This window comes from Rhizobium sophorae, assembly GCF_013087515.1.
In the GTDB taxonomy this organism is placed as follows: Bacteria; Pseudomonadota; Alphaproteobacteria; order Rhizobiales; family Rhizobiaceae; genus Rhizobium; species Rhizobium sophorae.
Genome location: NZ_JABFCN010000016.1, coordinates 1 through 57671 on the forward strand (window position 1 = coordinate 1; position 57671 = coordinate 57671).

At 61.8% G+C, this 57671-nt stretch carries 49 protein-coding genes and 2 pseudogenes (1 of these 51 running past the window's edge); 19 read left to right on the top strand and 32 right to left on the bottom strand.

Annotated elements, in window-relative coordinates:
• The 6 genes and pseudogenes from G9X64_RS09480 to G9X64_RS09505 form a co-directional block, all read left to right on the top strand.
• Positions 1 to 69, top strand: a pseudogene (locus tag G9X64_RS09480) (cytochrome c-type biogenesis protein CcmH); the annotation flags it as partial.
• Positions 70 to 283: 214 nt separating this feature from the next.
• Positions 284 to 1879, top strand: coding sequence for a Do family serine endopeptidase (locus G9X64_RS09485; RefSeq protein ID WP_168313557.1), 1596 nt, complete (start codon positions 284 to 286; stop codon positions 1877 to 1879).
• Positions 1880 to 1945: 66 nt separating this feature from the next.
• Positions 1946 to 2701, top strand: a complete 756-nt coding sequence (locus G9X64_RS09490; protein WP_376766393.1) for a response regulator transcription factor — start codon at positions 1946 to 1948, stop codon at positions 2699 to 2701.
• Positions 2698 to 4107 (top strand): sensor histidine kinase, encoded by a 1410-nt coding sequence (locus tag G9X64_RS09495; protein WP_168313559.1) that lies wholly within the window; start codon positions 2698 to 2700, stop codon positions 4105 to 4107. The genes G9X64_RS09490 and G9X64_RS09495 overlap by 4 nt, the downstream gene beginning before the upstream one ends.
• A gap of 137 nt (positions 4108 to 4244) precedes the next feature.
• Positions 4245 to 7202: a bifunctional [glutamine synthetase] adenylyltransferase/[glutamine synthetase]-adenylyl-L-tyrosine phosphorylase gene (locus G9X64_RS09500; RefSeq protein ID WP_168313560.1), complete on the top strand. Its 2958-nt coding sequence runs from the start codon at positions 4245 to 4247 to the stop codon at positions 7200 to 7202.
• A 100-nt stretch (positions 7203 to 7302) separates the two neighbouring features.
• On the top strand, positions 7303 to 7953 hold the full coding sequence (locus G9X64_RS09505) for a glutathione S-transferase family protein (RefSeq protein ID WP_171376482.1): 651 nt from the start codon (positions 7303 to 7305) through the stop codon (positions 7951 to 7953).
• Between the two features lie 92 nt (positions 7954 to 8045).
• On the opposite strand, the gene G9X64_RS09510 is transcribed toward G9X64_RS09505, so the two are convergent.
• Positions 8046 to 9269, bottom strand: coding sequence for a cytochrome b/b6 domain-containing protein (locus tag G9X64_RS09510; RefSeq protein WP_168313562.1), 1224 nt, complete (start codon positions 9267 to 9269; stop codon positions 8046 to 8048).
• A gap of 81 nt (positions 9270 to 9350) precedes the next feature.
• Positions 9351 to 9962, bottom strand: a complete 612-nt coding sequence (locus tag G9X64_RS09515; RefSeq protein ID WP_168316718.1) for a YceI family protein — start codon at positions 9960 to 9962, stop codon at positions 9351 to 9353.
• A gap of 344 nt (positions 9963 to 10306) precedes the next feature.
• Here G9X64_RS09515 and G9X64_RS09520 point away from each other — a divergent pair, with 344 nt between their 5' ends.
• Positions 10307 to 12301 carry a PhoX family protein gene (locus G9X64_RS09520; protein ID WP_171376483.1) on the top strand — a complete coding sequence of 665 codons (1995 nt, stop codon included), beginning with the start codon at positions 10307 to 10309 and terminating at the stop codon, positions 12299 to 12301.
• 185 nt (positions 12302 to 12486) lie between these two features.
• Here G9X64_RS09520 and G9X64_RS09525 read toward each other — a convergent pair whose 3' ends face one another.
• The 3 genes from G9X64_RS09525 to G9X64_RS36985 all read right to left on the bottom strand — a co-directional run bounded on the left by G9X64_RS09525 (position 12487) and on the right by G9X64_RS36985 (position 18931).
• On the bottom strand, positions 12487 to 14796 hold the full coding sequence (locus G9X64_RS09525; protein WP_168309700.1) for a PAS domain-containing sensor histidine kinase: 2310 nt from the start codon (positions 14794 to 14796) through the stop codon (positions 12487 to 12489).
• A 192-nt stretch (positions 14797 to 14988) separates the two neighbouring features.
• Entirely contained in the window at positions 14989 to 17637 is a 2649-nt protein-coding gene (gene pepN, locus G9X64_RS09530) for an aminopeptidase N (RefSeq protein ID WP_168309701.1), read from the bottom strand.
• A 187-nt stretch (positions 17638 to 17824) separates the two neighbouring features.
• Positions 17825 to 18931, bottom strand: coding sequence for a methyl-accepting chemotaxis protein (locus tag G9X64_RS36985; RefSeq protein ID WP_168309702.1), 1107 nt, complete (start codon positions 18929 to 18931; stop codon positions 17825 to 17827).
• 346 nt (positions 18932 to 19277) lie between these two features.
• Here G9X64_RS36985 and G9X64_RS09540 point away from each other — a divergent pair, with 346 nt between their 5' ends.
• Both G9X64_RS09540 and G9X64_RS09545 read left to right on the top strand, forming a co-directional pair.
• Entirely contained in the window at positions 19278 to 20216 is a 939-nt protein-coding gene (locus tag G9X64_RS09540; protein WP_171376484.1) for a DMT family transporter, read from the top strand.
• A 245-nt stretch (positions 20217 to 20461) separates the two neighbouring features.
• Positions 20462 to 21349 carry a hypothetical protein gene (locus tag G9X64_RS09545; RefSeq protein WP_168309704.1) on the top strand — a complete coding sequence of 296 codons (888 nt, stop codon included), beginning with the start codon at positions 20462 to 20464 and terminating at the stop codon, positions 21347 to 21349.
• Here the strand turns inward: G9X64_RS09545 and G9X64_RS09550 are convergent, their stop codons facing one another.
• The 6 genes from G9X64_RS09550 to G9X64_RS09575 form a co-directional block, all read right to left on the bottom strand.
• Positions 21350 to 21508, bottom strand: coding sequence for a hypothetical protein (locus G9X64_RS09550; RefSeq protein WP_171376485.1), 159 nt, complete (start codon positions 21506 to 21508; stop codon positions 21350 to 21352).
• Between the two features lie 97 nt (positions 21509 to 21605).
• Positions 21606 to 21797 carry a hypothetical protein gene (locus G9X64_RS09555; RefSeq protein WP_168309879.1) on the bottom strand — a complete coding sequence of 64 codons (192 nt, stop codon included), beginning with the start codon at positions 21795 to 21797 and terminating at the stop codon, positions 21606 to 21608.
• Positions 21798 to 21928: 131 nt separating this feature from the next.
• A complete protein-coding gene (locus G9X64_RS09560; protein ID WP_171376486.1) occupies positions 21929 to 22831 on the bottom strand; it encodes a uracil-DNA glycosylase in 903 nt (300 codons plus the stop codon).
• A gap of 69 nt (positions 22832 to 22900) precedes the next feature.
• Positions 22901 to 24193 (bottom strand): Hsp70 family protein, encoded by a 1293-nt coding sequence (locus G9X64_RS09565; RefSeq protein ID WP_171376487.1) that lies wholly within the window; start codon positions 24191 to 24193, stop codon positions 22901 to 22903.
• A gap of 220 nt (positions 24194 to 24413) precedes the next feature.
• Entirely contained in the window at positions 24414 to 27530 is a 3117-nt protein-coding gene (locus G9X64_RS09570) for an efflux RND transporter permease subunit (protein ID WP_171376488.1), read from the bottom strand.
• The gene (locus G9X64_RS09575) at positions 27527 to 28834 is read right to left on the bottom strand and encodes an efflux RND transporter periplasmic adaptor subunit (RefSeq protein ID WP_171376489.1); all 1308 of its coding nucleotides are present in this window, start codon (positions 28832 to 28834) and stop codon (positions 27527 to 27529) included. Before G9X64_RS09575 ends, G9X64_RS09570 begins: the two co-directional genes overlap by 4 nt.
• A gap of 290 nt (positions 28835 to 29124) precedes the next feature.
• On the opposite strand from G9X64_RS09575, the gene G9X64_RS09580 reads away from it, so the two are divergent.
• Positions 29125 to 30003 carry a phosphotransferase family protein gene (locus G9X64_RS09580; protein ID WP_168309710.1) on the top strand — a complete coding sequence of 293 codons (879 nt, stop codon included), beginning with the start codon at positions 29125 to 29127 and terminating at the stop codon, positions 30001 to 30003.
• Positions 30004 to 30012: 9 nt separating this feature from the next.
• On the opposite strand, the gene G9X64_RS09585 is transcribed toward G9X64_RS09580, so the two are convergent.
• Positions 30013 to 30801, bottom strand: a complete 789-nt coding sequence (locus tag G9X64_RS09585) for an SDR family oxidoreductase (protein WP_168316708.1) — start codon at positions 30799 to 30801, stop codon at positions 30013 to 30015.
• A gap of 252 nt (positions 30802 to 31053) precedes the next feature.
• On the opposite strand from G9X64_RS09585, the gene G9X64_RS09590 reads away from it, so the two are divergent.
• Positions 31054 to 32718 carry an electron transfer flavoprotein-ubiquinone oxidoreductase gene (locus G9X64_RS09590; RefSeq protein ID WP_171376490.1) on the top strand — a complete coding sequence of 555 codons (1665 nt, stop codon included), beginning with the start codon at positions 31054 to 31056 and terminating at the stop codon, positions 32716 to 32718.
• 135 nt (positions 32719 to 32853) lie between these two features.
• Positions 32854 to 33468 (top strand): L,D-transpeptidase, encoded by a 615-nt coding sequence (locus G9X64_RS09595; RefSeq protein ID WP_017959713.1) that lies wholly within the window; start codon positions 32854 to 32856, stop codon positions 33466 to 33468.
• A 98-nt stretch (positions 33469 to 33566) separates the two neighbouring features.
• Here G9X64_RS09595 and G9X64_RS09600 read toward each other — a convergent pair whose 3' ends face one another.
• A complete protein-coding gene (locus G9X64_RS09600; RefSeq protein WP_168309713.1) occupies positions 33567 to 34472 on the bottom strand; it encodes a DMT family transporter in 906 nt (301 codons plus the stop codon).
• A 146-nt stretch (positions 34473 to 34618) separates the two neighbouring features.
• Here G9X64_RS09600 and G9X64_RS09605 point away from each other — a divergent pair, with 146 nt between their 5' ends.
• Positions 34619 to 35092, top strand: coding sequence for an Lrp/AsnC family transcriptional regulator (locus G9X64_RS09605; RefSeq protein WP_018447335.1), 474 nt, complete (start codon positions 34619 to 34621; stop codon positions 35090 to 35092).
• Between the two features lie 23 nt (positions 35093 to 35115).
• Here G9X64_RS09605 and mgtE read toward each other — a convergent pair whose 3' ends face one another.
• Complete coding sequence (mgtE, locus tag G9X64_RS09610; RefSeq protein WP_171376491.1) at positions 35116 to 36489, bottom strand: magnesium transporter; 1374 nt, start codon at positions 36487 to 36489, stop codon at positions 35116 to 35118.
• A 312-nt stretch (positions 36490 to 36801) separates the two neighbouring features.
• Positions 36802 to 37815 (bottom strand): zinc-binding alcohol dehydrogenase family protein, encoded by a 1014-nt coding sequence (locus G9X64_RS09615; RefSeq protein WP_171376492.1) that lies wholly within the window; start codon positions 37813 to 37815, stop codon positions 36802 to 36804.
• 102 nt (positions 37816 to 37917) lie between these two features.
• On the opposite strand from G9X64_RS09615, the gene G9X64_RS09620 reads away from it, so the two are divergent.
• Positions 37918 to 38322, top strand: coding sequence for a winged helix-turn-helix transcriptional regulator (locus G9X64_RS09620; protein ID WP_168309716.1), 405 nt, complete (start codon positions 37918 to 37920; stop codon positions 38320 to 38322).
• Here the strand turns inward: G9X64_RS09620 and G9X64_RS09625 are convergent.
• Positions 38281 to 39507 (bottom strand): MFS transporter, encoded by a 1227-nt coding sequence (locus G9X64_RS09625; RefSeq protein WP_168309717.1) that lies wholly within the window; start codon positions 39505 to 39507, stop codon positions 38281 to 38283. The genes G9X64_RS09620 and G9X64_RS09625 overlap by 42 nt on opposite strands.
• Positions 39508 to 39808: 301 nt before the next feature.
• Between G9X64_RS09625 and G9X64_RS09630 the strand changes: the two genes are divergently transcribed.
• Complete coding sequence (locus G9X64_RS09630) at positions 39809 to 40753, top strand: diacylglycerol/lipid kinase family protein (RefSeq protein WP_168309718.1); 945 nt, start codon at positions 39809 to 39811, stop codon at positions 40751 to 40753.
• 18 nt (positions 40754 to 40771) lie between these two features.
• Here the strand turns inward: G9X64_RS09630 and G9X64_RS09635 are convergent, their stop codons facing one another.
• The gene (locus tag G9X64_RS09635; RefSeq protein WP_171376562.1) at positions 40772 to 42124 is read right to left on the bottom strand and encodes a glutamine synthetase family protein; all 1353 of its coding nucleotides are present in this window, start codon (positions 42122 to 42124) and stop codon (positions 40772 to 40774) included.
• 82 nt (positions 42125 to 42206) lie between these two features.
• Here G9X64_RS09635 and G9X64_RS09640 point away from each other — a divergent pair, with 82 nt between their 5' ends.
• Positions 42207 to 43574, top strand: coding sequence for an aspartate aminotransferase family protein (locus G9X64_RS09640; RefSeq protein ID WP_171376493.1), 1368 nt, complete (start codon positions 42207 to 42209; stop codon positions 43572 to 43574).
• 25 nt (positions 43575 to 43599) lie between these two features.
• Here G9X64_RS09640 and G9X64_RS36480 read toward each other — a convergent pair whose 3' ends face one another.
• The 7 genes and pseudogenes from G9X64_RS36480 to G9X64_RS09670 all read right to left on the bottom strand — a co-directional run bounded on the left by G9X64_RS36480 (position 43600) and on the right by G9X64_RS09670 (position 49982).
• Complete coding sequence (locus G9X64_RS36480; RefSeq protein WP_244956085.1) at positions 43600 to 43779, bottom strand: type II toxin-antitoxin system RelE/ParE family toxin; 180 nt, start codon at positions 43777 to 43779, stop codon at positions 43600 to 43602.
• Between the two features lie 4 nt (positions 43780 to 43783).
• Positions 43784 to 43903: pseudogene (locus G9X64_RS37265) on the bottom strand (type II toxin-antitoxin system RelE/ParE family toxin); the annotation flags it as partial.
• 4 nt (positions 43904 to 43907) lie between these two features.
• Complete coding sequence (locus tag G9X64_RS09650; RefSeq protein WP_168316794.1) at positions 43908 to 44159, bottom strand: ribbon-helix-helix domain-containing protein; 252 nt, start codon at positions 44157 to 44159, stop codon at positions 43908 to 43910.
• A gap of 177 nt (positions 44160 to 44336) precedes the next feature.
• On the bottom strand, positions 44337 to 45821 hold the full coding sequence (locus G9X64_RS09655) for an ArnT family glycosyltransferase (RefSeq protein WP_171376494.1): 1485 nt from the start codon (positions 45819 to 45821) through the stop codon (positions 44337 to 44339).
• Positions 45822 to 47321, bottom strand: coding sequence for an ArnT family glycosyltransferase (locus tag G9X64_RS09660; protein ID WP_171376495.1), 1500 nt, complete (start codon positions 47319 to 47321; stop codon positions 45822 to 45824). It abuts the gene before it with no gap.
• Positions 47322 to 47333: 12 nt separating this feature from the next.
• Positions 47334 to 48350, bottom strand: coding sequence for a glycosyltransferase family 2 protein (locus G9X64_RS09665; RefSeq protein WP_171376496.1), 1017 nt, complete (start codon positions 48348 to 48350; stop codon positions 47334 to 47336).
• 138 nt (positions 48351 to 48488) lie between these two features.
• Positions 48489 to 49982: an ArnT family glycosyltransferase gene (locus G9X64_RS09670; protein ID WP_171376497.1), complete on the bottom strand. Its 1494-nt coding sequence runs from the start codon at positions 49980 to 49982 to the stop codon at positions 48489 to 48491.
• A gap of 173 nt (positions 49983 to 50155) precedes the next feature.
• Here G9X64_RS09670 and G9X64_RS09675 point away from each other — a divergent pair, with 173 nt between their 5' ends.
• Positions 50156 to 51118: a lysylphosphatidylglycerol synthase domain-containing protein gene (locus G9X64_RS09675; protein WP_168309724.1), complete on the top strand. Its 963-nt coding sequence runs from the start codon at positions 50156 to 50158 to the stop codon at positions 51116 to 51118.
• Here G9X64_RS09675 and G9X64_RS09680 read toward each other — a convergent pair.
• From G9X64_RS09680 to G9X64_RS09695, 4 genes are read right to left on the bottom strand one after another with little or no spacing between them, the layout of a single operon-like run.
• The gene (locus G9X64_RS09680; protein WP_171376498.1) at positions 51086 to 52327 is read right to left on the bottom strand and encodes an RNA polymerase sigma factor; all 1242 of its coding nucleotides are present in this window, start codon (positions 52325 to 52327) and stop codon (positions 51086 to 51088) included. The two genes, G9X64_RS09675 and G9X64_RS09680, sit on opposite strands and share 33 nt — an antisense overlap.
• 9 nt (positions 52328 to 52336) lie before the next feature.
• Positions 52337 to 52696 (bottom strand): YciI family protein, encoded by a 360-nt coding sequence (locus tag G9X64_RS09685; protein WP_171376499.1) that lies wholly within the window; start codon positions 52694 to 52696, stop codon positions 52337 to 52339.
• 2 nt (positions 52697 to 52698) lie between these two features.
• A complete protein-coding gene (locus tag G9X64_RS09690) occupies positions 52699 to 53058 on the bottom strand; it encodes a YciI family protein (protein ID WP_138328433.1) in 360 nt (119 codons plus the stop codon).
• 10 nt (positions 53059 to 53068) lie between these two features.
• Positions 53069 to 53425, bottom strand: coding sequence for a YciI family protein (locus tag G9X64_RS09695; protein WP_168309727.1), 357 nt, complete (start codon positions 53423 to 53425; stop codon positions 53069 to 53071).
• A gap of 155 nt (positions 53426 to 53580) precedes the next feature.
• Between G9X64_RS09695 and G9X64_RS09700 the strand changes: the two genes are divergently transcribed.
• On the top strand, positions 53581 to 53796 hold the full coding sequence (locus tag G9X64_RS09700) for a hypothetical protein (RefSeq protein WP_171376500.1): 216 nt from the start codon (positions 53581 to 53583) through the stop codon (positions 53794 to 53796).
• A gap of 9 nt (positions 53797 to 53805) precedes the next feature.
• On the opposite strand, the gene G9X64_RS09705 is transcribed toward G9X64_RS09700, so the two are convergent.
• From G9X64_RS09705 to G9X64_RS09715, 3 genes are all read right to left on the bottom strand, one after another.
• A complete protein-coding gene (locus G9X64_RS09705) occupies positions 53806 to 55308 on the bottom strand; it encodes an AMP nucleosidase (protein WP_168309729.1) in 1503 nt (500 codons plus the stop codon).
• 169 nt (positions 55309 to 55477) lie between these two features.
• On the bottom strand, positions 55478 to 55657 hold the full coding sequence (locus G9X64_RS09710) for a hypothetical protein (protein ID WP_003546872.1): 180 nt from the start codon (positions 55655 to 55657) through the stop codon (positions 55478 to 55480).
• 268 nt (positions 55658 to 55925) lie between these two features.
• The gene (locus G9X64_RS09715) at positions 55926 to 56264 is read right to left on the bottom strand and encodes a DUF2147 domain-containing protein (RefSeq protein WP_129418566.1); all 339 of its coding nucleotides are present in this window, start codon (positions 56262 to 56264) and stop codon (positions 55926 to 55928) included.
• Between the two features lie 446 nt (positions 56265 to 56710).
• On the opposite strand from G9X64_RS09715, the gene G9X64_RS09720 reads away from it, so the two are divergent.
• Complete coding sequence (locus G9X64_RS09720; RefSeq protein ID WP_003546876.1) at positions 56711 to 56980, top strand: sel1 repeat family protein; 270 nt, start codon at positions 56711 to 56713, stop codon at positions 56978 to 56980.
• Between the two features lie 247 nt (positions 56981 to 57227).
• On the opposite strand, the gene G9X64_RS09725 is transcribed toward G9X64_RS09720, so the two are convergent.
• Positions 57228 to 57671: the final stretch of a pyridoxal phosphate-dependent aminotransferase gene (locus G9X64_RS09725; protein ID WP_171376501.1), read on the bottom strand. The gene runs 672 nt beyond the window's last position; only the last 444 of its 1116 coding nucleotides appear in the window; its start codon lies beyond the right edge, outside the window; its stop codon occupies positions 57228 to 57230.

Consider the following 57671-nt stretch of genomic DNA (forward strand, 5'->3'; position numbering starts at 1 on the left):
GGCAAGCCGACAGGAAGCCGTCTGACGGCAGACGAGCAGGCGAAGCTGAGCGAGCTGCTGAAGAAATAACCGACCGGGCTGAGCCGGTAGGCGAGCATTTCCGACCGCGTCCAGGCCGCCCAGATAAGCCGGCGGCACGTTTGGCCGGAAGCAAAGCTTGCAAACATTACCAACTTTTCATTAGCCGGACAGTTCGCAGTAAGGTGCGGCGTCCTATATCTTTAGTCATCGACTGATCCGGCGTCGCCGGTCTGAAGATTTAAGAACAAGAGAAGGTGCTCCAATGCTCAAGAATTTCAACGGACGTCCGTCCCTCGCCACTGTGCTCAAGGCTTCTACCGTCGCCGGTATCGCAGCCGCTGTGCTTGCAACCGGCGTTCCGCTCGAAATCACCCGGTCTTATGCCGAAGCTGTTAAGGTTCAGGCGCCTGCCGTTCCGAGCTTCGCCAATGTCGTCGACGCCGTCTCGCCGGCCGTCGTTTCCGTCCGGGTCGAAAACCGCGTCAATCCCGTCTCCGACAACAACAATGACGGCTTCTCCTTCGATTTCAACGGCCGCGGCTTCGACGACCTTCCCGACGATCATCCGCTGAAGCGGTTCTTCAAGCAGTTCGGCCAGGATCCGAATGATCAGCAGGGCCATTCCAGGCGCTTCGGCCAGAACGGCCCGAATGGCGGTCCGAATGGTCCGGGCGGCAAGGGTCGCCTCCGCCCCGTCGCCCAGGGTTCCGGCTTCTTCATCTCCGAGGATGGCTATATCGTCACCAACAATCACGTCGTTTCCGATGGCCAGGCCTTCGTCGCGGTCATGAATGACGGGACCGAACTCGATGCCAAGCTGATCGGCAAGGATCCGCGCACCGACCTCGCCGTGCTGAAGGTCGACGGCAAGGGCAAGAAGTTCACCTACGTCAACTGGGCCGACGACAACAACGTCCGAGTCGGCGACTGGGTCGTTGCCGTCGGCAACCCCTTCGGCCTCGGCGGCACGGTCACAGCCGGTATTGTCTCGGCCCGCGGCCGCGATATCGGCTCCGGTCCTTATGACGATTACCTGCAGGTGGATGCCGCGGTGAACCGCGGCAACTCCGGCGGCCCGACCTTTAACCTCAGCGGCGAAGTCGTCGGCATCAACACCGCGATCTTCTCGCCGTCGGGCGGCAGCGTCGGCATCGCCTTCGCCATTCCCGCCTCGACCGCCAAGGATGTCGTCGCCGATCTGATGAAGGACGGCCAGGTCTCGCGCGGCTGGCTGGGTGTCCAGATCCAGCCGGTGACCAAGGATATCGCCGAATCCATCGGTCTTTCCGAGCCGAGCGGCGCCCTTGTTGTCGCCCCGCAGGCCGGATCGCCGGGTGACAAGGCCGGCATGAAGGCCGGCGACGTCGTCACCGCGCTAAACGGTGAGACGATCAAGGATGCGCGTGATCTTAGCCGCCGCATCGGCGCGATGCAGCCGGGCAGCAAGGTCGAGCTTTCGGTCTGGCGCGCCGGCAAGGCCCAGCCTCTCACCGTCGAACTCGGCACGCTGCCGATCGACCAGAAGGATGCGTCCGCCGATGACAGCAATCAGCCGCAGCAGCCTGAGGCACCGGCTTCCGAAAAGGCGCTTGCCGATCTCGGCCTGACGGTCGGCCCGTCGGACGACGGCAAGGGCCTGGCGATAACAGATATCGACCCGAACTCCGACGCCGCCGACAAGGGCATCAAGGAAGGCGAAAAGATCACTTCGGTCAACAACCAGGAGGTCTCCAGCGCCGATGATATCGTCAAGGTGCTGAACCAGGCGAAGAAGGACGGGCGCACCCGCGCGCTCTTCCAGATCCAGTCCAATGAAGGAAGCCGTTTCGTAGCGCTTCCGATCAACGGCCAGGGCTGATCATCAAGACAACTGGAGCCGCGCGGACGAAACTCCGCGCGGCTCTATTCTTCTGACCTTTGAAGGATGATCGCCATGAGCGCCGCCCCGCAGGAAGATGCTTTGAGCCTTGCCGAAACGCAGCCGGCGGGTAATGTCGGCCGCATGAAGATTCTCATCATCGAAGATGATCTCGAAGCCGCGGTCTACCTCACGAAAGCCTTTCGCGAGGCGGGCATCGTCGCCGATCACGCCAGCGACGGCGAGAGCGGTCTGTTCATGGGGTCGGAAAATACCTACGACGTCATCGTCATCGACCGCATGCTGCCGCGCCGCGACGGGCTTTCCGTCATCAGCGAGTTGCGCCGCAAGTCGATCCATACGCCGGTCCTCATCCTCTCGGCGCTCGGCCAGGTCGATGACCGCGTGACCGGTCTTCGTGCCGGCGGCGACGATTACCTGCCGAAGCCATATGCCTTCAGCGAGTTGCTGGCGCGCGTCGAGGTGCTCGGCCGCCGCAAGGGCACGCCGGATCAGGACGTCGTCTACCGCGTCGGCGATCTCGAACTCGACCGGCTCTCCCATGAGGTGCGCCGCGGCGGCAAGGAGATCCCGCTGCAGCCGCGCGAATTCCGCCTGCTCGAATATCTGATGAAGAATGCCGGCCAGGTGGTGACCCGCACCATGCTGCTCGAAAATGTCTGGGACTATCACTTCGACCCGCAGACCAACGTCATCGACGTCCATGTCTCGCGGCTGCGCTCGAAGATCGAGAAGGACTACAGCCAGCCGCTCCTGAAGACCATTCGCGGCGCGGGGTACATGATCAAGGATGAGGGATGAGCCGTTTCAAGGTTCTCTTCAAGTCCACAGCAGTCCGCCTTTCGGCACTCTATATTCTGCTTTTCGCCATCTGCGCCGCGACGCTCGTCTTCTATGTGACGGCGATGTCGGAGCGGCTGCTGACGGGCCAGATCCGCGACGCCGTCAGGCAAGAGGTGGAGCAGGTTCAGCGCGCCTATGATACCGGCGGCATGAACCTTCTCCTGCGAACGATGGAACGGCGTGCCCGCCAGCCGGGCGCCAACCTCTATATCATTGCCGGTCCCTCGGGCGATATTCTCGCCGGCAACGTCGCGTCGGTGCAGCCGGGTGTCTTCGAGGAGATCGGCTGGACCTCCGCGCCCTTCGGCTACCAGCGTTATACCGACAGTGGTATCGAGCGCCGCCACAAGGCAATCGCCAATATTTTCGTGCTCGACAATGGCCTCAGAATCCTGATCGGCCGCGACCTCGGCGACCCCGAGCGTTTCCGTCTGCTGGTGCGCCAGGCGCTGATGGTGGCCTTGGCGATCATGGGGCTTGGCGCCATCATCATCTGGTTCGGCATCGGCCGCAACGCTCTGAAACGCATCGACCGCATGTCGGATGCCAGCAAGAAGATCATGGCCGGCGACCTGTCGCAGCGCCTGCCGGTGGGCGGATCCGGCGATGAATTCGACCGCCTGTCGATGTCGTTGAATACCATGCTGGAGCGCATCGAGAAGCTGAACGAGGGCCTCCGGCAGGTCTCCGACAACATCGCCCACGATCTGAAGACGCCGTTGACGCGGCTGCGCAACAAGGCGGCCGATGCGCTGGATATCGCCGACGGCGAGGCGCGGCGCAGCGCGCTCGAAGGCATCATCTCCGAATCGGACCAGCTGATCCGCACCTTCAACGCGCTGCTGATGATCTCCCGCGTCGAGGCCGGCTCGGTCGCCGCAGAGATGTCGCCGGTAGAACTTTCGGCCATCGTCGCCGACAGCGCCGAGCTTTACGAACCGGCGGCGGAGGAGGCCGGGCTTGGCCTCAGCTCCAGCATCGAGCCGGATGTCGAGGTGCAGGGCAATCGAGAGCTGATCGGTCAGGCGATCTTCAATCTGCTCGACAATGCCATCAAATATTCCTCCGATACCGAAGGGGCTGGCAAGGTATCGCTGAAGCTCTCCCGCCGCCCGGATGGCATCTGCCTATCGGTTGCCGACCATGGGCCGGGCGTTCCGGCCGACAGGCGCGACGACGTGGTGAAGCGCTTCGTCCGCCTCGATGAAAGCCGGTCGAAGCCGGGGACGGGGCTTGGGCTTTCTCTCGTGGAAGCGGTGATGGAGCTGCACAACGGCCGGTTGGAACTCTCCGATACCGATCCTGACAAGCCCGAAAAGCGCGGATTGACCGTCAGCATGATTTTCCCCGCCAAGGCCGCCTGAGCTTTTCCGCCGAAATACGATCGGTTGAATCGTATATTGGCGGTTTTCCGCCAAGACCCTAGTTTAATGCCGGTCGAAGGAGGCGTTCCCGCGATTCTGCGGGGTCATTTCCTTCGGCGCTAAAGCAGGGAGAGCGCATGCTGACGAAATCGACGCATGGCCTGAAGGATGTGGCCGAAGGGCTGCTGCGTCCGCTGAACCAGACGGAGTTGAAGCTGGCGCTGGCCGACCTTCAGGAGGCCGGCAGACACGAGCCGTCGGTGGCCGCGATGCTGAAGACGGAGAGCCCGCTTCGCGATTTCATCGCGGCCGTGCTGACGCTGTCGCCTTATCTGCGCGAAATCGTCAATCTCGACCCCGCCATCCTCGCCGGCGCCGTTACCGAGCCGCTGGAGCCGCAGATCGAGGCGTTGGTCGCCGAGGCGCGGGGCTGCTGGCGGCCGGATGGCGAGGGGGCTGCACCTGCCGAATCCGTGGTGATGAGCAGGCTGCGAATGATCAAACGCAAGGTGGCTTTCCTCGTCGCACTCGCCGATCTCGCGCGCATCTTCGACGGGCGGGCGACGACGACCTGGCTGAGCGAGCTTGCGGAAGCTTCGGTTGCCGCCGCCATCGATCATCTGCTGCTTTCGGCGCATGAGGGTGGAAAGCTGCGGCTGCGGGATTTGGCGGCACCGAGCGACGGCTCCGGGCTGATCGTGCTCGGCATGGGCAAACTCGGCGCATCCGAACTCAACTATTCCTCCGATATCGACCTCGTCGTCTTCTTCGACGAACAGGCCGGCATCGTGCCTGACCCGGATGACGCGATCGAGGTCTTCCCGAGAATGATGCGGCGGCTGGTGCGCATCCTGCAGGAGCGGACAGCGGACGGCTACGTCTTCCGCACCGATCTCAGATTGCGCCCCGATCCCGGCTCGACGCCGCTGGCGATCCCGGTCGATGCGGCGATGATCTATTACGAGGGCAGGGGCCAGAACTGGGAGCGGGCGGCTTTCATCAAGGCACGCGCCGTTGCCGGCGACTTGACCGCGGGCCGCGACTTCCTGCGCGGGCTCGCCCCCTTCGTCTTCCGCAAATATCTCGATTACGCGGCGATTGCAGATATCCATTCGATCAAGCGGCAGATCCACGCGCATAAGGGCCACGGCGCCATTGCGGTCAAGGGTCATAACGTCAAGCTCGGCCGCGGCGGCATTCGCGAGATCGAATTCTTCGTCCAGACGCAGCAGCTGATCGCCGGCGGCCGCATGCCGGCCTTGCGCGGCCGGTCGACCGAGGAGACGCTCGGTGAACTCACCAAGGCGAAATGGATCGATGCGGAAACCCGTGACGAACTGACGGAGGCCTATTGGTTCCTGCGCGATGTCGAGCATCGCATCCAGATGGTGCGCGACGAGCAGACCCACCTGCTGCCGGAAACGGATGCCGACCTGAAACGCATCGCCTTCATGATGGGCTTTTCCGACACGCCGAGCTTCTCCGAACGGCTGGTCGGCGTGCTGAAGACGGTCGAGCGGCGTTACGCCCACCTCTTCGAACAGGAGAGCAGGCTTTCCACCGAGACCGGCAACCTCGTCTTCACCGGCCAGGGCGACGACCCGGATACGCTGGAGACGCTGAAAAAACTCGGCTTCACCAGGCCGTCCGATATTTCCCGTATCATCCGCACCTGGCATTATGGCCGCTACCGCGCGACGCAATCGGTGGAAGCGCGCGAAAGGCTGACGGAACTGGCGCCGCAGCTCCTGCGGGTCTTCGGCGAAAGCAAGCGCGCCGACGAGGCGCTGCTGCGCTTCGACAGTTTCATCTCCGGCCTTCCCTCCGGCATCCAGCTGTTCTCGCTGCTCGGCAGCAACCCGGCGCTGTTGTCGCTGATCGTCAACATCATGTCCTCGGCACCCCGGCTTGCCGAGGTGATCGCCGCCAAGCCGCATGTCTTCGACGGCATGCTCGATCCCGGCTTGATGGCCGAACTGCCGACGCGCGATTATCTCGGCGAACGGCTGAAGGGCTCGCTTGCGCAGGCCCGCCACTATGAGGAGGTGCTTGACCGGCTGCGCATCTTCGCCGCCGAGCAGCGCTTCCTGATCGGCATCCGCCTGCTCACTGGCGCGATCAACGGGGTGATGGCCGCACGCGCCTTCACCCATCTCGCCGACCTCATCATTGCGGCGGCACTCGATGCCGTGGTAGGCGAGATGCGGGCAGCACACGGCGACTATCCCGGCGGGCGCATCGCGGTCGCCGGTATGGGCAAGCTCGGCAGCTTCGAGCTGACGGCCGGTTCCGACATCGATCTGATCCTGCTCTATGATTATGACGATGCGGCCTTGGAATCCGATGGGCCCAAGCCGCTCGATGCGACGCGTTACTTCACCCGCATCACCCAGAGACTGATCGCCGCCTTCTCGGCGCCGACCGCAGAAGGTGTGCTTTATGAGGTCGACATGCGGCTGCGCCCATCCGGCAACAAGGGGCCGGTCGCCACCCGTATCAATGCTTTCGGCAAATATCAGCGCGAAGAGGCATGGACCTGGGAGCACATGGCGCTCAGCCGCGTCCGGCTGATTTGCGGCAATGAGAGCCTGATCGCCGAGGCGGAGCTTGTCGTTCGCGAGGTGCTGTCGGCCGATCGCGATATTGCCAAGGTGGCGCATGATGTCGCCGAGATGCGCGAACTGATCGACAAGGAAAAGCCGCCGTCCGGCCCGTGGGACCTGAAGCTCATTCCCGGCGGCGTCATCGATCTCGAATTCATCGCCCAATATCTCGCACTGATCGCACCGACTAGGGGCGTCGGCATTGCCGCCAACGGGATGAGCACCGGCGAGGCCCTGAAGGAGCTTGGCGAGCCGCTGATGGCCACCGCCGATCTCGACATATGCCTCGAAGCCTTCGCGCTTTATACCGGCCTTTCGCAACTGATCCGCCTCTCCATCGACGGCCTGTTCGATCCGAAGGACGCGCCGGCGGGCCTCGTCGAACTCGTCTGCCGCGCCGGTGACAGCCCTGACATCAAGACGCTGGAAGCGGAGGTGAAGCGGCTGTCGAAAGCGGTTCGGAAAATATTCCTGAATGTCGTGAAAGCCTGATCTCACATCAGATCGAACGACCACGAGGATTATCTCGAGCATGATCTGTCGGATTCTCGTTTAGCCGACCGTCTTCAGGACAAAGCTATGGAGAACACCAATGACGATTACCATTACCGCTTTTGAACGGTCGCCCGATCGCGGCAGAGGGCTGGCCCGCGACATGCGCGTTCGCTGGGCGCTCGAAGAAGTGGGCCAGCCTTACGACGTGCGTCTTGTATCATTCAAAGAGATGAAGGAACCTGCGCATCTCGCGCTGCAGCCTTTCGGGCAGATCCCGACCTATGAAGAAGGCGATCTCGCTTTATTCGAGTCCGGCGCCATCGTCTTCCATATCGGCGAGCGCCATGCGGGCCTGCTGCCGGACGATGCGAATGCCCGGGCGCGTGCGCTCACATGGATGTTTGCCGCGCTCAACACGGTGGAACCGCCGATCTTCGACCGCGCTCTCGCCAGAATCTTCGAGCGCAACGAGCCTTGGTACGAGCAGCGCCTGCATGCCCTCGAGGTCAGCATCCGCAAACGGCTGGACGGTCTTTCCCGTCGCCTTGGCGATGCCGACTGGCTCGACGGCGCGTTCAGCGCCGGCGACCTGCTGATGGTGACGGTGCTGCTCAGGCTGAAAGGATCGGATATATTGGACGACTATCCGAACCTTTCCGCCTATGTCGCCCGCGGCGAAGCGCGGCCCGCATACAAGCGTGCTTTCGCCGCTCAGCTGGCGGTTTTCACTGCTGCATCGACAAGCTGACAAAGGTCTGCTCCCAGACAACCGCACTCGGATCATTGGCGAGGATGACAGCTTCATCTACAAGGAACCGGGGGCGCCAGCGACTTTCCGGCTTAGCTCATTGGCCCGGACGGCGTCGCTTCGAGCTTGAAGGCTACGCGGATGACCTTGTCGAGCCATTCACCCTTTCCGTCATTCTGCAGACCAAGTCCAAGGGCCAGACGATCCAGCTCCGCCGTGCCGGCAACGATGGCCCGTCCCGCCCCGTCGCGCTGCATCGTAAACGGGACCGACACAGGCACCGTCACACCGCGGACAAGGACATTGCCCTTGCCGTAATAGGCCTCGCCCGCCGTTTCGAAATGGTCGAGCACAACCTCCACCAGCGGATGGGTCGCCGTCTGCAGGCCGTCGTCGCCGCCGATATTGGGCCTGACGAATGAATTATCGAAATCGATGGAGGCGGCGTCGATGACAATCCGCGCCTTGGCGGCGCCAAGATTGTCCGGATCGAATTCGATGAATGCGTCCCATTTTCCGATCGTGCCGGCAGTCGGCGTTCCGGAGAAATTGATCGTGTAGGTCAGTGCAGACTTCGTTTTATCGATCACCCAGCCGGATGGCGATGCTTCAGTCGATCCAAGGTCCGCGGCATTGACGGATGTAGTGCCGCCCGTTCTGGAGATCAACAGTCCGCCGCCGATAAAGCACAGTGCCAGCACGACGGAGACCAGCACGCCGATTGCGGAGGAGGGCATCCGGCGCAGCCAGCCGAAAGGTATCATTCGCGAAAAGGACGGCATCCGGTCTATCACCGAATGCTTGAGCGCCCCGGCCACATGCAGAACCAGAAGCAAACCGAAACCATAGGCCAGAATGACATGCGCATTCTCGGACGCGGCCTCAACTGTTGCGCGCATCGAGGCCGGAATGGGCAGATGTGGCCAGACCAGGGTATCGGAGAGAAACAGAAGGGTGGGAATCCCTGTAGAGGACGCCGACACCAGCAGCCAGCCGGTCAAAGGCACGACCAGCATCAGCGCATAGAACAGTGCATGGACGATGCTGGCCGCGGCCCGTTCCGCCCGTGTCATCGGCGCATGCGCGGGCGGCGTGTGGAACAGGCGCCAGGCGATGCGGGCGATCGTCAAGGTTAGGACCGCGATGCCGAACGTCTTGTGCCACTGAAACATCCCAAAACGCAGCGTATCTGGAACGCTCTCCACGCGGCTCATCAGAAAACCCATGGCAAGCTGGGTCAGGATGAGCGCAGCGATGAGCCAGTGCAGGATCATTGCACCCATACTGTAGGCCCGGACCGAATGTGTAGCTGACATGGGTGACTTCCAATCGTCGCAATGGGAGCGCAAAACAGCCGGCGCAACCCGACGATGTCGGGCTGCACCGGCAACGAACACCTACTGAGCGACAAACTCGGTTTCGATCGTCAGCTTGACGTCGTCGCTGACAGGACCCACCAAAGCGGCGACACCGAAATCGGAGCGCTTGATCACTCCGGTTGCTGAAAAGCCGACGGTCGGCTTCTTGGACATCGGGTGCGGGTTGAGCGCCGCGTTCAGGGTAACGTCGAGCGTGACGGGCTTGGTGACGCCGTGGAACGTCAGGTCACCGGTGACGGTTCCGGTCTTGCCGTCGTCCTTGACGTTGATGGCCGTGGAAACGAAGGTGATCTCGCTGAACTTGGCCGCATCGAAGAACATCTCACCGGCAATCTCTGCATTAAAGCTCTTGTCGCTTGCCGGATAGTTTGTGCTGACCGAAGCCGGATCGATGGTTGCCGTCAGTTTCGACTTCGTAACGTCCGCAGGGTCGAGCTCGAGAGTCGCGGAAATCTTGTCGAAGCGGCCAATATAGTTGGAAAGGCCGAAATGGACGACGCTCCACAGAACATTGGTATGGGTCACATCCGCCTGATAGGTGCCGGCAGGAACATCGATCGTCTGCGCATATGCAGTGGAGGACGCAAGTGCCAGGACACCGGCAACGAGGGCGGACTTAGTGGAAAACATTGATGATCCTTGAATTGTTTCGACAGCAGATTGCGTGCAGCATTTCCCTAGCGGGCGCTCAGCCCTAGCGAAACAGCGACAAACTGTTCGACATTTGTTGACAATCGGGGGAGGTACGGTAAGTCTCTGTTTAAAAAAGACAAATTTGCGGGATCAGGAAGGAGCAATGAAAAGTGAGGACGGCGTGATCGTCGTTTTGCGGTGCTTTTCTGAAAGGACGGTGCTGCCTCAGCCTTGTGAGCCGCCTGCTCGACATTTCGATGCCTGTCGCACACCTGTAATAGTGTAACCTTAGGTTAGAATGGCTCCAGACTTGGGGTAAATCTTAACTTGGAGGCGAGCCAATGAACGAGCATATTTCCCAGAAGATATTCCCGACGACGCAGCTTGAAGACGCCGATGGCGACGGCCACAACATGAGCGCCAATCCGACGATGGGCGAAATCATCGGCAAGCGCTTCTCGCGCCGCAATTTTCTGCAGGGCTCGCTTGCCGTTTCGGCGATTGCCGCAACTGTCAGCCCGATCGCGCTCATGAGCGCCGACGAGGCACGCGCCGCTGACAACGAGGGCTCCGCCTTCAACTTCTCCGAAGTGGAGGCCGGCGTCGACGACAAGCATCACATTGCGGAAGGCTATAATGCCGATATCCTGCTGCGCTGGGGCGATGCCGTGCTACCGGGCGCCCCCGAGTTCGACCCGACGAAGCAGACGGCCGATGCGCAGAGCAAGCAGTTCGGCTACAACAACGACTATGTCGGCTTCATTCCGCTCGAAGGTTCGTCCGAGCACGGCCTGCTCGTCGTCAATCACGAATACACCAACCCGCATCTGATGTTTCCCGGCCTCGTGCAGGTGGTTGACGGCAAGATCAAGCAGGGCGCGCTCAGCAAGGAGCAGGTGGATGTCGAGATGGCCGCCCATGGCGGCACCATCGTTGAGATCCGGAAGGTGGACGGCAAGTGGCAGGCTGTCATCGACGGCAAGTACAATCGCCGCATCACAGCCAACACGGCTATGGAAATCTCCGGTCCGGCTGCCGGCAACGATCGCCTGAAGACCAGTGCCGACGCGACCGGCACCCGCGCCATGGGCACGATCAACAACTGCGCCGGCGGCGTGACGCCCTGGGGCACCTACATCATGGCTGAAGAGAATTTCCACGGCTATTTTTCCGGCGCATTGCCGGAAGGCCACAAGGAAGCCGCCAACTACAAGCGTTACGGCGTTCCGGAAGGCGGCTACGAGTGGGCGAATTTCTACGACCGTTTCGATCTTTCCAAGGAGCCCAACGAGCCGAACCGTTTCGGCTGGATCGTCGAGGTCGACGTCATGGACCCGACGTCGACGCCGAAGAAGCGCACGGCGCTCGGCCGCACCAAGCATGAGGGTGCCGAGTCGATCGTCGCCAAGAACGGCAAGGTCGTCTTCTATCTCGGCGACGACGAGCGTTTCGACTATGTCTACAAGTTCGTGACCGACGCAGCGTTCAACCCGAACGACCGCGCCGCCAACATGAATCTGCTCGACAGCGGCACGCTCCATGTCGCCAAGTTCAATGAGGACGGCACCATGCAGTGGCTGCCGCTGATCTTCGGCCAAGGCCCGCTGACGGCCGAGAACGGCTTCACCAGCCAGGCCGATGTGCTGATCGAATGTCGCCGCGCCGGCGACGCGCTCGGGGCTACCAAGATGGACCGCCCGGAAGACGTCCAGCCAAACAGCGTCAACGGCAAGGTCTACGTCATGCTGACCAACAACACCCGCCGCAAGGCCGACCAGGTGGACGCCGCCAACCCGCGCGCGGAAAACGCCTTCGGCCATATCATCGAGATCTCCGAAAACGACGGCGACTTCACGGCCACCTCAGGCGAGTGGGAAGTGCTTCTGAAGTGCGGCGATCCGTCCGTTGCGGCCGTCGGCGCGACCTTCTCGACTGAAACGACCAAGAACGGCTGGTTCGGCATGCCCGACAACTGCGCCGTCGATTCCGCCGGTCGCCTCTGGGTGTCGACGGACGGCAACAACAACAAGGCCACCGGCCGCACCGACGGTCTGTGGGCCGTCGATACGGAAGGAGCGGCGCGTGCCACGTCGAAACTGTTCTTCCGCGTGCCGGTCGGTGCCGAAATGTGCGGCCCGCTCTTTACGCCGGATGACCAGACCGCCTTCGTCGCCGTGCAGCATCCCGGCGATGGCGGCGAGGACTGGCCGGATCACGGCCGCCCGTCCTATTACGAGGACCTTTCCACCCGCTGGCCGGACTTCAAACCCGATATGCCGGTGCGGCCCGCGGTCGTCGCCATCACCAAGGCCGGCGGCGGCAAGATTGCCGTCTGACAGCATAAAACTCGGTCGAGCCGCAACTATACGGCAGTGAGACTGCCAGGCAGCTGTGAAGACCAGTTAGGGGCCGGGATGAGCGCATCATTCCGGCCTCCCTTTTTCAAGCGACGCGCGGACGGTTTGGGCGTGGTCGCAAGGTTTTCGAGTTAGATAACAGCGATACGGGTTATGTCCGACACCTAGATATCGTCGGGAATGCGCAGCGAGATCACGGTGCCGACCGCTTCGCGTGAGCGGATCTTCATGCGGCCACCATGCAGCGAGGTCAGCGAGCGGGAGATGGCGAGCCCGAGGCCGGAGCCGCCCTTGCTCTTGGCATACTGGCTCTGCACCTGTTCGAAGGGCTGGCCGATCTTCGACAGCGCCGAGCGTGGAATGCCGATGCCGGTGTCGGCGATGGTGACGAAGACGGCGCCGTCGACGCGGCGGGTGCGCACCGCGATGCGGCCGCCATTGTCGGTGAACTTCACCGCATTGGAGAGCAGGTTGAGCAACACCTGTTTCATCGCCCGGCGGTCGGCCATCAATGTCAGGCCGGAGCAGATGCGCTGTTCGATGACGATGTTCTTTTCGGCCGCAGGCATGGCGGTGAAGCGCAGGCTTTCCTCGATCAGCGGTACGAGGTCGATGCGCTCGCAATGCAGCCTGACATGGCCGGCTTCGATCTTCGACATGTCGAGAATGTCGTTGATGACGTTGAGCAGATGCTTGCCGCTGTCATGGATATCGCGGGCATATTCGTCGTATTTCAGTGAGCCGAGCGGCCCGAACATCTGGTTCTGCAGGATTTCCGAGAAGCCGAGGATGGCGTTGAGCGGCGTGCGCAGCTCATGCGACATGTTGGCGAGGAATTCCGACTTCGCCTTGTTGGCGGCCTCGGCGCGTTCTTTCTCCGCCTGATAGTTGGCGTTGGCCGTCGAAAGCTCGGATTTCTGGATCTCCAGCGTCTGGCGCGAGGCGGACAGATCGCCGATCGTCGCCATCAGCCGGCGCTCGGATTCGCGCAGCCGCTCCTGATGGCGTTTCATCAGCGTGATGTCGGTTCCGACCGAAACCCTGCCGCCGTCGCGGGTGCGCCGCTCGTTGATCTGCAGCCAGCGCTCGTCGGCAAGCTGCACCTCCGTCGTACGCGAATAGCCGGAGCCGTCGGCATCGGAAATCCGCCGTTCGATGACAGGACGGGCAGCGGCGGCATTGACGGTCGAGCGTTCGGTGCCGGGCACGAGCACGCTGTCCGGCAGGCCATAGGCCTGCTGGAAATGCGTGTTGCACATGACGAGCCGATCGTTCTTGTCCCAGAGCACGAAGGCTTCCGAGGTGCATTCGATGGCGTCGGCCAGGCGCTGGTCGGCTTCTGCATAGCGCTGGGCGAGCCGATGCTGTTCGGTCACGTCCATGGCGATGCCGATCAGGTGCATACGGCCGGAATTGCTGCGGATCACCTGGGCACGTGCCCGCATCCAGACATAGTGGCCGCCGGCATGGCGCATGCGGAAGATCTGATCGACCTGGCCGGAAGCGCCCTTGCCGATGGCGCGCGCGATCTCGTAGAGCCCGCCGTCATCGGGATGCATCAGTCGGGCGGCTTCGCCGAAACCCATCGTCTTGTCGGAGCCCGGCAGACCGAGCATGTCGTACATCGAGCGCGACCAGAAGAATTCGCGGTTCTCGAAATCGAAGTCCCAGAGGCCGCAGCGGCCGCGCGACAGCGCCGTCTCGACGCGCAGGTTCGATTCCAGGAAGATGTCGTCGGCATCGCGGGCGCGCTTTACCTGCGTGTAATAGGCATAGAGGATGACGAGCAGGATGGAGGAGATGCCGGCAAACAGCGTGACGTTGAGCGCCAGTTCCTCGCGCCAGAGCCGGCCGATTTCGTCGAGCGAGGTGGCGGCGACGATATACCCGCCGGCATTGCCCATCAGTGTGATCTCGGCATAATGCGGCACGCTGCCGATCGTCGTTTCGATGACGCCGGCGCGATCGCCGAAGCGCCGGATCGCCGAGACCTCGGGGAAGAAATCACCGACATTGCTGCCCACATACGAAAGCCCGGCGGTGGTCGCGGCAAAAACCTTGCCGCTTGCCTGCACGAGCAACACGAAAGCACCGCTGTCCAGCCGGTCCTGCGGCAGGTATTTGGCGAGGCGGGCCTGCGCCCTGGTGATATCGCCGTTGTCGAAGATGTCTGCCGCATCGGCAAACACAGCAGAGGCGGTCGCCGCCGAAAGTGCGGTGGCATGGCGCGCCGAGGCCTCCAGCCGCCCGTATTCGCTCATCATGCCGAAGAAATGCGAGGCGGCGACGACGGAGAGGAAGGCAACGATCAGCGCCGGGATGGCTCGCTTCAAGACCAGCTCGGCCTTCGGCAGATAACGGAGAAGTGGTTCCGATGTCGCATGGCCCGAAAGGCTGTCGCGCCAGGCTTTCAGCCCGTCAAAATCGACACGCAGCCGTCCTCCGGCCACGGTTGCCCGCCGCACGTCCATCATCTCTTCGCCTTGTCCCTCATGTGATTCGCGCGCCGCTCGCTCGAACCTGAGCTAGAGAATCATGGGTGATTCGCCTTGTCCAGAGGCAAAGGTAAAAATCCGTTAACTAATTATAATCCCCGGCTTTTCGAGGTGATTCGAGGTGCTGGGCGACCGGCCGTCGAATTTTTCGTGGTGGCCGGTAGAATCAAATTACCCTTTAAGCGTGCGCTCAACAATATCGCGCACGTCGGTCGAAAGATCGGCGGCTCGCTCGATCTCGATGAGGGCCGAGCGGGCGTGATCGGCACGCACGGGTTCGAGCGACCGCCAGGAGCGCATCGAGGTGAGGATGCGGGCGGCAAGCTGCGGGTTGCGCCCGTCGATATCGAGAATCTGATCCGCGAGGAAGCGGTAGCCTTCGCCGTCGGCGCGGCCGAATCCGGTCGGGTTGGCAAAGGCGAAGGTGCCGACCAGCGACCGCATCCGGTTCGGATTGGTGCGCTTGAAGAGCGGATCGTCCATCAGGGCGCGGACCCGTCCCAGGGTTTTTGCGCCCGGAATGCCGGCCTGGATCGCGAACCATTTGTCGATGACGAGCGCATTTTCCGCGAAGCGGTCACGGAAGGTGGCGAGCGCCTCGCTCGTCTCCGCGCTGTCGGGAAAACGATGGGCGAGGATCGTCAGCGCATGGCTGAGATCCGTCATGTTGTTGGCCGCATCGAAGGCTGCCTTGGCGCGGGCCGGCGTCTCTTCGGCATGCGAGAGGTAGGTGAGGGCGCTATTGCGCAGCGCTCGCAGGCCGGCGCTTTTCGCATCCGGGTTGAAATCGCCTGTGGTCGTCATCGCTGCATAGAGGCCGGCAAAGACATCCTTTCCGGCATCGGCGATCTGTTTCAGGACCGCCTGCCGGCCGAAATGGATGGCATCGGGATCGTTGTTGCCGCCAAGTTCGCGGGCGATATCGGATTCGCTCGGCAGAGCTAGCGCCTGGGCGCGGAAGGCGGGCTCGAGGCTCTCGTCGGCGGCGGCCGCAATCAGTGTCTCGACGAAGGTCGCCTCGCAGACCACAGGCTTGCCCTCGCGGGCGTCGCGTGCCGCTTTCAGCAGGTTCGGCAGCGCGAGATCGGTCAATGCCTGCCAGCGGGCGAAATGATCGGTCTCATGGCGGGCGAGACGGGCAAGATCGGCCGGGCTCTGATCGAAATGCAGGTTGATCGGCGCCGAGAAGCTGCGGTTGATCGAAACGACCGGCCGCGAGCCAATGCCATGGAACACGGCCGTCTGCGTGCGGCCGGTGAGATGCAGCACCTCGCCGGCATATTCCGCGCCGTCGACCGAGGTCGGCTCGATCTTGCCGCCGTTTTCGCCAAACAGCGCGAGGCTGAGCGGAATATGCATCGGCTCCTTGCTCGGCTGGCCGGGCGATGCCGGGATCATCTGTTCGAGCGACAGGGTGAAGCTGCCGGCCGCCGCATCATAGCTGCCCGATGCGGTGACGAGTGGCGTGCCGGCCTGATGGTACCAGAGCGAAAATTGCGTGAGGTCGCGCCCGCTTGCATCCTCGAAGCATTTGACGAAATCCTCGATCGTCACGGCCTCACCGTCATGGCGGTCGAAATAGAGGTCCATGCCTTTCTTGAAGCCGTCCTTGCCGAGCAGCGTCGCGATCATGCGCGTGACTTCGCTGCCCTTTTCGTAGACGGTCGTCGTGTAGAAATTATTGATCTCACGATATGTCGTCGGCCGCACCGGATGGGCGAGCGGGCCGCCGTCCTCCGGGAACTGCTCCGACTTCAGGTGGCGCACTTCGGCGATGCGCTTGACGGCGCGCGAGCGCTGGTCGGAAGAGAATTCGTGGTCGCGATAGACCGTCAGGCCTTCCTTGAGGCACAGCTGGAACCAGTCGCGGCAGGTGATGCGGTTGCCGGTCCAGTTGTGGAAATATTCATGCGCGATGATCGTCTCGATATTGGCATAGTCGGCATCGGTGGCGATTTCCGGATCCGCAAGGACGTATTTGTCGTTGAAGACGTTGAGGCCTTTGTTCTCCATCGCGCCCATGTTGAAATCGGAGACGGCGACGATCATGAAGATATCGAGATCGTATTCGCGGCCGAACCTTTCTTCGTCCCACTTCATCGAGCGTTTCAGCGCGTCCATGGCGTAGGCTGCCCGCGGCTCCTTGCCGTGCTCGACATAGATCTTCAGCACCACCTCACGGCCGGACATGGTCGTGAACGTGTCTTCGACGACCCCGAGATCGCCGGCGACGAGCGCGAAGAGATAGCTCGGCTTCGGATGCGGGTCGAACCAGGCTGCGAAATGTTTGCCGGGGCCGTAGCCGGCGCCGCCGAGGAAGTTGCCGTTTGACAAAAGCAGCGGGTTGGCGTCCTTGTCGGCGATGATGTTGACCGTGAATGGCGCAAGCACGTCGGGCCGGTCGGGGAAATAAGTGATGCGGCGGAAACCCTCCGCCTCGCACTGTGTGCAGTAGATGCCGCCGGTGCGGTAAAGGCCCATCAGCTTGGTGTTGGCCTCAGGGTTGATGACGGTGGTGATCGTCAGTTCGAAGGGCGCGCTCTCTGGCAGGTTGCGCACTGTCAGGCTTTCCGGTGTTGCGTCGTAACGCGAAGGGTCCAGTTCCACCTGGTCGAACAGCAGCCCCGACAGAGTCAGTTCGTCGCCGTCGAGAACGATCGGCGCTGCCGGATCGCAGCCCGGGCGACGATGAAAGATCAGACGCGCCTCGACCTTTGTCTCCGTCGGGTCGAGTTCGAAGGTCAGGTCCACACGTTCCAGCACGAAGTCGGTGGGACGGTAATCTGCCAGATGAATGACCTGGCCGGTATCTGTTCGCATGGTGTTTCCTGAAGACCGTTATTTGATAATCGCGAATACAGAGGCGGGCGCACTCTGCCATAAATTTTGCCGGGGATGATTACATTAAAGTCTGAACTAAAGTTAAAGCAAATTGCCCGCGAACACCAAGTTCGCGGGCAAAATATCTTATTGGCAACGCATGAACACGGCCGCGGGGAGAAGGGTGCTACTTCAGATTGAGGGCCGCCTTGATCGTCGCGTCGTTTTCCGTCTGCTGCACGACGACGCCGTACCAGCCGAGTCCGTCGTAATCCTCGTAGCCGAGGGTGCGCGCGAAGGCGACGATCGAGCCATTATTGTCGTAGTAGCTGCCTTTCGCCTGACCGGACGGATTGGCGAGGGCGAAATGGGAAAAGAGTAGGGCGGGATTGGTGGTAGCGATGACCCGGCTCTTGCCGTCGAGCAGCATGACCGTCGTTCTTTCCGCCAGTTGCGGTGGCAGGTTGGCCTCTTTCTCGACGATCGCCTGGCCCTGGTTCTGCCAGTCGAAATAGACGCCGAGCGTGCCGATCAGCCGCCCGTCGAGCTTGCCCTCTTCGCGGATGCCTGTGGCGTAAACGAGCGCATGCCTGGCGTCGTGCAGCGGGCTCGCTTTGACGTCGTCGACGATATAGGCGTCACCGGAGGAGCAGGCCGACGCCGCGCGGAACCACGGATCGCCGGCGAGGCTCGTGCTGACGATCTTGCGCTGGAACTTGGGATTGGCGGATGCGATCACCTTGCCCGAGAGATCGGTCATGACGAGATCGAGATAGACGGTGTAGAAGCGGTTGATGGCGCCGAGACGCTCCGCCGCAAAGGCGACGGTTTCCCGGCTCGGGTTCTGCAGCGCCTGCCAGAGCGCCGGGTCCGTCGCCCACCAGCGCACATCGGCCGTGCGTTCGAAGAGATTGCGGACGATGAGCTGCACCAGCGTCTGCGCCAGATCGGTCAGGCGAACGCCCTCCATCTCCTCGACCAGCGAATCGGCCATGGCTCGGCTGAGGCCGATGCGGCCAAGCACGTTGCTTTCGAACCTGCCGGTGATATCGGTCGCGATCTGCGCCAACCGCTGCACCTCGTTGGCAACGACGGCAAAGCCCTTTCCGGTCTCGCCGGCTCTGGCCGCCTCGATCAGCGCATTGATCGCCAGCAGCTTGATCTGCTTGACGATATGGGTGTTGTCGGCGCTGAAGCGCTCGAGGTCGGTGCTGATACCGTCGGTGACGACGCGCATGGACCGCGGTGTCGCATTCTGCGACTGGGCAATGGTTTCGGCGCTAAGCGGCTTCATCAAATGGGATCCTGGAAGGAACGGGCAATTGTTTGTGTGGTGAAGAAAATTTCGAGATCAGCGATAAAAACGATGCTTGCCTATGGTTTTCAATTGGTTAACGGCTAGCCCCGAGAGATGAACATTTTCGGGGTGAATGGCTCAAAACGGGAAATTTCACAGCGGTGGCGCATAAGCAGCACGGTTGAGCCTGCCACTGACGGCGTTTTTGTGATTCTCTCAAGTTGCTTGCGGTTTTTTCGCCAATCGGGCTTTTCTTTCGCTACGATGGAAGGCGTCACCTGCTGCGTTCCCGAGTCGAACGCGTCTCCCCGTTCCGGTTAAGTCAGTATCAAGAGCCAGGATCATGCACTCGGTTCTCAGAAACCCGATGAGAGGCATTACGCTGAAAGTCTCGTCGGTCGTGGTCTTCCTGGCCATGCAGACCTTCATCAAGCTGGCGGGCTCGGACATTCCGCCGGGTCAGGTCACCTTCTGCAGGTCGTTCTTCGCGCTTTTCCCGATCATGGCCTATCTGGCCTATAACAGGCAGTTGCGGGCTGCCTTCTACACGGCCAATCCAATCGGTCACCTGAAGCGCGGCACGATCGGCATCTTGTCGATGGCTTTCGGTTTCTACGGCCTGCTGCATCTGCCGCTGCCGGAGGCGATCGCGCTCGGCTACGCGTTGCCGCTCGTCGCCGTCATCTTCGCCGCCGTTTTTCTCGGCGAGGCCGTGCGCATCTATCGCTGGAGCGCCGTCCTGGTCGGCATCGTCGGCGTCGCCATCGTTTCCTGGCCGAAACTTACGCTGTTTCGCGATGGCGGCATGGAAGCAGAACAGGCCGTCGGCGCGCTCTGCGTGCTGTTCTCGGCCGTTCTCGGCGGCGTGGCGATGATCCAGGTGCGCCGCCTCGTCGAGGAAGAGAAGACGGCGACGATCGTGCTGTATTTCTCGATCACCGCCTCGGTGTTCTCGCTGGCTTCTCTTCCCTTCGGCTGGCTCATCCTGGCATGGCCGGCGGCGCTTTATCTGATCGCCGCCGGTTTCTGCGGCGGCGTGGCGCAGATCCTGCTGACGGAAAGTTACCGCCATGCCGACGTCTCCACAATCGCGCCGTTCGAATATACCTCGATCCTGCTCGGCGGCATCGTCGCCTACTTCGTCTTCGGCGACGTGCCGAGCGTGACCATGCTGATCGGCACCGTCATCGTCATCGCCGCCGGCATCTTCATTATTTATCGCGAGCATCAGCTGGGCATCGAGCAGAGAGAGGCGCGCAAGGCCACGACGCCGCAAGCCTGACGCCTCTAAGCGCATGTTATCAAGGTTTTAACGCGGGGATTGCGGTGGTTTGAAACTTGCGCTCAAAGAGTGAAAAGAATGGTGAATTCTTGGGATACCGCCGGTCTGCGGAATATGATTGTTGAACATGAGAGAGTATCATTTATTCCAAGCTGTGCATGTCTGAATGGCCGCTGATGCCGGAGGAGCTCTCGGGTGTCGTTGCTCCGAACGCTGGCCGGCGAGCGGAGGTGGAGAAGAGCATAATGGCATTCACAGCGGAGCAATTGGTGGGGAACTCTTCCTTTCTGATGAGCATTCGCTTTTTGGCCGGGCAGATGCGCGGCATGTTCGATGCCGGCCCGCGACTGGCGCGACTGCTCGCCTCCCATCAACGCTGGCTTCTGACTCAGACGGCCTATGCCCTCCACCTGGAATATGATCCGCGCGACCCGACGTCGGGTTTCACTGCCGTTCGGCTGACCGGGCGTATCACCGCAAACAAGGTGGCGAGCCGCAACACCGTGCTCGCCTTCATCGAAGAACTCTATACCTACCGCTTCATAACTCACACGCCCGGCGACGAGCGGCGGCGGCCACGTCATTTCGAACCGGCCGACGTTAGCCATCAGGGAATGTTTGCCTGGATTCACTCCAATCTCGCTGCGCTCGACCTGCTCGACGGCGGTCAAAGGGCAGCCTTTTTCCAAGCAAATCCATCACTGATGCGACTCATTCAGCCGCGTATTGCCCGCCATTGCCTCGAAGATGCCGCCTGGCGCGAACCGCCGGAGCAGGTGGCGCTGTTCCTCTGGACGGAAGCCGGCGGCCTCGTGGTCGACAACTTCATCGCCCGGATGGATGTGGCCCGGATGGATATGGAAAGCAGCGAGCCGGGGAGGTTGTCCGTCGGCCGCGTCGAAACCCGCGCGCTCGCTGCCGATTTCATGATGTCGCGCACCCATCTGCAGCGGCTGCTGGCAAAAGCGGCGCAGCGCGGCTGCGTCGGCTGGCATGACGAGCCGCGCAAGACGCACCTTTGGATATCGCGGGATTTCGTCGAGGAATATTGCGCCTGGCAGGCGGTCAAGTTCGCCTATGTCGACGAAGCCTTCGAATGGGCAAAGGCCCAGATCGAGGAAATGGCCGTTTGATCAGAGAACGATCGAGGCAGCGCCTGCGCCAATGCGCGTGCCGACATCGGCCGGCTTGACCGAAAGCTCGCGCTCATATTCCCGCGCGGCGCAGACCGCGACGCGGATGTGCTCGAAGGTTTCGATGTTACGCAGAAGCGATATCAGGATCGTCGACATATTGGGTACTCTTGACACGAAAGGGCAGGCGAAACGCCGGCCATGCTGCGCGTTTTTTCAGACACGCAAAGGAAGCTGCAACACTTTGAGTCTCTGCTCAATATTGCTGGAAGTCTGAAAAAATGGCGTTCGGGCGCGCCGTACGGCTGTTGATGCCGGTACCGCGGGCAATCATCTGTTCGTTCGTGGCAAAGCCGAAACGGCTGAAGCCCTGACTGCAACGAACCTGGTCGCCGGCGAGGCGAAGGGTTTCAAACCCGCTATGGATAGGACGAAAACGCTTGTTCATGGCCTTGGTTCCTGTGATTCCTCCCAAGACACAGCTGATATTGCGATGCAGCATAGATTCCGCAATGCATCACGGCGGGATACAGCTATGCGAAAAACGCATAGATTGATTCACGAATTATTCAACTTTGGCTAATTTCTAAGCAAAGAGAGGGACTTAAGCTTCGCCTGAAAAGCCAGCAGGTCATTCCAGGCCAGCCGCTTGTTTACAGGTGCGGTTAACAGATCCTGCGGATGCAGGCTGGCTATGGCAGGAATGACACAGTCCGCAGCGGCAATCTCCTTCCAACGGCCGCGCAACCCGTGAATCGTATCGTTTTCGCCGAAGAAGAAGCGCGCCGAAAAATTGCCGAGCAGCAGGATCGCCTTCGGTTCGGCAAGCGCGATCTGCCGCTCGATGAAGGGGCGGCAGATGTCCATTTCCGCCGCCGAGGGCGCACGATTGCCAGGTGGTCGCCAGGGGATGACCTGCGTCAACAGAACGCTCGAGCGCGTCAGCCCGATCGCCGCCAGCATCTTGTCGAACAGCTGACCGGATTTTCCGGAGAAGGGCAAACCCTCGCGATCGTCTTCGGCGCTCGGCGCCAAGCCGATCACCATGATCCCGCTTTCGGCATCGCCGCTGGCAAAGATGGTCGAGCGGGCGCTGTGCTTGAGGTTGCAGCCGTTGAAGGCTTCGATCGCGGTTTTGAGCTCGACGAGCGATCGCGCGGTTTCGGCGACGAAGCGCGCCTGTTGCACCGCCTCGCCATCCGGGATTGCCGGTTGCGGACCGGATGCTGCGCGTTCGGCAGGCGCTGGGCGTGCCGCTGCATTCGGGCGCACCTGTGCCTGACCTGGGGCAGGGCGTTCCCCAGCGGCGGGACGTTGCTGCTGCGCCTGTGCCGCCGCCGGACGGCGGGCGGCCTTCATCGCCTCGAATTCGGCGAAGCGGTCGATCGCCTCTTCTTCCAGCAGCCATTCCACACCGGCATCGGCATGGAAATGCAGAAGCGCTGCGAGCTCGGCTGGGGAAAGGTCGTTGGCGGAGATCATGCGGGCAAGCTTAGCGGAGTGACTCAGGCATTGAAAGGGCGGGCGGCCGATTGCCCGCCCTTGCCGGCTCTATTGCACAGTCCATTGCGCGATGTCGTCGCGTTCGCCGATCAGCGCCAGGCCATGGGCGATCGACAGCAGTTCGCCGCCGCTTTCGATCCGGTCGCGCTCGAAGCGTTCGGTAAAGGTGCGGCGCACCGCCGGCACGAAGGAGGTGCCGCCGGTCAGAAACACCTTGTCGATCTCCGCAGGCTTCGTCTCGGTCTTGTCGAGCACGTCATCGAGCGCGCCTTCGATACGGGCGAGATCAGCGGCGATCCAGCCTTCGAAGTCGCTCCGCTTGATGCTGCGATGTCCGCTGCGGCCAAGCGGCGCGAAATCGAAAGGCGCCTCTTCTGCGGCCGAGAGCGCCATCTTCGTCGCCGACACCGCCTGATAGAGCGGGTAGCCCTCATCATGGTCGATGAGGTCGATGAAGATTTCGAGCTTTTCCGGCTCCAGGCTGGTGCGCACCAGCTTCTTCAGATCCTCGAATTCGCGCGTCGTCTTAAAGATCGACAGCTGGTTCCAGCGGCCGAAGCTGGAATAGTAGTTGGACGGCACTTCGAGGATCTTGTCGAAGCTTTTGAAATGGCTGCCCTTGCCGATCAGCGGCGCGACGATGTTGTCGATCATCCTGTAGTCGAAATGATCGCCCGCGACGCCGACGCCGGAATGGCCGATCGGCGTTGCCGTCAGCTTGCCGGCGACGGTCTCGAAGCGGATCAGCGAATAGTCGGTGGTGCCGCCGCCGAAATCGGCGACCAGCACAGTGGCATCCTGCTTCAGGTTCTGCGCGAAATAGAAGGCGGCGGCAACCGGCTCGTAAACATAGTGGATTTCGGGAAAGCCGAAGCGCGACAGCGCCTCATTGTAGCGTTCGGTCGCCAGCGCCGGATCGGGGCTGGCGCCGGCAAAATGCACCGGCCGGCCGGTGACGATGCGGCTGACATCTGAAGGCCAGTGGTCGCCGGCATAGTTGCGCAGGCGCCGCACGAAGATCTCCATCAGATCTTCGAAATTATGCCGTTTGGCGAAAATCAGTGTGCCCTGGAACAGCGCGCTCGCCGCAAAGGTCTTGATCGACTGCAGAAAGCGACATTCGCCGGGATTGTCGATGAATTGACGGATCGCTGCATGGCCGGCCTCCACCTTCAACGCCGAAGCGCCGAGCTGCGCATCCTTCATGAAGGAAAGCGCCGTGCGCATGCTGTCTGTCGTACCCTCCGTGCTCGTGAACGCCATCGAGCGCGTCGCCCCGCCATCCGCCATGGCGAGAACCGTATTCGTCGTGCCGAAGTCGAAACCCAGCGCCTGAGCCATGCCCGCACCTCTTCATGCCGATTGTTATTGGAGACGGAGCATCGCTCCGCAAAAGGGCGTAAGCACGCCCCGAATTCAGGAGGGCGGGTGATGCCACAGGGGCGTGACACATTCAAGAGGAGCGGAAGTTGATGTGATCGCGGGCGCACTTCTTCTCCCGGTTAGAAGAAGAAGTGCGCCGCAAGGGTCAATCGGCAATGCCGAATTCAGAGGGCCGTCATCACTCGGCGGCCATTGCCCTTGCCTCTTCCAGCTCCGGCTCCACGACCTTCGTGTGGCCGATCAGACGGCCGAGGAAGTTTCCAAAGCGGTCCATCTCGACGAAGATGACCGGGGTGATGAAGAGCGTCAGCATCTGCGAGACGATCAGGCCGCCGACGACGGCGATGCCGAGCGGCTGGCGCAGTTCCGAACTTGCGCCGGTGCCGAGCGCGATCGGCAAGGCGCCGAGCAGGGCGCAGAAGGTCGTCATCATGATCGGCCGGAAGCGTCGCACGCAGGCCTCGTGGATCGCCACCGTCGCCTTTTCGCCGGTCGTGCGCATGGTCTCCACCGCCACGTCGATCATCATGATCGCGTTCTTCTTGACGATGCCGATCAGCATCAGCAGGCCGATAAGGGCGATGATCGACAGGTCGAAGCCCATGATATCAAGCGCCAGCAGCGCACCGAATGCCGCCGCAGGCAAACCGGAGAGGATGGTGAGCGGGTGGATGAAGCTCTCGTAGAGCACGCCGAGCACGACATAGATGGTCAGCACCGCCGCCAGGATGAGGTATGGCGTATTGCCCTGAGACTGCTCGAAGATCTGCGCTGTACCGCCATAGGAGGTGAAGACGTCGGCCGGCATGCTCATTTCCGTCTTGATCTGGTCGATTGCTGCCGTCGCGTCGCTGAGCGAGACGCCTTCCGGCAGGTTGAAGGAAACGGTGGTCGAGACCAGCTGGCCCGTCTGGTTGATTGTCACAGGGCCGACCGTGCGCTCGACATGCGCGAAGTTGGAAAGCGGCACGAGGCTGCCATTGGCCGAGGCGACACGGATCTCCGAGAGCTTCTGGTCGTCCCAGGGCTTGCTGGTGTCATATTCGACGATGACGTCGTAGCTGTCGCCGGTCGACTGGATTTCCGCCGCTGCATATCCGCTGAAGGATTCCTGCAGCGTCGTGCGCAGCGTGTCATTGTCGATCCCGTAGGCGGCTGCCCGCTCTGTATCGATGACGATATTGGCCTGCAGCGCGTTGTTCTGCGCGTCCGAGGTCACGTCGGTGAACAGCCGATCCTTGCGCATCGCCGCCTGGATCTTGCCGGCCCACAGGTTGGTCTGATCAGCACTCAGCGCCTGCACCACCAGCTGATACTGGCTGGCAGTCTGGCGGCCGCCGAAGCGCAGGCTCTGGTTCGGCGTCACGAAGGCCTGCAAGCCGGGGATCTTGTTGATCGCCGTGCGCAGTTCGCGCAGCGTCTGGTCAAGCGGCGGACGCTCCTTCTTGTCCTTGAGTTCGACGAACATAGAGCCGTTGTTCTGCGGCTTGTTGGGGTTGCCGCCGATCGTCGACATCACATGGTTGACCGCCGGGTTCGCTTTCACGACGGCTGCCGCCTGCTGCTGCAGCGCCGACATCGCGGAATAGGAAATGTCCTGCCGGGCCTGCGTGCTGATCGTCAGGCGGCCGATATCCTCCTGTGGGAAGAAGCTTGTCGGCAGCGTCATGAAGAAATAGATCGTCAGTGCCACCGAGGCGAGGAAAACGCCGAGGATCGTGGGGCGGTGGCGAAGGCACCAGCCGACAGCCCTGTCATAGCCGCGCAGCGTCCGTTCGAAGCCGGCATCGAAGATGCGGATGATGAGCGGCGGGCGGCTCTGGTGGTTGGACAGACGCGAGGCGAGCATCGGCGTCACGGTCAGCGAGACGATTGCCGAGGAGATGATCGCAATCGCAAACACCATGCCGAATTCGTTGAACACCCGGCCGACAACGCCGCCCATCAGCAGGATCGGGATGAAGACCGCGATCAACGAAACCGACATGGAAATGATGGTGTAGCTGACTTCGCCCGCACCCTTGATCGCCGCTTCCCGCACGGGCATGCCTTCCTCGACATGGCGCAGAATGTTCTCGAGCATGACGATGGCGTCATCCACCACGAGCCCCACCGCGAGCGTTAGCCCGAGCAGCGAGATGTTGTCGATACTGTAGCCCAGCACATACATCATGCCGAAGGTCGAGATCAGCGACAGCGGAACGGCAAGCCCGGGAATGATCGTTGCTGTCGCATGGCCGGTAAAGAGGTAGATGACGAGAACGACGAGGCCGATCGTCAGGAGCAGTGTGAACTTCACATCGGAGATGGCATCGCGAATCGGCTTTGCTGCGTCATTCATGACGACCGTGTTGACCGAGGGCGGGATTTCGGCGTGAAGCTGCGGCAGCTTGGCGTTGATCGCATCGACGACATCGACCGTATTGGCATCCGGCTGGCGCTGGATGGCGAGGATGATGCCGCGTTGGCCGTCATACCAGCTGCCGGTATATTGGTTCTCGACACTGTCTTGCACATCGGCAATATCGCCGAGGTGGATCGGCGCGCCGTTCGGATTGGCAATGACGAGCGAACGGAATTGTTCGGCACTGGTGCGCTGCGTGTTCGCCGTGATGGTCATGCTTTGCGAATTGTTCTGCAGCGTTCCCACAGGCTGCTGGCTGTTGGCGGCAGCAAGCGCCTTGTTGACGGTATCGATGCCTATGCCGCGGGTCAAAAGCTTGTTGGGATCGACCTCGACGCGCACGGCATAGGTCTGCGCACCGTAGACGCTGACCTGGGCAACGCCTGGAAGCGTCGAAAGCGACGGCGAGATGATGTTCTCGGCGATGTCGTCAAGCTTGCTGCGCGGCATGGTGTTGCTCTGCACCGAGAGCAGCATGACAGGCGCATCGGCCGGGTTCGTCTTGCGATAACTTGGCGGTGTCGTCAGATTGTCGGGCAGTTGCCGGGTCGCATGCGAGATCGCCGCCTGCACGTCGGCTGCGGCCGCGTCGATATCGCGGTTGAGGTCGAACTGCAGCACGATGCTGGTGCTGCCGAGCGAACTGGAGGCGCTGATTTCGGTGATCCCGGGAATGGTCTCGAACTGCTTGATCAGCGGTGTGGCAACCGAGGTCGCCATCGTCTGCGGCGAGGCACCGCTCAACTGTGCCGAAACGTTGATGGTGGGAAAGTCGACCTGCGGCAGGGCCGCGACGGGTACGAGCTGATAACCGGCAAGACCGGCCAGAATGACGCCGATCGCAAGCAGCGTCGTCGCGACGGGGCGCTGGATACAGAAATTCGGGATCATTGCTGAGCTCCCACCGCGATTGTCTCGGAGGGCTGCTGTTGCCGAGGCACTTCGGCGGAGGCGACATCAAGCGCCTTTTCGTCGAACTGCTCGTTGATCGCCTGCTGGTCGCTGAGCTGGCCCTGGCCCTCGACGACGACGTGATCGCCTGCCTGAAGACCCGATTCTATGGCGGTGAAGCCGCCATTTGCGCGGGCAACGGTAACGGCCGTCAGCTGCGATTTGCCGTCCTTGGCGACGAAGGCGAAGAAACCCTCCGGGCCGGGGCTGACGGCAACCGTTGGCACCACCACCTGCTGTTCGTCATTGTTGAAATGCACCACGATGTTGACCGACTGGCCGGGCCAGAGCGCGCCGGAGGCATTCTCGAATTTCGCCTTGGCGAGGATCGTGCCCGAGGCCGTATCGACCGTGTTGTCGTAGAAGCTGATCTCGCCTTTTCGCACTTGCCCCTTGGTGGAATTGGGGGCGGTGCTGACCTCGACCGGACCGCTTGCCAGAGCGCTCTTCAGCTCCCGCAGATAGCGCTCCTGAAGGTGAAATTTCACATAGATCGGATCGTATTTCGCGATGGTGACGATTGCCGCCCCCGCACTGAGAAAAGCGCCCTTGCTGACGGCGATATCGCCGAGCCGGCCATCGAAGGGAGCGCGGATATCGGTGTGCTCGAGCAAGATCTGATCGGAGGCAAGCGACGCCTTGTCGGCATCGACCGTGGCCGCAGCGGTATCGCGGGCGGCGACCGCCTGGTCGAGGCTCTGCTGGGTGCCGGCCTTCTGGTTGAAGAGGTCCTGCGCGCGCGTCAACGCGGTCTCGGCTTCCGAAAGGGTTGCCGCGTCTCGCACGATCATCGCATTGTCCTTGTCGACGGTCGCCTTGGCCGTCCGGTCGTCCAACTTGGCGATCAGGTCGCCGGCTTTGACGGTCGCCCCGTCCTGTGCATCGATGCTGACGATCAGGCCCTGTTCCTGGGCGGCAATGGTCGTATTGTCATCGGCATCGGCCCAGCCGGTCGCCGTCACATCCATCGGCAGCGTCGTTTTCACGGCTGCAACAGTCTTGACGACGGTTGGGCCGCCGCCGCCCCGTTTGCGGCCGCCGCCCTGATGTTGGCCACCGTCTTGCGCCGGATTGGCCTGCTGATCGGCCTGTGTCTGCTGCCCGCCGCCATTGCCGCCGGCCGGCTGCTTGATGAACTGCGAGAGGTAGGGAATTCGGGAGGCATAGGGGATCAGATTCCCGAATTGCCAGACGCCGGTGGCGGCAATTGCGATAACGCTGACGGTGATCCAAAATTTCTTCATGGGCGAGAACCGGTCTTGAGCAAGGTTGCAAAATTTATGCTCTGATTGAGCTGCTTATATTGCGGCGCAAAAAAGACATAATTCCCGGTGTGCGATCACTAAGTGGTTATAGCGGCTTAAAATTTTGTAATGAATATTCCGTAATATTCAAACTATACTAATATAGAGCCAGTGTAATCCGATGCCGTCCGACGACGGCGGCGAAGGCGGTTCACCGGGGCGACGATGCCGGCCCGTATGCCGTCCACCGCGCCGGAGGAACGCGCAAAAACCAGGGAAGGCAGGTCGTCATGACTGAGTTGGACGCCAGCGAGTTTCGCTCTCTCATAACAAGCATATTTCCTGAACTCACGGCCTCCGTCTTCAAGCTGGCGGCGAAGGGCTGGGATTCGCTTGCCGTCGACGTCGATGACACGCTGATCTTCAAGTTTCCGCGCCATTCAAGTGCGGAAAGAGCGCTTGTGAAGGAAGCCGCCTTGCTCGATATCGTTCGGCCGTCGCTGTCGATTGCGGTTCCCGACATGCGCATTCACGACGGGCCGCCGATCTTCTCCAGCCATGCCAAGCTCGACGGCGAACATCTCATTGCCGAAGATTACGATGCGCTTGGCGAAGGCGATCGTCAGCGCCTCGCGGAAGATCTTGCGCGTTTTTACGCCGAGTTGCATGTAGTCGATGCCGATCGCATACGATCGGCCGGTGCCGGGGCGATCCAGCCATGGCAATCGCCCGAGACGGTGCGAATAAAGGCTTTGCCGCTGCTGCTGCCTGACATCAGGAGCTTTGCGCAGGCCATTATTTCCGATTTCGAAGCCTTGCCGCCCGATCCCTACGGCAACATCTACGGCTTCTTCGATGGTCATGGCTGGAACATGGCCTTCGACCATGCGCAAAGGAAGCTCAACGGCATCTATGATTTCGCCGATTCAGGCTTTGGCCCGCTGCACCAGGAATTCATCTACTCGAACTTCATCTCGCCCGATCTGACCGCACGCATCGTATCGGCCTATGAAACGCTGACCGGACGCAGGCTCGATCGGCGGCGCATTTCGATCCTGACGGGTTTCCATCGTCTGTCCGAGCTCGCCGAACTGGCGGACGATCCGGCGAACGTCGAACAGATGATCCGAAGTGTGGCGACATGGGCGGCGGCCGCCCGCGTCGGCTGAGAGGGAATGTCAGACGGATCGTGCCGCGCCGCCGTCGCAGCGGATGAGCGAGCCGGTGATGTAGCTTGCCGGTTGGCTGCACAGGAAGGCAGCCGTTGCGGCGAATTCCTCGACCCTGCCATAGCGGCCGACCGGAATGCGCGCTTCCTTGTCGGTGCGGATCTCCTCGAGGCTCTTGCCGGTCCGCTTTGCCGCAGCTCCGTCGAGATCGTCGAGCCGCGCCGTCAGGATGCTGCCGGGCAAGAGCAGGTTGGTGGTGACGCCGAAGCCCGCCACTTCGGAGGCAAGCGTCTTGCTCCAGCCGGCAAGGGCCGGGCGCAGCGTATTCGACAGCGCCAGATTGGCGATAGGTTCGATCACGCCGGATGATGCAACGGTCAGGATGCGGCCCCAGCCCTGCGCCTTCATGCCGGGCAGCAGCGCATTGGTGAGCGTGATCACCCGAGCGACCATGGAGAGGAAATAGATTTCGAGCTTTTCGCCCGTCATGTCCTCCGTCGTGCCGGGCGTCGGTCCGCCGGTATTGTTGACGAGGATATCGAGCCCGCCGAACTTCTCCTTTACCGCCGTCGTCACCATCTCGACGAAGCGTTCGTCCCCGAGATCGGCCCAGATCCAGTCGGCCCGGCCTTTGCCTTCGGCATTGATCGCCTTGCAATTGGCCTCCAGCTGTTCGCCGCTGCGCCCGCAGAGCAGCACGTTTGCACCCTCCCGCGCTAGCGCCACGGCGATGCCGAGGCCGAGGCCGCGCGAGGAGGCGAGGACGAGTGCCCGTTTGCCGTTGATGCCGAGATCCATGATTGTCCTCCGATAGCTTTGAGCGATGTATAAGGCGCAAGCGGCGGAAAAGGAAAGGGCATGTGACCGGTTCGGCAGCGTTTGATAATTGACGTTAACGTAAGCGTTATGTAATTCTGTCGGACGAGGCCTCATCATTGTGCGAATTGGAAGATTGGCTGTCGTATCCCGGCTCGACAATGCTTTCTCGTTTTGACAAGAAAGTGCCATGACGGGGATGACGGCCGCGTGCCGCCAAGCGGAGACGAGTGAATGACCGAGACGACTGAGCTGCCCGAACGCGAGAGCATGGAATTCGACGTTGTTATCGTCGGCGCCGGTCCTGCCGGTCTTGCAGCGGCGATCCGGTTGAAGCAGGTCAATCCGGATGTCTCCGTCGTCGTGCTGGAGAAGGGCGCGGAAGTCGGCGCGCATATCCTCTCGGGCGCGGTGGTCGACCCGATCGGCATCGACCGGCTGCTGCCCGGCTGGCGCGACGAGGCCGATCATCCGTTCAAGACCAAGGTCAGCGCCGATCACTTCCTGCTGCTCGGTCCGGCTGGCTCTGTTCGTCTGCCGAATGTGCTGATGCCGCCCTTGATGAACAATCACGGCAACTACATCGTCTCGCTTGGGCTCGTCTGTCGCTGGCTGGCGACCAAGGCCGAAGAACTCGGCGTCGAGATCTATCCGGGCTTTGCCGCAACCGAAGTGCTCTACAATGACGAGGGCGCCGTCATCGGGGTGGCCACCGGCGATATGGGCATCGAGAAGAACGGCGAGCCTGGACCGAACTATACCCGCGGCATGGAACTGCTCGGCAAATATGTGCTGATCGGCGAAGGTGTGCGCGGCTCGCTCGCCAAGCAGCTGATCGCCAAGTTCGATCTGCAAAAGGACCGCGAGCCGCAAAAATTCGGCATCGGCATCAAGGAGCTCTGGCAGGTCAAGCCGGAAAACCATCGGCCGGGCCTGGTGCAGCATTCCTTCGGCTGGCCGCTCGGCATGAAGACCGGCGGCGGCTCCTTCCTCTATCACCTGGAAGACAATCTGGTGGCCGTCGGCTTCGTCGTCCACCTCAATTACAAGAACCCCTATCTCTATCCCTTCGAGGAATTCCAGCGCTTCAAGACGCATCCGGCGATCCGCACCACCTTCGAGGGCGGCAAGCGACTGTCCTATGGGGCGCGTGCCATCACCGAGGGCGGCTACCAGTCGGTGCCGAAGCTTTCCTTCCCCGGCGGGGCGCTGATCGGCTGTTCGGCCGGTCTCGTCAACGTGCCGCGTATCAAGGGCAGCCACAATGCGGTGCTGTCGGGCATGCTGGCGGCCGAGAAGATCGCCGCCGCGATTGTATCAGGCCGCAGTCATGATGACGTGATCGAGATCGAGAATGAATGGCGCAAGGGCGATATCGGCAAGGATTTGAAGCGCGTCCGCAACGTCAAGCCGCTGTGGTCGAAGTTCGGCACGGCGCTTGGCGTGGCGCTCGGCGGCTTCGACATGTGGACTAACACGCTGTTCGGCTTTTCCGTCTTCGGCACGCTGAAGCATGGCAAGACCGATGCTGAGAGCCTGGAGCCGGCGTCGCAGCACAAGCCGATCGCCTATCCGAAGCCCGACGGCGTCTTGACCTTCGATCGGCTGTCCTCGGTGTTTCTGTCGAACACCAATCACGAGGAGGACCAGCCGGTGCATCTCCAGGTCAAGGACATGAACCTTCAGAAGTCGTCCGAGCATGACATCTATGCCGGCCCGTCGACGCGCTACTGTCCGGCCGGCGTCTATGAATGGGTGGAGAAGGACGGCAAGGACGTCTTCGTCATCAACGCCCAGAACTGCGTGCACTGCAAGACCTGTGACATCAAGGATCCCAACCAGAACATCAACTGGGTGCCGCCGCAGGGCGGCGAGGGGCCTGTCTATCCGAATATGTGAGGCGGATTATCCCCACCGCGACAATTCTTGCGTGCTGACGCCTTCGTGATCGCCTCCTGCAGGAGGCTGTTAGCCGTTCGTTAACCATAATTTCCTTAGCTTGCGACATCAAGTTGACGCACTAAGGACACATTCATGACGATCTCCCGCCGGGGCTTCCTGATCGCTCTGCCGCTTTTCGTGGCCGGCTGCTCTTCGACCGGTCTGAACAGCCAGACCAATTATGCCGCACTGCCGGACGAAAAATTCCCGTTGAAGCAGGTGCCGATCGACAAGATCAAGCCGGAGCTCCGCCGCCAGGAAGTGGCCTACGAAACCACGCATGCTGCCGGCACCGTGATCGTCGATACACCCGCGCGCCGGGCCTATTACGTCCTCGGCGGCGGCAGGGCGATGCGTTATGGTGTCGGTGTCGGTCGTGAGGGGCTGGCATTTGCCGGTAACGCCTATATCGGCCGCAAGGCCGAGTGGCCGAGCTGGACGCCCACAGAAAACATGCAGCGCCGTGAAGAGCGCTATCGCAAGCTTGCCGGCGGCATGCCGGGCGGCCCGAACAACCCACTCGGCGCGCGGGCCATGTATCTCTATCGCGGCGGCAACGACACGCATTTTCGCATTCATGGCACCAACCAGCCGCAATCGATTGGTCTCGCCATGTCGAGCGGCTGTGTCCGCATGATGAACCACGACGTGATCGACCTCTATAGCCGCGTCGAGGTCGGCGCCAGGGTCGTCGTCATTCAGGCCTGACGTGTCCGTTCCAAGCTCGCTAAGGACGACGTCTCCATCGAAAAAGCCGCCGCAGCGATGGCTGCAGGCGGCTTTCCAACTGCTGTTTGTGTTGGATTTTAGCGGCGCGGCGTGGCGATACCCGTCGAAAGCGCCACGCCGATGCCGGTGATCACGGCGGCGCTGATTTCCGTCATGCCGATCGCTTCGCCAAGCAGCAAGCCGCCGCCAAGCGTCGCGAGAACCGGCGTCAGCGCCGTGAAGGCGGCAGCCTGTGTTCCGCCGAGTGTTCTGACGGCGGTGCCATAGGCGACCATGGCGACGAGGCCGGAAAGAATGCCCTGGCTCAGCACTTGCAGGCCGATTTCCTGAAGTGGAGCCTGTGGCAGCGAGACGCCGAAGATGAGGGCAAGCGCGCCCATGATCAGGAAGGACCAGACGGCAATCAGGGCACTCGCCTGCACGGCGGTCAGGCCGGAGCGGCGGAAGGCATGCGTATAGCTTGCCCAGAGAACGGCGCCGGCCGGCAGCAGCACGAAGCTCGTCCATGGCAGCGAGGCGTCCGCAAGGCTGCGCGTGAGCAGGATCAGCACGCCGGCGACGATCGCAACGAGCCCAGCGATGCGGGTGTTGTCCGGTCTTTCGCGAAACAGCGCAATCCCGATCAACGCCGCGGCGAGCGGCATCGAGCCGCCGAGCAGAATCCCCGAAGAGGCGGCCGGCGTCGAATGGATTGCCAGCGTGGTCAGCAGGAAGAAGATGGCGCCGGAACCGGATACCATGATCGCCAGCAGGTGAAGTGGCAGCGCCTTCGGTAGCAGCCCCGTCTTCAGCCAGACGGGTGAAAGCACCAGCGCCGGAATCCCGAAGCGGATCAGCCCGATATCGATCGAGCCGAGCGGCGTTGCGGCGCTGTGGCGGGTGACCAGAAACCATGTCGCCCAGATCAGCACGGTAATGGTGCCGCCAGCATAACCCAGTACCTGCGACGGCGACTTGTCGTTCGTGAAAGCAATGGTGGTCATCTCGTCCTGTCCTTTCCTTCATCCGGAGCCTGTCCGGTTGAAGAGAAGACTAGCGCCAGAGGTCAGGGCATGTCCTTGCTATCTGTGGCTCAAAAAACATGCTATGCGCAATCTTCTGCCAACTGACGTCTATATAGATCGCGAAAATGCCAAATCTCGATAAATTCGATATCGCCATCCTGAAGTGTCTGCAGGAGGATGCTCGGGCCACCAATGTCGAGATCGCCGAGAAGGTGAACCTTTCGCCGTCGCCCTGCCTGCGCCGCATCCGCAATCTCGAACGGTCCGGGATCATCCGCGGTTACACGGCGGATATCGACCGCAAGGAGGTCGGTCTCGGCCTGACCGTCTTCGTCGAATTCAAGGTCGTCCAGCACAGCCGCGAAAATTCCGAGGCGCAGCAGAAGGCGCTGCTCGCCATTCCCGAGATCGTCTCCTGCTTCCTGATTTCGGGTACGGCCGATTTCCTCGCCGAAGTGGTGGTGGAGGATCTCGCCGCCTACGAACGGCTTCTGACGGAAACGCTGTTGACCCTGCCGAATGTCAGCGACATCCGCTCGAACTTCGCCATCCGCAGCATCAAGACGCATGGGCCGTTGAAGTTGCCCGAGGGAAAATAATTCCCCTCGGGCCTGCTTGCGGGTTAGAGCAGCGTCCCGCTGAGGATGAGCAGCGCCACCGAGAAGTAGATGACGAGCCCGGTGACGTCGACCAGTGTGGCGACGAAGGGGGCCGAGGCGCTGGCCGGATCGAGCCGGAGCTTCTGCAGCACGAAAGGCAGCATCGAACCGCAGATCGAACCGAAGGTGACGATCCCGATCAAGGCGGCAAACACCGTGACGGCGACCATCTGCCAGTGCGGGCCGTAATCGTAGAGCCCGGCCGATTGCCAGAAGACGATGCGGATGAAGCCGACCAGGCCGAGGATCGCGCCGAGCACGACGCCCGTCGGCAGTTCGCGCAAAAGCACCTTCCACCAGTCCGAAAGCTTCAACTCGCCGAGCGCCAGGGCCCGGATGATCAGCGATGTCGCCTGCGAACCGGAATTGCCGCCTGAGCTCATGATCAGCGGGATGAACAGCGTCAACACCACGGCCTTTTCCAGCTCGCCTTCGAAATGCTGCATGGCGCTTGCCGTCAGCATCTCACCGAGGAAGAGCGCAGCGAGCCAGCCGGCGCGCTTGCGGATCATGCCGGCGAAGCTGATCTTCATGTAGGGCTGGCCGAGGGCCTCCATGCCGCCGAACCTCTGAGCCGCTTCCGTCGTGTCCGATATCATCGTGTCGATCACGTCGTCGACGGTGACGATGCCGAGCATCTGCCCCTGTTCGTCGGTGACGGGCAGGGCGAGCAAGTCGTGCTTGCGGATCAGCCGCGCGACATCCTCCTGCTTCATCAGCGGATCGGCCGAAACCGGCGCACCCTTCTGTGCCACTGAAAGGATTGAAGCTTCCGGCTCGCCGGTGATGAGGCGACGCAGCGTCACCACATGCAGCAGCGCATGGCTGACTTCGTCGAGAACGTAGATGGCGTAGACGGTTTCGCGCGAGCGTTCGACCTGACGCACATGGTCGAGTGTGCGGGCGACGGTCCAGCTGTCAGGCACGCTGACGAACTCCGTCGTCATGATGCCGCCGGCCGTGCGCGGCGGATAGCCCATCAGGTGCTGGATCGCGATGCGCACCGGTTCGTCGAGGCTGGAGAAAAGCCGGGCGCGGGTCTCGCCGTCGAGTTCGAGAAGCACGTCGGCGACACGGTCGTTGGACATGCCGTGCAGCAGCCGTGCGGCGTCCTCGGCGCTGATCAGTGCAAGGATCTGTGCGGCGTTGCGAAGCTCCGGCCGGTCGAGAATGTTGACCGCATAGTCGAGCGGCATGCCGGTTAGCACCCGCCCGGCGTCCTGGACGCTCAGCGCGTTCAACGCTTCGACGCGTTCGGCGATCGTTGCGCCGCGGCTGTTGTTGATGAAGGCACGGGCGGCATGGCCTGCCCGAAGAGGGAAGCGATTGATATTCATTTGAGGCTCGCCTTTCCGTCGATCCGCCGTAGCGTCCGATCGGGCGAGCCGACAGGAGTCGGTCAGCGCACGAGGGCCGCGTACGGCAAAGGCAATCGACTGCTACTGTCGCTTGGCATCGTTATGATGGCTCCGTTGAAATCCGTGTCTGATGAGTGTCATCCACGTGAGTGCTAGGTGGTCCCGAACGCGGAAAAAGTCAAGCAGGGTAAATGCTTAACGCCAGAATGTCGCACCCGGCGATGCGGCATTCCAGGTGGGTATGGTTTATATACGACCGTGCGGGAAACACCGGGCCTGCTGGCTGCGATCTCAGAATCCCGCAAGCACCGCCTTGCCCTTCATTCTGCCGCTTTCGACCATGGCATGCGCCGTCTTGAGGTTTGCCGCATTGATCGGCCCGACGATCTCTGAAAGCGTGGTGCGGATCTTTCCGGCGTCGACGAGTTCGGAAATCTTGTTCAGCAGCTTGTGCTGCTCGATCATGTCAGGGGTGCCGTAGAGCGGGCGGGTGAACATCAGCTCCCAATGAACGGAGACGGCCTTGCGCTTGAAGGGCACGATGTCGAGCGTCTTCGGATCGTCGATCAATGCGAAGCGGCCCTGCGGCGCAATCGCTTCGACGATGTCGCCGATATGGCTATCGGTATTGGTGGTCGAGAATATGAATCCCGGCGCGCCGATGCCGAGCGCTGCCACCTGCGGTGCGATCGGTTTGGAATGGTCGACGACGTGATGCGCGCCGAGTTCCTTCACCCAGTCCTGCGTTTCCGGCCGCGAGGCCGTGGCGATCACCGTCAAGTCGGTCAATGCCCGGGCGATCTGGATGGCGATCGAGCCGACGCCGCCGGCGCCGCCGATGATCAGGATGGAGCGTCCCGCTCCCGAAACCGCGTCCTGCACCTTCAGCCGGTCGAACAGCGCCTCGTAGGTCGTAATCGAGGTCAGCGGCAGGGCGGCCGCCGCCGCGAAATCGAGGCTCTTCGGTTTGGCGCCGACGATGCGCTCGTCGACGAGATGGAATTCGGCATTGCTCCCCGGGCGGCTGATGACGCCGGAGTAGAACACCTCGTCGCCGGGCTTGAACAGTGTGACATCAGCGCCGATGGCCTTGACGACGCCGGCGGCATCCCAGCCGAGCACCTTGAGCTCGTCCGCGGGCGGCGCGGAATGGGCGCGCACCTTCACGTCGACGGGATTGACCGAAACCGCTTTGATTTCGACGAGCAGATCGTGGCCCCCAGCCTCCGGCATCGGCAGCTCGACATCGATCAGCGAGGTTTCGGCTGAGATCGGTTGGGGCGTTTTATAGGCGACGGCGCGCATGGGAAACTCCTGTGTTCGTTGCACGGAAGCTAGATGCGCACTATGTTCTGACAACGCAAGAATGCACAAATTCTGTACGTAGTACCCAAAAGGATACTGTAAATGTCATTGCCGCGCGCCAAGCTCGTCAAGAATTTCCCCGGCTGCCCGGTCGAAGCGACGCTGACTTACCTCGACGGGAAGTGGAAGGGCGTGATCCTGTTTCATCTGATGGAAGGAACCCTGCGCTTCAACGAATTGCGGCGTAAGCTGCCGGCCGTGACCCAGCGCATGCTGACCAAGCAACTGCGTGAACTGGAAGAGTCCGGCCTGGTGTCACGTACCGTCTATCCGGTCGTGCCGCCGAGGGTCGAATATGCAATGACGCCGCTCGGCATGACGCTGAAGCCCGTGATCCAGGCGTTGGCCGCCTGGGGTGACGCTTATGTCTTCTGCAGCCCGGAAGGCCGCGAGCTGCGCCTGGCCTCAGACGGCCTGCGAGCTCCGGTCGCGGCGCTCGAGGCGTAGCGAGGCTGCAAAGACGAAGAGGCCGAGGAAGGACAGCGCCGCGCCGACATAACCGGTTGCCGCAAAACCATAACCCCCGGCGATGACGAGGCCGCCGAGCCAGGCGCCGATCGCATTGGCGATGTTGAAGGCGGAATGGTTGGACGCGGCCGCAAGCGTCTGCGCGTCGGCGGCGACATCCATCAGCCGCGTCTGCAGCGCCGGGCCGGCGGCAAAGCCGCAGCCGACGAGGAAGACGGAGAGACCGAGCAAATAGGGATTGGCGGCGGTCAGAGAGAAGGTGGTCAGCACGACGATATTGTAGACAAGTGAGCCGCCGATCGTGCCGAGCAGCGATTTGTCGGCGAGCCATGAGCCGATGAAATTGCCCGCATTCATGCCGACGCCGAAGAGGACCAGCATGATCGGAACTGCTGTTTCCGGCAGCATTGCGACCTCAGTCGTCGTCGAGGCGATATAGCTGAACATTGCGAACATGCCGCCGTAACCAACGGCGGCGATGCCGAGCGTCAACCACACCTGCGGCCGGCGGAAGGCGCCGAGTTCGCGCAGGAAGCCCGCCTCCGCGGAAACCCTGTCCTTCGGAACGTAGAACCAGATCAGCGCCACGGTCAGCAGGCCGAGCACGCCGACCGAGAAAAACGCCACCTGCCAGTCGAGCGACTGGCCGAAGAAGGTCGTCAACGGCGTGCCGAGAAGTGTCGCAACGGTCAGGCCGAGCATGACGCGGCCAACAGCGCGGGCGCGGCGATGCACCGGCACCATCGAGGCGGCGACAAGGGCCGCGACGCCGAAATAGGCGCCGTGCGGCAGGCCGCTGACGAAACGCAGCAGCGTGAAGGTCTCGAAGGTCGGCGCCATGGCGCTCGATATATTGCCGGCGGCAAAGATCAGCATCAGGGTCAAAAGCAGCGTGCGCCGCGCCATCTTCGCGGCGAGCACGGCAATGACGGGTGCGCCGACGACGACGCCGAGCGCATAGGCGCTGATGACGTAGCCGGCTTGCGGAGTCGTGACTGAGAAGGTCTCGGCGACATTGGGCAGCAGCCCCATGATTGCGAATTCCCCGGTGCCGATACCGAAACCGCCGCAGGCGAGCGCCAGCTGGACGAGCGCCACGGTCATTGCCGACGGCAGCACTTCATCCTGGCTATCAACAGAAATATTGGCGGCAATCTCACTCACGAGAGCTCCTCGAGGCGGTTTCTGCTTGGCAATGGCGCGCTGGCGCAGCCGCGGCCGCAAGCCGATCGGTGGAAATGGCGGGAGGTGGAAACGATGTCTCCGATAGACCATCTATCCGTGAGCTTGCGGCTGCCGTCGAGTGCATTTTTTGCAGTGCAGCGTCCTGCTATGTGCATACGTCTATTGCAATTTTTGCATTTCTGCCCTCTGTCAGGAAAGAAGGCTGCGCTTGAAATCGCCGATATCGCAACCATCTCAGGGGCAAGGCAGGAGCATTTCCGCGCCAGGGACGGGAGCTCTTATGAAGCTTGTAGGCTTTTTCAATCGCGACGGCGGGACCTTTAAGACCACCGACATGCTGGCCTATGAGAAGAGGGCGGAGGCGGCTTTCCGCGAAGCGGGGCACGATTTCGACGCCATCGTCTTCTCAGGAAAGGAAATCGTTCCCGCCATGGAGCGGGCGGCCAAGCGCGACGATATCGACGGCATCGTCGCCGGCGGCGGCGACGGCACGATTTCGGCGGCGGCATCGATTGCGTGGAAAAACGGAATTGCGCTCGGCGTCGTGCCCGCCGGCACCATGAACCTCTTTGCCCGATCGCTGCGTGTGCCGCTCGACATCTGGCAGGCGCTCGATGTGCTTGCCTCCGGTGAGGTCGATAATGTCGATATCGCCAGCGCCAACGGCCGGCCCTTCATCCACCAGTTTTCCGCCGGCCTGCATGCCCGCATGGTGCGCTACCGCAACGCCTACAGCTATCGCTCCCGGCTGGGCAAGATCCGGGCGAGCACGAAGGCGGCTTTAGGCGTCATCTTCAACCCGCCGGAATTCGAGGTCGAGTTCGAAGCGATCGGCATGCGCGAGCGCCGCAGGGTGTCGGCGATCTCGGTCTCCAACAATCCCTTCGGCGAGAACGCGCTGCTCTACGCCGATGATTTGAGAAGCGGCGAACTCGGCTTCTACACGGCAAATCCGCTGAAACCCCTCGGTGTCGCCCGTCTCGCCATCGACATGCTGCGCGGCAAGGTCCGCGAGAATGCCGATGTCATGGTGATGCACCCGGCCGAAGTGCACCTGCATTTCCCGAAACTGCGCTCCAAGGCCAATTGCGTCATGGATGGCGAACTGCTGCCGCTCGAACGCGACGTCTCGATCCGGCTGCATCCGGGCGAATTGAAGGTTCTCGTCAAGCAGGGTCTCGCCGCTCAAGTGAATGCGGACGAACGCCGCGAGCCCGCTGCGTAAGTCGGCCGCCGCGTAATTTCAGAGCCGCGGCAGATAGGTGCGGTAGTCGAAATCCGAGACGGTGCGCAGATGCGCAAGCGCTTCCTTGCGCTTGGTGTCGCCATAGAGCGCCTGATAACGCGCGCCGAAGATATCGGCGATGAAGGGCGAGGTGCGGAAGGTGTCGACGGCGCTGAGGAAATCATGCGTCAGTCGCGTCGTATTCGCCGGTATGTGCGAGGGCGTTGTCTCTTCGCCGGGGTCGAGTTCGCCATCGAGACCGGTGAGCATGCCGCCGAGGATCGCCGCCAGCAGCAGATAGGGATTGGCGTCGGCGCCGGCGACGCGGTGTTCGATGCGTGCGGCCGGGCCATCCTTGTCGGGGATGCGGATCGCCGTGCCGCGATGGCCGCTGCCCCAGGTCAGATCCACAGGCGCAAACGAGCCCGGCTGGAAGCGGCGGTAGGAATTGGCAAAGGGGGCGAAGATCAGCTGCGCCGCGCGCATGGAGTCGAGCAGGCCCGATATCACCGATTTGAGCAGCTTCGGTTCGCCGCCCTTGGCATCGAGGATGTTGCGGCCTTGCCCGTCGATGATGCTCGCATGCACATGCAGGCCGGAGCCGGCATGTTCGGAATAGGGCTTGGCCATGCAGGTCGATTTCAGCCCGTGGCGGCGCGCCGCCTGTTCGGCGATGCGCTTGAGATAGAGGCAATCGTCGGCGGCTGCCAGCGCATCCGCGCGGTGCAGCAGGTTGACCTCGAACTGGCCCGGCCCGAATTCCGCCGTCGTCGCATCCGCCGGCAGGTTCTGCGCCTTCGCATAGGCCCTCAGCGTCTGCAAATAGCCATCGAGCGCGTCGACGGCGCTCATGTCGTAGAGCTGGAAACCGTTCGGTTCGCCGCGATAGGTGAGGCTTTCGGGCGGGCAGGGGCGTCCGGTCTCGCGCCAGTCTCCCGACATCACGTAAAATTCCAGCTCGGTCGCCACGACGGGCGTCAGCCCGCGCGCCGCATAGCGCTCGACCACCGAAGCGAGGATGGCACGTGGATCCATGAAGCTCGGGCTGCCGTCGAATTCGTGCATGGTGGCGAGCACTTGCATCGAGCCCTCGGGCGCCCAGGGCATCGGCGCCAGGCTGCGCCGGTCGGGGATGACCTTGCCGTCGGGATCACCGATCGTCAGCGACAGGCCGGTGATATCGTCATTATCGTCGCCCCAGATGTCGAGCGACTGCGTCGATGTCGGCAGGCGGATGTCACCGGCCCAGACCTTGTCTTCGGCGCCTGATAGAAGCTGCTTGCCGCGCAGGTCGCCGTTCATGCCGACGATCAGGATCTCGAAACGCGGGTCGTCGCCTTTCGTCTTGCCGTCCATCCTGTCGCTTGCCATGACCTTGAAAATCCCCCGGGACAAGGCCAAGCTCCTATCCCATCGACATCAGTCTTTCAATCCGTGAGGGTCTTTACCAATCATGCCCGATACTTACCCACCCTCGAACCTTGCCGCGATCGACGCCGCACACCATCTGCATCCCTTCGCCGACATGAAGAAGCTGAATGCCGAGGGTGCGCGTATCATCCAGCGCGGCGAGGGCGTCTACATCTTCGACAATCACGGCAGGAAATATCTCGATGGCTTCGCCGGCCTCTGGTGCGTCAATATCGGCTATGGGCGCCGCGAGATCGCCGATGCCGCCACCAGGCAGATGAATGAGCTGCCCTATTACAACACCTTCTTCGGCACGACCTCGACGCCGGCGACGCTGCTGGCACAGAAGGTCACCTCCCATGCCGGCGAGCGATTCAACCATATCTTCTTCACCGGCTCCGGCTCGGAGGCGAACGACACCTGGTTCCGCATGGCCCGCGTCTACTGGAGCGCCGTCGGCAAGCCGTCGAAGAAGATCGTGATATCAAGGAGAAACGGTTACCACGGTTCGACGGTCGCCGGCGCCAGCCTGGGCGGCATGAAATACATGCATGAGCAGGGCGACCTGCCGATACCGGGCATTGTCCATATCGGCCAGCCCTACTGGTACGGCGAGGGCGGCGATCTCACGCCTGATGAATTCGGCCTCAAGGTTGCCCGCGAGCTCGAAGCGAAGATCGACGAACTCGGCGAGGAGAATGTCGCCGCCTTCGTCGCCGAGCCGGTGCAGGGGGCCGCCGGCGTCATCATCCCGCCCGAGACCTACTGGCCGGAGATCGACCGCATCTGCAAGGCGCGCAATATCCTGCTGGTGACCGACGAGGTGATCTGCGGTTTCGGTCGACTGGGCGCCTGGTTCGGCCACCAGTATTTCGGCGTCGAGCCCGATCTGGCGCCGATCGCCAAGGGGCTTTCCTCCGGCTACCTGCCGATCGGCGGCGTACTCGTCAGCGACCGTATCGCCGATGTCCTGATCAACGAGGTCGGCGACTTCAACCACGGTTTCACCTATTCCGGCCACCCGGTCTGCGCTGCCGCAGCCCTCGAAAACCTGCGCATCATCGAGGAGGAAAGACTGGTCGAACGGGTGCGCGACGATATTGGCCCCTATTTCGGCAGGGCCTGGGCAGCGCTGGCAGACCATGATCTGGTCGGCGAAGCCGTCAGCATCGGCCTGATGGGCGGCCTGCAGCTTGCCGCCGAGAAGAGCACCCGCACCCGTTATGCCAAGCCCGATCAGGTCGGTGCGCTGGTGCGCAACCACGCGCTGGCGAACGGTCTGGTGCTGCGCGCCACCGGTGACCGCATGCTGGCCTCGCCGCCGCTCGTCATCAGCCACGCCGAGGTGGACGAGATAGCGAGGATTACCAGGTTGGCGCTGGATTTGGCCTGGAAGGAGTTGAAATCCTGATTGCGCTCAGTCCAGCTGGCTGGGCCTAAAGCTCGAAATCCTGCGACTTGATATCTTCGGCGCCATGCTTGACACGTAAGACCACGATGCGGTCGTGATAGGAGCGGTAGTAGATGCAGCGGTTCCGGTAGGGCAGGCCGCACAGGCCTTCCGCAATGTGGTCGCGGGGGAGATCCGGTGAAGTCCACTTGGGCGATCCAGGCAATCTTCGCGGTCAGGTCGGCCAGGAATTCCTGCGCGTAATGGGGATTGCTCTCGGCGATATAGCGCCGAATATTCCGCAGATCCTCAATGGCGGATGGAGCGATAATCAGGCGTTTCGGTTTGATGGCCCTAGCTTTTGTTCATGACGTCTTTGAGGAGATCCGCGCCGGTAGCGTATTCCTTGCCGAGGCTGGCTTCGATCTCGGCGTCCGCCGCCTGAATGTCCCTACGCAGCGCCTGTATTTTCAACTCGTGGTCGGCGAGCATACGGATGCCTGCCCGCACGGCCTCGGTTTCGGTGCCGAACCGGCCATTGCGGACAAGATCCGATAGGATCCCGTCATAGGTATCGCCAAGGGAAAAGGTCTTTGCCCGTGCCATGTAAGTTTACTCCTGCTCTTAGTATATGACAAATACAATACTTTTACAATATTTGAACACGCTAGATATGGCCAACGAGCCAATGGCTCAGCGCCTCAGAGCACAGTGAATGAGATAGCGAGGATCACGAAACTGGCGTTGGATGGCGGCCTGGGGGAGCTGAAATCCTGATTGCGCTCAGCCCGGCTGGTTGACCCAGGCATAGCCGAAACGATAGCTGTCGTCGCCGCGCCCATAGACATAAGGCACGACGATCACCGACGCCTGCGGGGCGGACATGCCGAGATTGGTCTGCAGCCATTGAGCCATATCAGGCGGAAGTGCTTCGCTTCCGCCCTTGGGGAGGAGCCACACGAGGAGAAGCGGGCGCCGGCCGGAGAGATCCGGATTGAAGCCGGGATAATCCACGGAAAGAACCGGAACGCTCGGAATATCCTGCCTGAGGTTTCCGGCGAGCAGGCTGTCGCCGGCAAGGATCGCCGCCGGTTCGGCCTGTCTGCGCAAGGTTTCCAGCATGCCGGCATAAGGCCTGTTCAGCCGCTCGTAATGACCGGTAAAGCGTGCAGTCGCAACGCTCCCATAGAGGGCCGCCGGCACGCTGATCATGATGACGGCGAGGATGGGTATAAAACGCCGGAACGCTCTGTCTGTCGTGACGCCTGCTGCCTCGATCTTCAGGCAGAAATAGAGCGGCAGGATGAAGAGCATCGGCACCAGCCAGCGATCCTTGATGCCGGCAGCACCCCCGAAGACGATCAAAAGCAGAATGCCGGCCAAGAAAACGAGCATCATCCGCTCGAGAAGCCGCGTCCATTCCGAGCCGGAGCCAAGCGCCGGACGAAGGTTCTTGCCGAAGACGAGCGCGAATACCGCCACGGTCACTCCGGCAAAGCTGATAGTGGCGAGGGCGAGCGAGCTGACGCCCATGGCGACCTGCGTGAGATAGCTCGCATCGCCGCTCGCGGTCATCTTCTCCAGCGTGCGCGCGGTGGCGAAATCGAGATTGTCCTTCAGCCAGAAGAGATGCGGCAGGGTGATGACGAGTGCCACCGCCGCTGTCAGCACCAGCCGCCAGTCGAAGATCCGCGGCCGCAGGCGCGCATCGGCCAGCGCGGCAATCAGGGCTGCCGCCGGCAGGATCGCGAAATTATATTTGGCAAGCAGGCCGAAGCCGATGCCGATGGCGGCGATGAGATAGGAGGCAAGGCTTGGCTGCTTCAGGCTGCGGATGAAGCCGTAGAAGAAGATGCTGGCCGAGAAGAACACCGCGACCGTGTGCGTCAGGTCGCGCTGCATCTCGAAAGCCATCTGCGGGATCGTCAGCAGCCCGAGCGTGGCGATCGCCACCAGCGCCTTGTCGCGCAGCACGAGCCGCGCCGTCAGGCCGTACAGCAGATAGGAGATGAACAGCAGGAGGTTCTTCACGATGGAAAGGGCGGTCAGCGAGACGCCGGCAAACTGAAAGACAGTGTATTGCAGCCAGTTGTAGAAGGGCGGCTGCGGGCCGTAGCCGGCGGCAAGCCATTGCGAGCGGAAGGCCTGTTCGGCCTCGTCGAGATCGAGCGAATGCGAGGTAGCGAGCCGCACGCCGACCTGAAGCGCGAAATAGGCTGCCAGCAGAACGAAGATCCACCTGATGTCGCGAAGCTTGCTCTCGGTCATCTATTTGGTCTCCGGCTGCACCCAGGCGTAGCCGAGTGCGAAATTGTCGCCCTGGCGGCCGAAATAATAGGGAAGCGACAGCGAGCCGATCTCCTGCAGCGCGATATCAGCCGCCGTCAGCGCCGCGGAAAACCGCTCCGGCATGAGCGCATCGGCAGCCGTCGCCGTCTTCTTGCCACGCCAGACGATCAGCACCGGCCCCCTGGCCTCGGCATAGGCCGGAATGCCCGGTGCCGGAAAATCCGGGATCACCACCGGCACATCGGGAAATTGCAGCCGCATGTTTCCGCCGATATAGGTGTCGGAAGCGATCACCAGCGCCGGTTGCGCCTGTCGCGTCATCTCGCGCGAAAAACCCGCCATCGGCACATTCGGCCGGCTGTAAGTGCCGATCAGCCCGGCGCCGACGACGCGGAATCCGAGTGCGATCAGCACGCAGGCCATCAGCACCGGCAGTACCGGCCGGAAGCGGCGCAGTCCGGCGGAAAAGTCGAGCCCGGCGGCCTGCATTTTCGCAAGGAAGTAGATCGGCAGAACCAGCAGGAAGGGGTCGAGCCAGCGCTCGCGAACAGTTGTCGAGCCGGTCAACAGCACGATCAAAGCGATGCCGGCGAGGCTTGCGAGCATCATCCGCTCCATCATCCCGGTCCAGCGGTTGCCCGCCGAGAGCGCCCGGACGAAATCCCGGCGGAAGGTGGCAGCGAAGATCACCACCGGCAACGCCGCAAAGGCGATGATGGCGACCAGAAAGGCGAGAAGACCCTTGCCGATCCGCACGATGCCGGCGGGTTCGTTGCCGGCGGCCATCTTGACCAGAGTATCGGAAGAGGCGAATGCGAGATTGTCTCGCAGCCAGATCGCATGCGGCAGGGCGATGACGAGCGCAACGGCGACCGCGACCAATATGCGCCAGTCGAGCGCCCGGCGCCGCCATTCGGCATCGGGCAAGATGGCGATCAAGGCGACGACAGGCATCAGCGCGAAATTATATTTCGAGATCAGCCCGATGCCGGTCGCAAGTCCGAGCAGCAGGTAGCTCGCCATATCCGGCCGGTCGAGCGTGCGGAAGAGCCCATAGAGAAACAGCGAGCTGGCAAAGAGCAGCGCCGTCGTGTGGGTCAGATCCTGCTGGGCCATGTAGGAGACCTGGGGCAGGGTGATCAGCGCCAGCATGCCGACGGCGGCAAGTGCCTCATCCTTCAGCGCACGCCGCCCGGCAAGGCCATAGAAGAGATAGGACAGGAACAGCAGGATATTCTTCGGAACGATCAGCGCGCCGATCGACATGCCCGTCAGCGAAACGATGGCATATTGCATCCAGTTGTAGAAGGGCGGCTGCGGGCCGTAGCCCGCCAGCAGATATTGCGAGAAGAAGGATTGCTCGGCCTCGTCGAGCTCCAGCGAATGCGGAAGCGCGATGCGCAGCACGATGTTGAGCACGAAATAGGCCGCAAGCAGCAGGCCCGCGGTTTTGATCGTCCTCGTCGCGCGCTTCAGCATCGTGCTGCCGGCTTAGGCTTGGCTTTGATCGTCGAAGATCTGCCGCACGATATAATTCGGAGAGGCATCGTCGCGGTAATAGGTGCGCGCGATCATTTCCGCCAGGATGCCGGTGGTGATCATCTGCACCGACGACAGCAGCAGCACGATGCCGACCATCAGCATCGGTCGCGTGCCGATGTCGTTGCCCAGGATGAACTTGTCGAAGCTGAGATAGAGCAGGATCAGCATGGCGAGCGCGCCGAGGCCGAGACCCAGCGAACCAAAGAAATGCCCCGGCCGCGCCTTGTAGCGCATGAAGAACATCACCGACAGCAGATCGAGGATGACGCGGAAGGTGCGCGAAATGCCGTATTTCGAAACGCCGTGCTCGCGGGCATGGTGGGTGACGGCCATCTCGCCGATGCGCGAGCTCGGCACCACACCGGCGACCCAGGCTGGGATGAAGCGGTGCATCTCGCCCATCAGCTTCACCTGCTTGATGATCGAGGCACGGTAGATCTTCAGGCTGCAGCCGTAATCGTGCAGCTTGACGCCGGTGATACGGCCGATCAGGTAGTTGGCGCACCACGACGGGATCTTGCGCAAGAACAGACCGTCCTTGCGGTTCTTGCGCCAGCCGACCAAGAGGTCGAGTTCGCGCCGTTCTAGCTCGGAGACCATCGAAGGAATGTCCTTCGGATCGTTCTGGAGGTCGCCGTCCATCGTCGCGATCAGGCGACCCTGGGCGGTGTCGATACCGGCCTGCATGGCGGCTGTCTGGCCGAAGTTGCGCTGCAGCTCGACGATTCTGAGCGCCAGCCCCTCGCGTCCGACGTACTTCCGGGCGTTGACGAGCGTCGCATCCGTGCTGCCATCGTCGACGAGGATCAGCTCCCAGCGATGGGGGTAGCTAACCATCGCAGCCACGACACGCTCGACAAGCGGGCCGACGCTTTGCTCTTCGTTGAAAATGGGCACGACCAGCGACAGTTCGAGCGATTGTACCGGATCATTCGTACCGCGAATGGGCTCTACCGTTGTCTGCAACTTTCATCTCCAAAAGGCCGGACGGCCGCGCAATCTTTACTGCTGCCGCCGCGCTTGCGGAAGGCTACTACATGAAGTGTCCGCCGGTTGCCAGCGGGCAATGCCGGATTCCCCGTAATCGGCTGACCTGCCGGGGCGCTATTTCGCGCCGCCTTCCACCCAGGAGTAACCAATGGAGAAGCTGCGTTTGCCGTCACCGAAGAGATAGGGCAGCGTCAGCGTCTTCAACTCTTGCAGATGAATGCCCGATTTGACGAGGTCATTGGCGAAGCCGGGGGAAATTGTTGGATCATCTGCGGTCTCGCCGCGCCAGATAACCAGCACCGGCCCCTTCGCGTCCGCATATTCGGGAACTCCGGGTCCGGGGAAGAACGGGATCACCACGGGAACATCGGGAAACTTCAGCCGCATGTTGCCGGCAATGAACTTGGTTCCCGCGACGATGAGAACCGGCTTGCGGGTCGCGGTCAATTCAGCCACGTAGCCGGAAAAGGGTACGTTCGTTCTCGTATAAGTGCCGATATATTGAATGCCGACGATCCGGAAAAGAAGGATCGACAGGATGACGACCATGAAGACCGGCACCACGGGCCGGAAGCGCGCAAGACCGGCGGAAAGATCGATGTTCGCGGTTTCCAGTTTCAGGAACAGATAGATCAGCAGCACGAGCAGGCATGGGTCGAGCCAGCGCTCGTGGATATCGCTGGCGCCGGCGAAGAGGACCACGCCGACGAAGGCGAGCAGGCTGATGACCATCATCCGCTCGATCACCCGGATCATCGGGCTGGAAGAGGAGAGCGCGCGAAAGAAGTCACGCCGGAAGGCGGCCGCGATGAGCACGATCGGCAATGCGACGAAGCCGAGGACGGCGATCACGAGAGACAGCAGTCCTTGCCCGATGCGGGGAAGGCCGGCCGGGGCCAGGTGTTCGGCAGTCATCCGCTCCAGCGTCGGTGCAGACGCGCTGGCGAGATTGTCAGGCAGCCAGAGCGCATGCGGCAGCACGATCAGAATGGCAAGGACGGCGGCCGGCAGCAAACGCCAGTCGATGAGACGGCTGCGCCATTCCCGCTCCGGAAGCACGGCAATGAGGGCGGCAAATGGCAGGATGGCGAAATTATACTTCGAGATGAGCCCGATGCCGGTGGCGATGCCGATGAGGAGGTAGCTCCCGAGCGTCGGCTGGCGCAGCGTGCGGAAAAAACCGAAAAGGAAGAGCGAGGTCGCAAACAGCAGGGCAACCGTATGGGTCAGTTCGCGCTGCGCCATCAGGCCAACCTGCGGCAGGGTAATCAGGCTCAGCATGGCGACGGCTGCGAGCGAACGGCTCTTCAGCACCTCGCGGGCAGCAAGGCCGTAGAAGAGATAGCAGCCGAAGAGAATGATGTTCTTCGGCACCGAGAGCACCCACATCGATATGCCGGTCACCGAGACGATGGCATATTGGATCCAGTTGTAGAACGGCGGCTGCGGACCGTAGCCGGCAAGCAGGTATTGCGAGTAGAAGGATTGCTCCGCCTCGTCGAGATCGAGCGTATGCGGCAAGGCGATGCGAAGCGCGATGTTCAGCAGGAAATAGGCCGCGAGAAAAATGCTTGCGCTCGTAATGCTTCTGGTAATCCGCTCCAACATCGATCTCCACGTCAAACCGGCGAGGCGCCGTCATCTACCAGTCTGTCGCTCGGATCGTCGGCGCAGAAGGCCCCGCCATCAACTCCGTCGTTGTGCGCAACCTTCATTTCTCATAAAAGGCCTGGCGACGGAACCGCTGCCTATGCCGAAGCCAAGCGAGGAATGCCTACTACATGAAGAGTTCGATCGTTGAAAGCCGGCAATCCTGGTTTATGCGCAATCGCATGACCGTTCTGACGGTCGTCATCGTCGCAGCCTATGGCCTCTTCATCCAATGGTTCTGGGGTTGGCCTGTTATCATCAGGCAGTGGTCCGATGTCGGCGCGGGTCCGGTGATCGGTGCGCTCGTGCTGCTGACGAGCACCTATTTCCTGCGCACCTGGCGCATCTATGATTATTTCCCGAACGAGACGGCTGGCCGGTTCGCGGTCCTCTTCCGCGTCACGCAGATCCACAATCTGCTGAACATCATGCTGCCCTTCCGCGCCGGCGAGACGAGCTTTCCGCTGCTGATGCGCACCGAATTCGGCATTCCGCTGACGCGCGGAACCTCGGCGCTCTTCGTCATGCGGCTGCTCGACCTGCACGCGCTTTTGGCCGCCGCCGGCATCGGCTTTGCCGTCGCTTCAGCCGATGCCGCTGTTGCCTGGGCGCTCTGGACAGCCTTCCTGCTGCTGCCGGTCGCGGCCTTCGCCGCCCGCAAGCCGCTGCTGCGCCTCGCCGCCAAGCTGCTGCCCAACAAGGCGCAGAAATTCGTCGCCGAGATCGAAAACGGCTTGCCGCTCGATGCCATCGCCTTTGCGCGCGCTTGGACGATGACCATCGTCAACTGGCTGGTGAAGGTGATGGTGCTCGCATGGGCGCTCGGCCTGATGGGCGTGCTGCCGATGGCGGCAAGCTTCGGCGGCGCGCTGGGCGGCGAGCTTTCCTCGGTGCTGCCGATGCATGCACCGGGCGGCGTCGGCACTTATCCGGCCGGCATCACCGCCGGCGCCATCGCCTTGGGCGCATCGAGCGAGCGGATGGCTCTGGCCGCGCTGGCGCAGGCTAGCGTCAATGCCCACTTGCTGATCATCGTCTCGGCGCTCACCGGCACCGCGATCTCACTGCCGCTCGGACGTCGTGGCAAGCTCTAAAATCCGTTTTCTCAAAAACGCCTGCTCCGGCTCCTGCCGGCAGAGCGACAGCGCTGTTTCATACGCGGCGATCGCCTCTTGCCTCCGGCCGAGACGGCGCAGGAAATCGGCGCGCGCCGAATGGGCGAGGTGGTAGGCCTGCAACTCCCGGCGTTCTAGAATGGCATCGACCAGATCCAGCCCCTTTGCCGGCCCTTCCGTCATCGCAATCGCCACGGCGCGGTTGAGCTCGACGATCGGGGAGGGCTGCGCCGCCAGCAGCAGATCGTAATAAAAGGCGATCCGCCGCCAGTCGGTTTCTTCGGCGCTCGAAACCTTCGCATGCTCGGCGGCGATCGCCGCCTGCACCGTATAGCTGCCGATCTCTCCCGTCCGCATCGCCTCGGCAAGCAGCGCCAGGCCTTCGGTAATCTTCGCATGATCCCAGAGCGAGCGATCCTGATCGGCAAGCAGCACCAGCGAACCGTCTCCGACGCGGCGGGCGGTGCGGCGGGAATCCTGCAGCAGCATCAAGGCCAGCAGGCCGCAGACGTCGGGATGCGGCAGCAGCGCCAGAAGCAGCCGCGCCAGACGGATCGCTTCTGCGGTCAGGTCGGCGCGGACCACCTCCTCGCCCGAAGAGGCCGAATAGCCCTCGTTGAAGACGAGGTAGATGACGTGCAGCACCGGGTCGAGTCGCGGCGGCAACGCCTCGCGGCCCGGCACCTCGTAGGGGATCTTCGCCGCCCGGATCCTGCCTTTGGCGCGCACGATCCGCTGGGCCACCGTCGGCGCCGGAATGAGGAAGGCATGGGCGATCTCTTCGGTGGTTAGCCCGCAGATTTCCCTCAGCGCCATCGCCATCTGCGCATCGGCCGGGATGAGCGGATGGCAGCAGGTGAAGATCAGCCGCAGCATGTCGTCCTCGATCGGTTCCATGTCGCCGATCTCCGTTGCATCAGGCGTGTAGAGGCTGTCTTCGATATGATGCTGCGAAGCATCGAAACGCGCCCGCCGTCGGATCGTGTCGATCGCCTTGAAACGCCCCGTCGAAACGAGCCAGGCGAAGGGATTGCCGGGAATACCGTCCGTCGGCCATGTCCGGGCGGCGGCGGCAAAGGCGTCGTGAAGCGCCTCCTCCGCCCGGTCGAAATCGCCGAGCAGACGGATCAGCGTCGCCAGAACCCGGCGCGATTGCGTTCGGTAGATTTCTTCGATGACGCTTTCCAATCAGGCACCTCAGTCTGGCAGGGTCAGCGTCCGCACGGGCCTCACTTCGACCGCGCCGTAACGGGCCGATGGGATTCGCCCGGCGATCTCTATTGCCTTGACCATGTCGAGCGCCTCGATGACGTAGAAGCCGGCTAGATGCTCCTTCGTTTCGACATAAGGCCCGTCCGTGGCGGAGAGCGTGTTGTTGCGAACACGCAGCACGGTCGCCGTGTCAGGCATTTCCAAGGCATCGGAGTGGATCATGATGCCCTCGCGGGACAGCTCCTCATCGAAAGCGAAATGCGCTTTGATAAGTTCGGCGGTTTCACCTGGCGTCAGCGTTCCGTCGGTGTCGGTGCTGTTATAAATCAGGCAGATGTAGCGCATGACTATTTCCCATCCTGGATAGCGTAAGTCGGGCGCACTTCGATCGAGCAATATTTGAGGATCGGAAAACTCGACACGATCGTCTTCGCCTCGTCGATATTCTCGGCTTCGATCAGCACAAAACCGCCGAGGTGCTCTTTGATTTCGGCAAATGGGCCATCGGTCGCAGAGACGTCGCCATTGCGCAGGCGGACCGTGATCGCTGTTGACGGTTCATGCAAGGCGAGCGCCACCAGCAGATGACCGCTCTCGCGCCAGCGATTGTCGCTGATGATGCACTCCTGTGTCAGCGCATCCCATTCGGTCTGAGGGACCAGCTTGCTTTTTTCCGTGTCGAACCAGATCTGGCATAGAAATTTCATTGGTCTCTCCTCACTTAGCTCCGAATTCGTGGATTGGCCGCACTTCGATCGCGCCGAGCATGGCGAGCGGGATGCCCGCGGCAATGCGGATCGCTTCGTTGAGATCCTTGGCCTCGATCAGGATAAAGCCGCCGAGCGCCTCCTTCGTCTCGGCAAAGGGACCGTCCGTCACCGACATCTCGCCATTGCGCACCCGTACGGTCACCGCCGATTTCGGCGGCTGCAGCGCCTGGGCGACGATCATATGCCCGCTATCGACGAGGTCCTTGTCATAATTCAAGGAATCGGTGTCGAGTTCGGTCTTCTCCTCTTGTGTCATGGCGTCGAGTACCTCGCCATCGAACCAGACCTGACAGAGATATTTCATCGCGGACAGCCTTCCTTGCCGTGTTCCAATACCCTTGGACGAACGATCTTCGCGCAGTTCGACAGCGGCGGGAAAAATCTTTTGTGCCCGCCAGTGTCGAAATCGCGAGGCAGCGCTCGACAAGGCTTCGTCGAAAGCTGTCGAGGAGAATAGCAATGAGTATTTTTGAAATCGCTGTGGCAAGCCAGATATGGGCGCGCCGCCATGAAAAGCGTGAGCTGGAGTTCGTCGAAAGCGATGGGCTGAAGATTCTCCTGCGCGTCGCTTTCGTCTTCGTCGCCTTCACCCTGTTGATCGCGGGGCTGAATGTTGCCGCAGGCAGGCCGCAGATGCTTGTGCAGCAGTCAGCACCTGTCGTGACCGGTAGGTGAGGAACCGGCCTATTGGAAGGCCGTCTCGAAGAAGCTGCGCAGCTTGCGCGAATGCAGCGCTTCCTTAGGCATGGCGGCAAGCTTCTGGACGGCGCGGATGCCGATCTGCAGGTGCTGGTTGACCTGCGTGCGGTAGAAGGCCGTTGCCATGCCCGGCAGCTTCAACTCGCCGTGCAGCGGCTTGTCGGAGACGCAGAGCAGCGTGCCATAGGGCACGCGGAAGCGGAAGCCGTTGGCGGCGATCGTTGCCGATTCCATGTCGAGCGCGATCGCGCGCGCCTGGGAGAGCCGCTTCACCGGCCCGCGCTGGTCGCGCAGTTCCCAGTTGCGGTTGTCGATCGTGCCGACGGTACCGGTGCGCATGATGCGCTTCAACTCGAAACCTTCATAGCCGGTGATTTCGGCAACGGCCGCTTCGAGCGCCACCTGCACTTCGGCCAGCGCCGGGATCGGCACCCAGACCGGCAGGTCGTCGTCGAGAACATGATCCTCGCGCATATAGGCATGGGCGAGAACATAGTCGCCGAGCCGTTGGCTGTTGCGAAGACCGGCACAATGGCCGAGCATCAGCCAGGCATGCGGGCGCAACACGGCGACGTGGTCGGTGATCGTCTTGGCGTTGGAGGGACCGACGCCGATATTGATCATGGTGATCCCGGCATGGCCCTTCTTCTTCAGATGGTAGGCCGGCATTTGCGGCAGGCGGGTGAGGGCAGCATCCGTTTCCGGCGCGTTCGAGCCGGGCAGGGTGACGACATTGCCGGGCTCGACGAAGGCAGTATAGCCGTGGCCGCCTTCCGCCATCAGCTTGCGCGCCCAGCTGCAGAATTCGTCGATATAGAACTGGTAGTTGGTGAACAGCACGAAATTCTGGAAATGCTCGGCATGCGTCGCCGTATAATGTGACAGTCGGGCGAGCGAATAGTCGATGCGTTGCGCGGTGAACGGCGCAAGCGGTGAGGGCTCTCCCGGCGGCGGGATATATTCGCCGTTGGCGATCTCGTCGTCGGTGGTGTTGAGGTCGGGCGTGTCGAAGATATCGCGCATCGGAAAGTCGATGAAGGCGCTGGTCGATGCTTCCACATGCGCCCCCTCGCCGAAGGCGAAGTGCAAGGGGATCGGTGTCGTCGATTCCGAAACGATGACAGGCACATTATGGCTCTTCATCAAGAGCGCCAGCTGCTCCTTCAGGTAATGCTTGAAGAGCTTCGGCCGGGTGATTGTCGTCGTATAGATGCCGGGTGCCGTGACATGGCCATAGGAAAGCCGCGAATCGACATGGCCGAAGCTTGTCGTCTCGATGCTGACCTGCGGATAAAATGCGCGGTAGCGCGAGGAGATCGGCGCACCCTGCGCAAGTTCGCTGAAACTCTCGATTAAAAACGCCGTGTTGCGCTCGTAAAGCGCCGTCAGCGTCTCGACCGCCTTAGCGGGATCATCGAAGCTCTGAGGCTGGAAAGGCGGTGGAGAGGATGTGTCGAGGGGCGACAAAGGGGAGATTCGTTTGTTCATGACGCATTATAGAGAGTTGTTCTTGACAAGCAAACGACGCGCGCCGGCGGATTCCGATTTTTTGTCCTCTTCCGCGCTTGGTGCGAATGGCTGTCCAAAAGTGCGCAGCGGTTTTGAGACAACGACATGCATAAATCAAAGACTTAAAGCGCATCGCGATGCGCTTTACTCACCGCACCGCAGGGGCGCAGAAGGTGCCGTTTCTCTCCAGGCAGGTATAGCTCGCCCCGAAATGCGACTGCGCGCCGCCGCCGCCATTATGCACCACGACTGCCGAAAACGTGACCGCGAAGATCGCCGCAAACAGTGTGATGATGCTAAGGCGTCTTGCCAGAATATAGTGGTTCATTGCCTTGCCCCCGATACGCAACTCTATCGTGACATGAGTTTTGCCATGCGGTGGCTGAATGAGTGCTGAGATACCGGTTCATCCGCCGTTCAGCTTGCCGGACAGGCTCGGCCAGGTTGCGGAGAGGATCAGGAGGGGTTCGCGGGGGAGTTCGACGCCATTCGACTTCGCCAGCTGGCGTAGCGGCGGAGACCGCAAAGGGCTCCGAAGCATGCCGGCGTCGGCATGCTTCAGCGTTTGAGATGATCGTTGCGCGAGCCCTATGGCCTCAAAGCCGCGTCCATGTTTGCGACTTGCAGAGGATCTTCATCACGCAGCCCTGCATCCTCAGCGAATTGCCGGAAACCTTGCCCGAGCCGCTATAGGTCTTCTCGGCCGCCGGGTCGGTGATCTCGCCGGCATAGCTGCCGCCGGTTCCCGCAAGTGTGCCGATCTTCCGGCCGGCATATTTACCGGTCTTCAGCGTCACGCAGTAACTGCCGCCGCAGGATGCGATCACTGCCGTATCGCCGGCGGCCGTCTTCCAGTTGCCGACGATCGGCTCCTCGGCATGTGCGATACCCGCGATGACTGTTATGGCGCCGGCGAGAACGAAGCTGCGGATCATCTTTTCCTCCATGATGTCCCTTGGTCGGTCGCGAAAATAACTGACGCGAACGTAAAGGTAAATAAGCCCGATCACCGTTCTGCGGATCGGGTGAAAAACGGGAGAGAAAAGCCATGCGGCGAGCTTGTACGGATATCGCCTGCTGATTTCATGATGAATGATCCGTTTATTTTCAAATCTGAATCTTTCGTAAAATCCGCTCGAAAATCCTTAATTCGCAGGGAGTCCGATGTTTAACGAAAATCCAATTTTACCAAGTGTTTGCACTTTGTTTGTCTCAAATTAATCATGCATTTTAGGCGTTTTTTGAAAGCCGTTTGGCATAGTGAACCCATCAAACGAGCGGGGCAAACCCGCCGGACCGAAAGGGCCGCAAGCCGCGATAGACGGCAAGGCCCGAAGGTAAAACAGGGTCAGTCATAAACAGGCTAACAGGGATAAAACCGATGGCACGCTTTGAAATGCACAATGCTGAAACGGCCACCATGGGTGGCGACAACAACAGCGCCGATGTCTTCTGCGAAATGGGTCTGATGTATGCAACCGGCCGCGGCTGCGAAGTCGACCTCGTTGCTGCCCACAAATGGCTGAACATCGCCGCAATCAAGGGCAACGACCGCGCCGCCGAGCTTCGCGCCGACGTGGCCGCCGCCATGGACAAGATGCAGCTCGCAGCAGCGCTGCGCGCCGCCCGCGAGTGGATGACGGTTCACTAAAAACAGGATGATTTTAGGCCCGTTTGGCCTAAAATCTGAATCCTGTTCTACATTATATAGTTAGAACATGATGTCGTCCGAAAACCGCTCACACTTTTCGGCATCATGCTCTGAGATCGTCTCCGATCAATCGACAAGAGCAGCAAAAACAACCTCAAAAGAGGGAGCTGGCGGGGCGCTTTGGACGGGGCCGACGCCGGGAGAACGGAACCGCGACCGGATCCTCCACCGGCCGCGGTTCTTCGCTTTATCGGCCGATCTGTTTCAGGACCTGCGGCAGCGCTTCTTCGAGGAGCGCCATATCCGCCTCCGGCCCGACGCTGACGCGAATGCAGCGATTGAGCGGCGCCACGCCAGGCATGCGGATGAAGACGCCGCGCTCCATCAGCCCGTCGACGATCGCCCTGGCATAAGCGCCGTCGCGGCCGGCGTCGATCGCCACGAAATTCGTCGCCGAGAGCAGCGGTTGAAGGCCGTTCGCCCGGGCAATGCCGCCGATCCGCTCCCGGCCCGCATGGATTTTCCCGACCACCTCGACGAGATAGGCCTGGTCCTTCAGCGCCGCGAGCGCTGCTGCCGTCGCCAGCCGGTTCATGCCGAAATGGTTGCGGATCTTGTCGAAGGCCTGTGCGGTGCCTGCCGTCGAGATCGCGTAGCCGGTGCGTGAGCCGGCAAGTCCGTAGGCCTTGGA

Coding starts and splice junctions, on each gene's coding strand:
- G9X64_RS09605 (WP_018447335.1), top strand. CDS start 34,619: ATGCCAAATCTCGATAAATTCGATATCGCCATCCTGAAGTGTCTGCAG.
- G9X64_RS09660 (WP_171376495.1), bottom strand. CDS start 47,321: ATGCTGAAGCGCGCGACGAGGACGATCAAAACCGCGGGCCTGCTGCTT.
- G9X64_RS09565 (WP_171376487.1), bottom strand. CDS start 24,193: ATGGCTCAGGCGCTGGGTTTCGACTTCGGCACGACGAATACGGTTCTC.
- G9X64_RS09690 (WP_138328433.1), bottom strand. CDS start 53,058: ATGAAATTTCTATGCCAGATCTGGTTCGACACGGAAAAAAGCAAGCTG.
- G9X64_RS09485 (WP_168313557.1), top strand. CDS start 284: ATGCTCAAGAATTTCAACGGACGTCCGTCCCTCGCCACTGTGCTCAAG.
- G9X64_RS09685 (WP_171376499.1), bottom strand. CDS start 52,696: ATGCGCTACATCTGCCTGATTTATAACAGCACCGACACCGACGGAACG.
- G9X64_RS09630 (WP_168309718.1), top strand. CDS start 39,809: ATGAAGCTTGTAGGCTTTTTCAATCGCGACGGCGGGACCTTTAAGACC.
- pepN (WP_168309701.1), bottom strand. CDS start 17,637: ATGCGAACAGATACCGGCCAGGTCATTCATCTGGCAGATTACCGTCCC.
- G9X64_RS09655 (WP_171376494.1), bottom strand. CDS start 45,821: ATGACCGAGAGCAAGCTTCGCGACATCAGGTGGATCTTCGTTCTGCTG.
- G9X64_RS09585 (WP_168316708.1), bottom strand. CDS start 30,801: ATGGATCTCGGCATCAACGGCAAACGGGCACTCGTCCTCGCCTCCTCG.
- G9X64_RS09545 (WP_168309704.1), top strand. CDS start 20,462: ATGGCATTCACAGCGGAGCAATTGGTGGGGAACTCTTCCTTTCTGATG.
- G9X64_RS09700 (WP_171376500.1), top strand. CDS start 53,581: ATGAGTATTTTTGAAATCGCTGTGGCAAGCCAGATATGGGCGCGCCGC.
- G9X64_RS09615 (WP_171376492.1), bottom strand. CDS start 37,815: ATGCGCGCCGTCGCCTATAAAACGCCCCAACCGATCTCAGCCGAAACC.
- G9X64_RS09520 (WP_171376483.1), top strand. CDS start 10,307: ATGAACGAGCATATTTCCCAGAAGATATTCCCGACGACGCAGCTTGAA.
- G9X64_RS09525 (WP_168309700.1), bottom strand. CDS start 14,796: ATGATGGACGTGCGGCGGGCAACCGTGGCCGGAGGACGGCTGCGTGTC.
- G9X64_RS09570 (WP_171376488.1), bottom strand. CDS start 27,530: ATGATCCCGAATTTCTGTATCCAGCGCCCCGTCGCGACGACGCTGCTT.
- G9X64_RS36985 (WP_168309702.1), bottom strand. CDS start 18,931: ATGAAGCCGCTTAGCGCCGAAACCATTGCCCAGTCGCAGAATGCGACA.
- mgtE (WP_171376491.1), bottom strand. CDS start 36,489: ATGAATATCAATCGCTTCCCTCTTCGGGCAGGCCATGCCGCCCGTGCC.
- G9X64_RS09720 (WP_003546876.1), top strand. CDS start 56,711: ATGGCACGCTTTGAAATGCACAATGCTGAAACGGCCACCATGGGTGGC.
- G9X64_RS09595 (WP_017959713.1), top strand. CDS start 32,854: ATGACGATCTCCCGCCGGGGCTTCCTGATCGCTCTGCCGCTTTTCGTG.
- G9X64_RS09695 (WP_168309727.1), bottom strand. CDS start 53,425: ATGAAATATCTCTGTCAGGTCTGGTTCGATGGCGAGGTACTCGACGCC.
- G9X64_RS09640 (WP_171376493.1), top strand. CDS start 42,207: ATGCCCGATACTTACCCACCCTCGAACCTTGCCGCGATCGACGCCGCA.
- G9X64_RS09710 (WP_003546872.1), bottom strand. CDS start 55,657: ATGAACCACTATATTCTGGCAAGACGCCTTAGCATCATCACACTGTTT.
- G9X64_RS09560 (WP_171376486.1), bottom strand. CDS start 22,831: ATGATCTCCGCCAACGACCTTTCCCCAGCCGAGCTCGCAGCGCTTCTG.
- G9X64_RS09675 (WP_168309724.1), top strand. CDS start 50,156: ATGAAGAGTTCGATCGTTGAAAGCCGGCAATCCTGGTTTATGCGCAAT.
- G9X64_RS09515 (WP_168316718.1), bottom strand. CDS start 9,962: ATGTTTTCCACTAAGTCCGCCCTCGTTGCCGGTGTCCTGGCACTTGCG.
- G9X64_RS09590 (WP_171376490.1), top strand. CDS start 31,054: ATGACCGAGACGACTGAGCTGCCCGAACGCGAGAGCATGGAATTCGAC.
- G9X64_RS09495 (WP_168313559.1), top strand. CDS start 2,698: ATGAGCCGTTTCAAGGTTCTCTTCAAGTCCACAGCAGTCCGCCTTTCG.
- G9X64_RS09715 (WP_129418566.1), bottom strand. CDS start 56,264: ATGATCCGCAGCTTCGTTCTCGCCGGCGCCATAACAGTCATCGCGGGT.
- G9X64_RS09580 (WP_168309710.1), top strand. CDS start 29,125: ATGACTGAGTTGGACGCCAGCGAGTTTCGCTCTCTCATAACAAGCATA.
- G9X64_RS09650 (WP_168316794.1), bottom strand. CDS start 44,159: ATGGCACGGGCAAAGACCTTTTCCCTTGGCGATACCTATGACGGGATC.
- G9X64_RS09505 (WP_171376482.1), top strand. CDS start 7,303: ATGACGATTACCATTACCGCTTTTGAACGGTCGCCCGATCGCGGCAGA.
- G9X64_RS09705 (WP_168309729.1), bottom strand. CDS start 55,308: ATGAACAAACGAATCTCCCCTTTGTCGCCCCTCGACACATCCTCTCCA.
- G9X64_RS09550 (WP_171376485.1), bottom strand. CDS start 21,508: ATGTCGACGATCCTGATATCGCTTCTGCGTAACATCGAAACCTTCGAG.
- G9X64_RS09510 (WP_168313562.1), bottom strand. CDS start 9,269: ATGTCAGCTACACATTCGGTCCGGGCCTACAGTATGGGTGCAATGATC.
- G9X64_RS09555 (WP_168309879.1), bottom strand. CDS start 21,797: ATGAACAAGCGTTTTCGTCCTATCCATAGCGGGTTTGAAACCCTTCGC.
- G9X64_RS09600 (WP_168309713.1), bottom strand. CDS start 34,472: ATGACCACCATTGCTTTCACGAACGACAAGTCGCCGTCGCAGGTACTG.
- G9X64_RS09635 (WP_171376562.1), bottom strand. CDS start 42,124: ATGGCAAGCGACAGGATGGACGGCAAGACGAAAGGCGACGACCCGCGT.
- G9X64_RS09575 (WP_171376489.1), bottom strand. CDS start 28,834: ATGAAGAAATTTTGGATCACCGTCAGCGTTATCGCAATTGCCGCCACC.
- G9X64_RS09490 (WP_376766393.1), top strand. CDS start 1,946: ATGATCGCCATGAGCGCCGCCCCGCAGGAAGATGCTTTGAGCCTTGCC.
- G9X64_RS09540 (WP_171376484.1), top strand. CDS start 19,278: ATGCACTCGGTTCTCAGAAACCCGATGAGAGGCATTACGCTGAAAGTC.
- G9X64_RS09670 (WP_171376497.1), bottom strand. CDS start 49,982: ATGTTGGAGCGGATTACCAGAAGCATTACGAGCGCAAGCATTTTTCTC.
- G9X64_RS09500 (WP_168313560.1), top strand. CDS start 4,245: ATGCTGACGAAATCGACGCATGGCCTGAAGGATGTGGCCGAAGGGCTG.
- G9X64_RS09620 (WP_168309716.1), top strand. CDS start 37,918: ATGTCATTGCCGCGCGCCAAGCTCGTCAAGAATTTCCCCGGCTGCCCG.